Genomic DNA, 57671 nt, shown 5'->3' with positions numbered 1-57671 from the left:
ATTCTCATATCTGACTATTCTATTAATGGATTCTTGCTGATGGGTGATTTCTCCTCTTAGCTGCAGGTATCGATTGGCTTTTGGTAATGAAACCAGCTTTAGGAATCCAAACAAATAGGCTCGGGCATGTTCTGGATTTAGGATATATTCTCGCCAATTGAAGGCATGATCCCTTCTTCCCAACTCAAAATAAATCTCCCCTTTTGCTTTTTTAAACGCATACTTGCCAAACAAAATCAACTGCTGACTTCTCCCATTGGCATCAAAGTCTACGGTATTGCCATTCTGGAAAAAGTTTTTCTTTTGAAATCCTTCCACTACTGGAAGCCAATCATACAAGGTATTTCCACGTCTGTTATTGTAAACCTGAAACGTCCTGACAAAACCTAAATGCAAACCATCCACCCACTTAGGGGAATAGTCAAACATCAAAGCATTCAAGTATCTCCAATCGGTAGGAAGGCTCTGGAAATACCGGTTATTCAATTCTTGATTTTGAGCAGCTTCCAAATTGCTGCTGCGGAGCATCCCAAAAATCAGGGCAGTTTCAATATCGCCTAAGAACGTCTTGGCAGGCTTAGTCGTATTGATGGATAACTTTGGGAACCCTTCCGAATTATTGGAAAAAGAAAGGGAATTAAACTGCCCTGGTCCCCACCATACATTGCCGGTAGAGATTCCTGCCTCAAACGCACCATAGGAAGCAGTAAAGCTAGACTGTCCCCACCAAAAGCGAGTAGCCGCACCATCTCCAAATCGTTCGGGATAGTCACCGAAATTCCAAAGGAAATACCTATCCAAGATTGCTCCCTGTGGCACCCCCTCTCCAAAACCATCAAATGGAGTATTTTGAGAAAAGACAAATTCTGGCTGAATACTCACTTTCAAAAACTTCCATTTTACATCTAATCCTGTAGAAGCATATTGCTGCCCCCCTACTCCAGGTACTAAACCAAAATCACTCCATCCATAAGGACGGTCAGACGCATATCTTGAAATAAGGTAGAGCGGAAGTGCCTGGATTTCAATTTTAGACGCTGAGGTCAATCGAATTGCCGTAACATGCTCTCTTCCTATGGAGGACTTTGGCCTTAATCCCTTTAAAAAAACATCCTGATCGAGTAAAAAATCTCTTCTAGCTTTTTCTGTCGTAAACTGAAAATCCCTGACAAACACCTGTGAATAAGAGCTATCTATCCAAAAAAGGAATAAAAAAATAATAATCAGACGGTTCACAGATTTTAACAACTTAAACTACAGAAACTTAATAAAAACAAATTTAGACTTTACCATTGGACCAAAACGTAAAGAGTCAAATCAAAAATTTAAAAGAACTTAAATCCATTCACAAAAATTACCTAACGCTAACTAAAATCAAACTTATAGAAGTAGAGAACACTAGTAATGAAAGTATATTATTCAAACACTCAAAACAAGTTATTTTTGATGCGGATCATCTCCAACACAAACTTAGGAGTAGAAATTAGATTCCTTCTCCACAATCGGCGCGGCTCTTTCAAAAACCTCGGAAGCCATTCCAATCCTAATTTGATCCAAAACTCATTCGGGCGCTTTACGGTACCTGCATAGAAGTCAAACACTGCACCAATCGAACAAATAACTTTAGAATCAAGTCCAGCTTTGTTGTAATGAACCCATTTTTCCTGTTTGGGCGCAGTCATGCCGACAAAAAGCACATCCGGCTGAAATGAATTCACCTTAGAAATCATTTCCTGATTGTCCTCGACCGTGAATTCTTCCTTAAAGGGAGGACTCCATATCCCAACCTTGACTTTGGGATATTCTCTTTCTATCCGTGCACGGATTAGAAAAAGTGTGGTAGGTGAAGAACCCAAATAAAACACTCTACCCCCTCCATTTTTTTGTAGGAGTTCCAAAAAATGCAAATGCAAATCAAATCCTGATATTTTAGCTATCTTCCTATTATACAGTAGCTTAGTGGCCCACACCACTCCCACTCCGTCGGGTACGAGTATATCCGAAGTTAACAAAGCCTGATTAAATACCTCATCTTCCTTGGCTACACAGTAGGAATGGGGATTAATGGTATTCGCAATCAGCTGCCTTTCGGGCAGTTGATTAGGCAGGTTTAGGGTGATATTATATTCTAGAAACTCCGTCATCAACTAGAAATTTCAAATCCTTTGATAGCGCATTGGTAAATGCTTTTTGTCCTTCAGGGTTCAAATGGATGGGGTCAAAAAAGAACTCATGCTTGCTCTCCCAATCCTTCAGGTATTCTAAGTAAAAAACATCCGAATTGTTTTGATCGAGAGCTCTGAAAAAATCCAATTCCTTTTCAAATTTTTCAGGCTCCGCCTGATTGTAACTCGCTATCGTAGGAACATAGACCAGAACCACCTTGATTCCTTTAGTCTTTAGGGTTTTAAGAGTCCTCAGAAAAATTTGCCTATTCTCCTCAGCAGAATTGATTTTTCTGAAGATCCCCTTGCCAACGTTCTGTTCAAGCAGCTTGACATCTACTTTTCCTAATTTGTAGTTAGACCAATTTGAGAGGTGCCCTCTCATGGCAGAGTTGATCAAGCCTTCATTGTACCGACTTGTTTTGATCCATTTGTGCTGGACATAATCTTGAGAAGAAGTAGATTCTTTTACATACCGGGCGATTTTTTCCTGATCCATAAACGGGTAAAAAAGTTTGTAGGAATTAGCACTCAAGCCCTCTCCGGTAAACATCCAGGCATCTACTCCATAGATTACCCACTTTAGTTTTGGATTTTCTTCCAAGAGTTGCTCTACCATCAATTCCCGGTCAGCTACATTTACTCCCTCACGAGTGTATTTGGAAATGGGCTGCTTTAGCTGACTTTCCAACTCTAGTTTGTCCACACCAAGCATCAGGTGTGAATGCCCTACCAAAGCCAATTTATTTTCATTGCTCAAGCCGAAATATCGAAAAAGACCTTTTTCCAAAAATTCAGCAATTCCCCAATCCAGTAGAAAAAAAGCAATAACAAAAAGACCTAATTTCCTACCGATCAAAACTGGAAATAGATAAAGGCATTAGAACTTACTCCAAACAGGGATATGCCAAGCAACAAACCCAGAAAAGCAATAAATGAAACCCAACTTGGGGCCTTAGATTTTTGATAATAGATTCCAATCCAGCCTTTAGCTTGAAGCAACATCACAGCAATCAAAAGGCCTATCAACGCCAAAGAAAGCAGGGAAGTAATCGCTGAAGATCCCCACCACACCGAACCCTGCCAAGCTGCGATTTTTCCAATAATCAGAAATGCCTGATCCAGGGAATTGGCTCTGAAAAAGATCCAGGCAAAAGCTACCAACAAAAAAACTACAGGGACTTTAATCCATCGATAAACCAAGGATTTAATCCAGTGACTAAGTCCCAAGAGGTTTAAACTTTGAGTGCCGATGTATTCCAATAAATAATAACTCGCATGTAACCCTCCCCAAACCACAAAAGTCCAATTGGCTCCATGCCAAAGCCCAGAAACTAGAAAAACAATAAAAATATTCGCAATCCATCGGGGTACAGACACCCGATTTCCGCCAAGCGGGATATAGAGGTAATCTCCAAACCACGAGGAAAGCGAAATATGCCAACGCTTCCAAAACTCCGCGATGGAGCTCGATAGGTAAGGAAGATTGAAGTTTTGCATCAGACGAAATCCAAATACCCTCGCGATACCCACTGCCATATCCGAATAGCCGCTAAAATCACAGTAAATCTGAAACGTAAAAAAGATCGTCCCCAAGGCCAGCGTAGGCCCTGTATGCGAATCCGGATTGGTAAAGACCGTATCTGAATACATGGCCAACCGGTCGGCAATCACCACCTTTTTGAATAATCCCCACACAAAGATCTTCATTCCTGCCACCGCTTCGGATAGATCAAACTTCTTTTCCCTATCAAACTGTGGGATAATATGATCAGTACGCTCAATCGGTCCTGCCACCAACTGAGGGAAAAAAGCCACAAAAGTCAGAAATTTCACCACGCTGGGCTCAGGTTGAATTTTACCTCGGTAAATGTCTATGCTGTAGCTTAAGGCCTGAAAGGTGAAAAAGGAAATCCCCACAGGAAGAATCACTTGGAGCTCGGGAAAGTCCGTGGGCTTACCAAACATGCCTGACAGATCTCCCACGCTATCTAAAATAAAATTCCCATACTTATAATAAAGCAGCGGAAGCACTGAAATAGTGGAGGTGAGGACCATCCACCAGCCTTTGTTTTTTCCTTTGGCTACTTGTCTCCCCACATAAAAATTACTCAGGGAAACTGCCAACATCAGGAAGCCAAACTCCCACCGCCAGGACATGTAGAAATAATAGGAGGCGCTTAATAGCAGGTAGATTCGAAAGCGATGGGGAAGACTGAAAAACAGCCCCAATACCACTAAAAAGAACCCTACAAACTCCCAGGAATTAAATAACATGATTTATAATCTTGATCTACTTTTAGAAGAAGCTTTACTCCTAAGCGACCTTGATGGGAAGACTTGAGTAAACATTCAAAAGGTTTTGATAAATAATTTCCCGGGAATAGTTCTCTTGGGCCTTGAGAAATCCGGCCTTTCCAAATTGCTTACACAACTCAGGATTATTATAAAGTCTTCCGATGACAGTCGAAAGTTGGGATGAATGTCCTGGTTCTACCAACAAGCCATTGATTTCGTGATCAATTATGGATGCCATCGCACCGAGGTTGCTGGTGATTACGGGTTTGCTGTGCTGCATAGCACGGGTGATTACATTGGGAAAGCCTTCGTACCATTTCCCTGGAACAACAATTATTCTGGAGTCCTGATAAAACTGATCTAACTCATTCCCCTTGAGATATCCTTTCCATTGGACATTGGGAGGACTACTTTTTACCAGGCCCTGAAAACTTTCATCTACTCCCCCTGCTATTGCAAAAGTAATCTCAGGGAGATTTCTTGCAGCCTCCAAAAATTCAATGATCCCTTTCTCCGGACTAATCCTGCCGACAAAACTCACCAAGTCACCTAATTTTGTTTCATTCTTTGGCACAGATGGAGTTAAGCCCGGTACGATAAAAAGTTTTTTCTCAGGAATTCCATTTTGAATAAACTTCTGTTTTTGAAATTCCGACTGAACGATAAAGGCATCCACGTCATCCTGGATTTTCCAGAATGCTCGGGCGAAAAAATTTCGAAGCGCATAGCCTGTGCTTTTCAATCTACTGCTCTCACAATTTTTTGAAACACCGTTCCACTCACGGCCTTTTCCTAAACAGCTTTCACAAACCTTCCCTTTGGTGTCCAAGTGAAGCCCATTTGGACAAAAAAGTCGGTAATTGGGACAGCGCATGACAATGGGAATCCCCATTTTCTTAATCATTCCAAAGATTGCAGGAGAAATCAAGGGATAGATGTTTTGAATTTGAACTAGGTCAGGTTTAAAGTCTTCAAGAATCCTTTTTATTTCAGCTACCGCAACCGGATTATAGATTCCAGTAAAAAACGCCTTGACAGCTCCAAATTTGGATTGTGCTATCTCATCCGAACTTCTTCTATACCAACTTACCTCATGCCCATTTTGAGTTAATAAATAAGCTAAGCCCTCAGCAGCATGTTCTTCTCCAGAATTGTTCCCAGCGTAACTATTATGAATATATAAGATTTTCAAACTGATTTTTAATAAAATTTTCGAAAAATACTTTTTAATGAATTAAAATACAATTTAAAAGCATCTATTACAGATATTAATACAACTACAAAAAGAATAAATTTTAGTTTATATCCAAATTAATTGAAACAATAAAATCATGATATCCATCTTTGATGCCAATGTTGGTAATTTAAAATAAACCAAAGCCTTCTATCAAGACCTCTAATTGAATAATTTTTTAAAAATAAAGATTTCAATCTTTCAACTTCCCTGATATTAAAAACATTCGTTTTACTTAAACAAGTATCACTTAGATAAAAATCAAACTGTTCTCGTAAATCAGAGGTCATCCATTTTCTAATTGGAGAATCAAACCCTCTTTTTGGCCTATTGAAATCATAATTAGGCATATATTTCTTTAGAATATTTTTTAAAACAATTTTTTGATTATTTCCATGTAAATTAAAATCACTATTTAGTTGCAATGCAAATTCAACAAGTCTATGATCGAGAAAAGGTTCACGACATTCCAAAGAATAATACATCGAAGCTCTATCAACTTTCACCAATATATCATTTTGTAAAAAATTAGAAATATCAAAAATTTGAATCTCTCTTAATAAATTTACAGTATATTCGATTGCATAAGTATCAATATCGTTTATAAAATCTAGACTTAATGTGTCCCCTAAGTTTAACTCAGAAAACGGAGATTGCAAAGCCAATGATAAGTCAGAAACATTCTTTGAATTCAAAATATCTGATAACACTAACAAAAAAGACCCTATTTTACTGTACTTATAATTTGAAAAAAACATTCTAATTATTTTAGAAATTTTACACCTTAATGAAAAAGGCATGGCAAATACGAATTTAAGCCATTTATTTATTAATTTATAATGAGGATATCCAAAAAAAAGTTCATCCCCTCCATCTGCTGAAAGAACAACCTTACTTACTTCAGAAGCCATTCTAGATACCAACATAGTTGGAATCGAAGAACTATCACCAAAAGGTTCATCAAAAACTTTCGAAGACTCTAAAAACAATTCTTTAATATTATTCATATTACAAATCTTTGTAATATGATTTGTTCCAAAATGCAAAGAAACATCTTTTGCATATTTAGATTCATCAAAATTAATATTCTCAAAGCCTACAGTAAAAGTTGACAAATCAAACTTTCCGGATTTAGATAAAATTCCTGTTAATAGTGAACTATCAATTCCACCACTTAAAAATACACCTATTGGAACATCAGCTATCATACGAAAGCTAAATGCAGAAATCATTAATCTTTCTAGCTGATCTTCAATTCGTTCATCTTGGGTAATTTTTACACTAAATCCTTTTTGTTCATCAATATTCCAATAACAAAAATCATTAAAACTAAGAGAATCAAGATTAATTATCCTCCAATAGCCAGGTCTAAGGACTTCAACGTTTTTATAAATAGATTTATTACTCGATACAAAACCATTTTGGATATAATCAACAACAGCACTTTGTTCAATTTCTTTTGAAAACTTTGGATTTTTAAGAAAGGCCTTAACTTCAGATGAAAACATAAAAAGGCTTTCATTCTTATAAATAAAAAAAGGTTTAACTCCAAGTCGATCTCGGCAAAGAAAAAGTTGATTTGTACTCTTGGAATAAATTGCAAAGCTAAACATCCCTATAAAGTGGTTTACACAATTTATCCCCCACTCTTTAAAAGAATTAAGGATAACCTCAGTATCTGAATTAGACTTAAAACTGTATCCTTTCTTCACTAAAACCCCTTGAATATCTTTAAAATTATATATCTCCCCATTAAAGACAATTATATGTGAATTGTCAGAACAGGTCATTGGCTGGGCACCCAAATTGGAAAGATCTATAATTGACAACCTTCTATGCCCGAAAGCTAAAACTGAAGAATCATTAGAATGAACTAAAATCTCACCACCATCGGGCCCTCTATGTTCAAGCGATAAAGTCATATCTCGGATAACAGAATCTGCATCTAAGGGATTTAAATTTAAATCAATGAAACCTGAAATACCACACATTAGGATCTGGATTTGGATTTAATTGCTTCCTGACATGCGACATATATAGATTGTGCCGCACTACTCGAGTTAAAATTTTCAATTATTTCAAAGGACTTTTTACCCATTTCTTTAAAAAATTCTTTTTTATTATAACTGTCTTCAAGTATTTTTACAAATTGATCTAAATTAGTTGGATCAATTACCCAACCATTATCTTTAGTAACAAGCTCAAAGTGGCAACCGTTAAATATGGAGGTAATTATTGGAAGGCAAAATTGCATAGCTTCAGCTACAACAAGTGACCAATTATCTTCAAGAGTAGGAAGAATAAAAATATCAGCCTTATTGTAATATTCTCCCATTCTATCAAATTCAACAAATCCTTTTAGATGAACTTTTGCACTTAAATAATTCATATCCACAAAATCAATTATATAATCCTCTAATTCACCTTCACCAATAATTGTCAATGTAACATTTCTTAAATTAGAAAAAATCAACCAAGCTTTTAAAAGTTCTTTAATTCCCTTTAATTCAATCAATCTTCCAACAAATAAATAATTCAAAGGACTCTTATTATTTACAAACGATTCGGAGTCAATATTTTGCTTAGGAATCCCATCTGAAACCATAAATCCTTTAGTAATAATTTTTTTAAACCCTAAAAATCTTATATAATCTTCAGATAATTTACCCGAGCAACAAATCGAATCAATAAATTTAAGTGCTGTCTTTCTATAGAGTGTCCTAATTAATTGAGCATTTCTCTCCGTATGCATAGTTCGTTCATAACACATCACATGAGGGATACCTTTTGTAGCACTTAGAAAAAGGGTCGCATAAGACCACTGAAAAAAACCATCACTAATCATTACATCAGGTTTTAATCCTTTGATAGTCCTAATTAGATTAGGTTGAAATGGAATTCTAAATCCATTATTAGCAAAACCATCAAAAGAACTTTTACCCAAATAAATTTCGCCAGTCAAAGGAATCGCTCGATCTCCTAAGGCAGAAATTATTTTCTTATTCACTCGATCAGGATTTGCTTCTTTATTATATACTAAGAAAAATTCTACTCCTTGAATCTTAGCGAGTTCTTGAAAGACAGGAATTCTGTAATCTAAAAACCATAATGTACACCAGACAATTCGCATTTTTTAGAAAATTAAAGGTAAATTTTAAAATTATAAATGAAATTAAACCTTAACATTAATTTTATAATAAAATTATTATTCAATACAATATTAATTATTAACTCAATAATAAATATAATAATATTATATATTTAATTTAATTTTTACACTGATTTTTATTTAAATATTAAATATTTATACATAAGGAAAATCAGCATGTTAAAAATATCCTGATTATTTTATTAAATCACATATCAAAAAAAATAATATATATCACTTTCAAGAGCTGAAATATTAAAAATTTCAAAATAATAAAATCAAAATATTTAATCTACCTATCAAACAAATAAATTTAATAGGTATTTTAAGTAGTTCTATCTTTTTGAAAGGTTAATAAATAGCTCAAGCCAATTATAAAAGTTAAAATTACAATCGAGGGAATCCAAACACCATATACTCTGGATCCAATTCCCGGATTTCCCAATGAATGGATGGCAACTAGTGTGATTGAGGATAGAAAAATAGCTTTAAAACGCTTTTCAATTTTTCGAGAATACACATAAAAAAATGTTTTTGCAAAAAAGAGAAAATACAGCACTCCACCTAATATTCCCATTCCCAATATCCCTGAGATCAAGCCATTATGAGCACCAATAGCCGCCTTAAATTGATCATTGATAATAAAAGTTTCACCAGCTACAAAACCATACCCAGATAAGGGTTTGTCCTGCATTGATTTTATAGCCAAATCAAAAATTTTATCTCTACCAGTAGTATACTCTAATCCTATCCCATCTTGGCCATAGAAAATAGTATTTTGAAGTAATTCTTCAAAATCGAAAATAAATATCAGAACCAACAAGCTTCCTACAAGACAAAAGAAAATAACTTTCAAGAATGTATTTCCCTTAGCTAAAAATAAAGCGCCTAAAGCCATACCAATATAAGAGGTGTTGGAAAAACTTAAAATAGAGATTGCTACAATACCAAACCTAATCCAAAATCCTAAAGGGAATAAAAGGGCAAAGAAAAAGAAAGGAGTTGAATTGAATTGTTCTGCTAAAAGCGCTTGTATAGAAATAAATCCATTACCGGCCATTCTTTCTGTCGCAATAGCCCCAAATAAAATAGAAAATACAAAGAAAAAACTAAGCCATTTTATGACCTCATCAATTGAAAACCTTTTACCCAAATAGGAAAAGACCGAAAGTATCAAAAGGCTATAGGCAATGGTCTCAAAAGCCCTAAATCCAGACATCGAGGGATTAACGCTCCATAGAACACTTAATGTCGCTAATAAATGGTAAAGAAAAAGAAGAAATAGTGGGGATTTCATTAACAGAAACTTTCCAAATGAATCCTTTGACAAGAAATAAACCGAAACACCAAAGCAGACTACAGTATAAAGAATCTGAATAGTAGCAGAAGCATCCACAGAACCTACCTCATCAAAAGAACGCCGACGCTGCACCAGAATGAAAAGAATGGAACGGAAAATCAACAGGAAACCCGGTAATCCTGCTGCCCAAAAGAAGGATTTATAAGTGATTTTAGGAAAAGAATAGTTAATAGCACTTTCCACGATTTAGATTTTTCGAAATCTTTCTCTGATCTTTAAAAAGTTTACTGCTAGAAAAAAAACAAAAGGATTTGGTGCTGTTCTTTTTAAAATCTTAGCCACCTTATCATCAGGAAAGTACGCTCCTCTTTCAAAAACCATGTTTCTGGACAATTCAATTCGACCCGAAAGTAAGGCGGAATAGGCTAAATTTTTACAAATCCTGCCAGTTGCTAACTGATAGCCTTTATCATGCTGTAATTCAGGTTGTCTTTGAATAATGCGTTTCTCCCATTCTTGAATAGAAGGTGCGGACTTCCATCTTATAAGATTCTTTTCCCACCAGCCTAGAGATTTGGTCACTTCACCTCCGTCACTAACAAATAAGACCTCAGGAATAAAACCCCATTTACCAAAAGTGGCCATGTAAGCCCAAAACTCCAGATCTTCCGTGATTCGCAATCCAGGCCTTTGTCCACCCGTTTGCTTCACAACATCGGTCCGCATCAATACTGATCCGGTACACACGTGATTTTGAGCTGACCAAAACTCAAAAAAGTCTTCTAAAACCATCGATTGAAGATTATCATTAAAGGAAAGGATTTGCGGTGCCAAATTTGTACTTCCATTGGGGAGGTGGTGTTCTTGACCTACACTCACAGCGACTGCATCCGGATGCCTTTCCAAAAAAGAAACTGTTTTTTCGATAAATCCAGCCAACCAGTAATCATCCGCATCCAAAAAGGCAAGATATTTTCCCGTGGCATTGGCTATCCCTTTGTTTCGTGCTGAGGCAGGCCCTTGATTTGATTGTTTTAAGATCGGAACCATAGGGTACTTTTCACGAAGGATTTCCACACTATTGTCTGTGGAACCATCATCAATACAGATGATTTCCAAGGGAAAATCTCCATTATTTGCTAGTACCGAATTGATGCAACGCTCCAGTAACGGTGAAGCGTTGAAAATTGGAATGATTATGGAAACTTTTGACATGCCATATTATTAAATTGTAGCGAAGCCTCCAGGATCTCGATTGATTCGAAGCCTAACTTCCTTGCATTTTTCTTGACCTAAATGATAACCCACTAAATATCCTTTGGTATGGTTATAAAATTTCCCAAATATCAGAATAGGAATAAAAAATGCAGCTATTAAATCCCCATGATCTAATGCTCGAGCAACACCTTTCCAAGTATTCTTCTTTATTAGGTTTATTAGTCCGCTGAAAAAGGGGCAGAAAAAAGCAGGAATCATTTTATTTAAATAGAATTTGACAGATTTTGGAGTCTTGATATAAGCTTCTCCATCTCCCTTGCCATAAACAAATTGCTCTCTAAAAAATTGTTTTAAATTACTTGGCCTTCCCCAATAAGTCATTGCATTAGGAGCAAATGCGAATTTATATCCATTTTGAACCAATTGCCTGCCAAATACTGAATCATCAGCATAAAAGGTAAGCTGCTCAGGTAGTCTTCCAATTTCTTCCCAAATACGCTTTTTGTAGGCAATTGATCTATTTCCTGGCACATGTCCGGGTTCTAATTTAGCAAAACCACCATTCTCAAAATAATACTCAGCCCAACCAACTTTACTCTTAATTGTTTCTGTATCAATACAAGTGTTGCCTGCGACGACTTCAACTGTTGGATCTTTTTCAAATGGAATAATTAATTCCTCACACCAAATTTCGTTAAGACGAACGCCCATATCTGTGGATAGGATATGTTCAAATTGAGCATTTTCGATTGCATAATTGCGTCCAATGGCAGCATTCCCTTTTTTCTGTAACACTTTTATTCGGAAATCTTTTTCTGCCCAATCTAATAAATATTCGAACGTTCCATCATCTGAAAAAGCATCTACAATGACCAATTCATTAGGCTGTCTCGTTTGATCCAATATATTTTGCTTCCACCTAGGAAGGGATCGCATTTCATTTCGACAGGTCGTTACTACTGAAAAAGGTATAGTAGACATCTAAAATTTTATTTTGATAAACGTTCCACCCAATTGGAGTAAATATCAGCCAAGGTTTGCTCAAAAGGAATTTCAGTTTTCCATCCCAACTTTTCAATTTTATCGGTTTTGCCTAACAAGACCTTTTCATCCGAGGGTCTAAATAAAGCTGGATCTGTTTCCACTTTCACTTCTATTCCGGCAATTTTTATCAAGATATCCAAGGATTCCTGCATCGTCCAGTCTTTTCCGGCACAGATGTTATAGACTTCACCGGATATTCCTTTTTCTGCCAATAAAATCAAGGCTTTTGCACCATCTCTCACGTCGACAAAATCTCTGGAAGAAGTTAAATTACCCACTTTCATTACAGGTTCCTGTAGCCCTAACTTGATGGAAGCGACCTGTCTGGCAAAATTTTGAAGCGCCGTTACCGGTGGATGGTCAGGGCCTACATGAATAAACAAGCGAGGAAGAACAATATCCAAACCATAATTCAAGTGAAACTGCCTGGCCATCATCTCCATCGCAGCCTTGGAAACTCCATAAGGGGTGAGGGGCTTAAGAGGGGTCTTATCTTCATCGATGGGCAACATTTCGTCAGGAACTATACCATATTCAGCACTGGAACAAGCAGGAATAATTCTTGCGTTAGGTGAAAATTCAAGACAAGTTTCAAAAACGTTTCGAGAACCTTGAATATTTAACTGATAGGTTGTATCCTCTGCCTTCCAACTTTCGCCATTGTAAGCCTGAGCTGCCAAGTGAAACACTACATCCGGCTGAAATTCTTTCCAAACCATTCTTAAAAACTTAACATCCATAATGTCGCCTTGATAATGCTTGTAGAAAGGCTTCACAGACATATAGCGCGTGGCGGAAGTCGCTCTTGACAAACCTCCAACCTGGTATCCTTGATCATGCATCAACTTAGCAAGATGCTTTCCAATCATACCAGTAATTCCGGTAATCAGTACTTTTTTCATAAAAATGATGTATAATTATTTTTTAAGTTTTTCATAATCATTAGCCCAAGCTCTTACTAACTCCATCTCTTCTTTTGGTAAGATCCCTGCAATAACCAAATCTTCGTAACAAATGATCAGATTTCGTAAAGCATTAACAGAACCAGGCAATAATTTCGAAGCTTCTAGGGTTTTGGTTAGTTTTTCATTTTGGGTATAACCTGAAATTTCGGCCTCAAAGTCTCGCATCAGGTTATGAAAATTTCTGTCCTGATCTACTTCACTGGCATGAAAAACAAGGTGATAACCCATTTCCCACAAACAACGTTGAGCAATAAAACTTTTCCAAATATCAGTCATTCGAAATGAACAGTAGCTAGGCAGATACAATAAAGGAAAAGCTTCTTCCCACCACCAAGTAGATTGGGTATTAAAAGGACACCAAGAACCAGTCGGTAAAGCAAGAGAATCCTTTCTTTCAAAATAAAACTCCCTGTCTTGAGTTAATCTCCATATGGCATCTACATCCGGAGATAAATCTGCGAGTCCTTGTTGAATGGGAGCTTTTATTTTTATCAAACTTCCATCATGTTTTGGAATAGCACTATCTTTACCAATATAATCAAGCAAAAATCCCCTAGGCCAAATACTTTCCTCAGAAAAATGCTTGTATGCATTGATCCAATGAGCTGAATGTGCCATCAAAACTTTTGTTTCCTGATTTCTTATACTCCAATAATCATTTGGTGCATTGTCATCATCAGTTTCATAGATACAATCCTCACCTTGCTGAATAGCTAACAGATATCCCAAATTTTTTCTTGAATAATGAGCCGTAGGCAACAGTTTAGCCAATTTAAAATCCAAACTTAATTGGTTATCTAGGCTATAGAACTGTGTATTGGGTAAATCATATTTAAAAGGACCTTTTTTATCCCCTATTATTACTAATCCATTTGAATAAATGGATTTATTGGAAAGTTTTATTACTGATTCCGTTGGTTCAGCAATTGTTGTAATTATTGATATCATTTAAAATTATTTAAAATAAGATAAGATAATATTAGACATATATTCGATTCTACTATCATGAGTATGGTTATTCTTAATTAAAGATCTGGCTTCTTTTGCAATTATTTTGGCTATTGGAGAATCAAGTATTTTAAATTTTTTATCAAAGTTATTCTTATTGATAATAACACAATTTAATCCATCTTGGAAACCTAAATATTTTAATTCTAGCGTATCTTCTAAAAAAGGTAAACAACCACAAGCTGGTATTTCAAAATATTTCATTACAGCAAAGTTGGTTGGCTTTATAGCTGAAGTAACTATTGCTCCTTTAAATTGAGATAAATGATTATAATAATTACTTGAAAATAAACCACTTTTATTTGGACTGTATCCTCCATGATCTAAAATTTCTACTTTTTCTAAATTATTTAAGGAATAAGATCTCATTATTTTCTCTCTCAAAGGATACATATAACTAACCATACCTGAAAATAGAATTTTTGAGAATCGATTTTCATACTCATCAAAGTTATACATAGTGAACAACTCATTAGACACACTTAATGGTGTCCAATGAGTTTTACTTGAAAATTTTTTAAAGATATTTTGTGATAGCATGTTTAATGCATATGTACTAAAAAGTATGTCTACCTTATCTACGATGCTTTCGAAATCTTTAGAATTGAAAAAAGTACGAAACTTAAAGTAATGAAAATCATCATGATATAAAAATAAGGGAACTGATCTACTGTTTAAAAGATTAGTATTAGTGAAAAGATGACATCTAATGGATAGAATTCCATCATAAGTAAATTTATTGAGATCAGAGGGTGTACAGATAAAATATTTTAATTGAGGATGTTGAAATCTTTCTAAAGCATATACTAAAGATAAAAAGTAATGATTACCTCCTTGAAACCAATTTTTATCTATTGGAATAGCTATTATTTTCATTTGAAATAATCTTTTATCGTTAAAATTAAATATTTTTCATCGGAATATTTTATATAGCTCTTGCTTCCATTTATTTTCTTACTTTTGAAAAAGAAGCTAAAAATTTTAAATGGTGTACTATAAATAATAACTTTGAGAAGTGTTTTAAAATTAGACAAACTCTTTTTTCCTTGATTAGAGGCAATTAGAATACGAAAATTTTGAAATGATTTTTTGTTATAAAAATCTAAAATCTTTTGAAGATGTTTTATATCATCTTTTGCACTAAGAATATCTAATTGGATTTGATTTTTAATTTTAGACTTCAATATTTCATCTATATTAATTGATTCCAAATCAATTATTCTTTGAGAATAAGAAAGCAAGTCACTTTCTTTAATCTTAAGCATCTTTTTAATTAAGCTAAAATAACTACCTCCATAATTACTGGATATATTTTGATAGCCAATCCTATATTTGGTTGTTACTGTATTTAAAAGCATAATACCTCCTAATAGAAGCCCTCTATAAGGCAATAAAATATCCTCTGTTTGAATTTGGCTAGTTATTTTTTTAAAAAAAGTAAAGCAAGATCTTCGATAAGCAAAGGCAGCACCATGAAAAAAATGGCTTCTAAATTCAGGTAGATTATCAAAATTATAAAACTGATTACATACAAAATTGTTTTTTACATCTATTATAGAAAATGCTGTCCCTATTGCATAAATATTTTTAAAGTCCTCTTTATGTATAATATTACTTAAAGTCTCTACTTTATTTTCATCAGCTATGTCGTCTCCAGCGCAACCTGTAATCCAATCACCAGATGTAGCATCAACTGCAGTTACAAAATTTCTTAAAATCCCTAAGTTCACATTATTTCTAATTAACTTTATAGGAATCTCTAGTTCTAATTTGCTTATTATTTCCGTTGCAACAAAGTATGTGTTGTCCGTCGAACAATCATCAACGATAACAATTTCCTTAGGCAATACCTTTTGTGCTAGTGCACTATTAATAGCATCACTAATAAATTCCTCTTGATTATATGTTATTATAATAAAAGAAATGCTCTGATCTATTTGTTTTAACATTATGTAGGTTCAGTTCGTAAGCGCACTTTTTCGAGTAGCACTTGATTAGGAATTTTGTAATTAAATTTTAGTATTAGACTTTTGTTAAGATATGATTAAATTTCAAGAAAGACTTTATCATTTACAAGTTAAAGTCTGAATTTCTTAGGGATAAAACTTCTCAATACACCGATGTGATTTTCAACCATGCCTTTGTCTTGACTGGTATAGGGTCGGGTGAAGTACGCTTTAATTTCTGTTTCCTTTTCAAGTATCTCATGAAAGCTAAATGCCTTTTCATTATCGAAGGTTAAAGTTTTGGCTTTGCAGGGAAGTATGGTTAAGATTTTCAAGATGTTTTTTAATACCTTCTCACCCTCCTTGATAGTAATATTTTTTGGAGTTGAGTAAACAACCTAGCTCTATCTTTAACTACTAGTAAAGAACATTTTTGATTTTTAACCAATATAAAATCGACTTTCAGGTCACCTAACCGTGGCCTATGAGCTACTATGGGCGGCCTATCTTACATAAGGCGTAGGTTGGCAATAATACCTCTGGAGACCTTCTGATTACATCTTTTACGTTTTCTTCTACCATTTCTCAAATATTTGTAAAATGCGCTTAAAGTCGAGTTCTCCTGGTATGTCTGCTTATATATTTCCTATCAACTGGTAAATCATGCATGACTCACCTATACTCCTTCTAAACATCGACTTATGGGTTCAGAGCTCCAACAATAATCCATTAGATGTCTTACAATATGGCGTTTAATCCCATCATCAAATTTATGCGCTTTTATTTATTCTCATAACATACAAGGTCTTACACTCTGCAAAATATGCAAAGAAAAAAATCCAATCTATGCCATCTTTGACTAGTGTTACTACGGAGTTCTCTACTAAGATATAAAAATGAGCCCCTAAGATAGAAGTTATAGATTTTTAACTATGGCATATTTTGAGAAATGCTTTTTTTGGTACCTATACTCTAAGCCGAGTTATTTGTAAATTTTTGTCATAGATAATCCAAAGATTACAATACAAAGGTAAAAGAAAAAAGCCTTCCAAAGCTTTGTTCCTTCTTTCTATCTAGTGTTATTATCATTTGTACTCAACTGTATGAAATCTAATTATATAACCAAAAAAAGTGATAATAATTCAACTTAAACTTTAGAAAACTAACTTTAAAATACCCTTACTTTTTTACATGATTGCAGTTTTTATATATTCTAATATTTTGGTCATTGGTCACAAACTCTGATCTCAAAAATTAATTAACTTTCTCCTCCAACCAATCATTATAAATGTCAACTATATCATCCTGTTAAACATCCTTCGAAACAATCAATTCAATATCCTGATAGGTCTGTGATTAAGTACTTTCCAAGATCTCAAAGACAAACTTGGAGGAATTATAGGTGATGACAATGATAGAGTCTAGCAAATTTTCATTCATTTCTTTTGTTTAAAAACATACCCATTAATTCAAAAAATTCTTTACTTTTTTGATAATAAGCTAACAGCATATATATCATACCGCCTAAAAGTGGGCCAATAATAATTTTTAAAAATAAATTATCCACAAATAGTAATACAAAAAAAACAGCAGCTCCCATTAGAAAAGCATTTAGTATCACGGGAGACATATCAGCTATTTGCTTAAAAGCACCATATTTAAACATTCTCCCTGGTAAGAATGCATTAAAGAAAAATGCTACAAAAGAAGTGATTACATGACCAATTACCATTGCTTTCATTCCAATAGGTAAAGTAATGATCATCGTAATAATAGTTAATGGAAGCTTAGATAGATCAACTTTCAAAAATAAATCTGATCGTCCATTGGCATTTAATAAATTCAAATTAAGAGAGCTCGCTGGATAAAATATACGAGCAAAGGGCATCCATTGTAATAAGGGGATAACTGCTAACCATTTATCAGTTAGTAAAAGGAGAACAATTGGTTCTGCCAAAAGACTTAATAATACCATAGCAGGAAAATTAATGAAAGCAGTCATTCTTATCAGCCTTCGAAAAATATCAATCATACGATCAGGTTCATAACGCATTTTCGATAGCAAAGGATAAGTTACTTGCTGTATAACACTATTTACAGTTCCAGAAATCAGTTCGGTAAAACCAATAGATCGGCTATAAAATGCAAGCTCTGAACTTCGATAGTACTTTCCTATATATACATCATAAACATTACGTAAGGCTTGTGCATAGATAGAAGCAAATAAAAGTTTAAAACCAAATCCAAATAATTCTTTAAAGGATTTCTGTGAAAATTTAATACTATATTTCCAATTGCAAAGGTGAAGTAAAAATAAAAAACTAAAAATACCTGTCAATAATATTTGGAATGCTAGGGCCCAGTAGCCTATCCCATACCAAGCCAGAAAGATTGCTATTGTTCCTGAAAGAAAACTGGAACTTACATTTACTTTGGCTAAAACTTTAAAATTCAAATCGATAGTAAGCTTGGTCCGCTGTATCGCTACAAAAGATCCTATAAGAAGATTTAAACTTAGAAACCGTAAAAGTTTGGTTAGTCTTGGCTCATTATAAAAATCAGAAATATAAGGTGCTATTACAAAAAGAATAGCATACATAAAAAATGCTGTTCCAAGGTTGAAAATAAATACCGTTGAATAATCTTCTTCAGTTTTATCCTGTTTTTGGATTAGTCCACTCCCCATTCCACTTTCCACGAAAGCAGAAGCAACAGATGTAAAAATCACAAGCATACCAAGTAAACCAAAATCCTCAGGACTAAGGATGCGAGCTAGAATGACACCAATCACTAGGCTCAACAGATGACCAGAAAAACGCTCTAAAGCATTCCAAAGAAATCCTGAAGTTGCTTTTTGTCTAAAGGTCATTTAAGCCAAACGTATGGAAATAAATAATGAATTTTTAGAGTTACATTTACTTCATTACATCTAAATAAATGTGTCATAAATTAAAATCTTTTAAGTCTTCTTTGATCTTAGTTGTTGAAATATTTTCCGTTCTAGAAAGATACAAAACCTGACATTCATTAATAAGAAAATCAAATTTCCCTTTCCAATCATCACCCATCACAAATTTATTTATTTTGAATTTTTTAATATCAAGTACTTTTTGATCCCATGAATTCTCTGGTATAACTAAATCCACAAATTTTATTGATTCTAAAATAAATTTTCTCTCTTCATATGTGTAGTAGGATTTTTTATTTTTGAGTTCATTAAATTCATCTGTAGAAAGTCCAACAATCAAAAAATCACCTTGATCCTTTGCTCTTTTAAGGATATTTATGTGACCTCTATGTATAAGGTCAAAAGTCCCATATGTAATTACATTAATCATTTTAATAATTTTGTTAATTGATAAAAAATATTTTCAGAAGCAAGTTTCCCGTTTGGCGGTATAAGATAACTATTCTTGAATTTTAATCTTTCATTTTTTTTTGGATCCCTCCCTTCTATTACATTTTCCAAAAATTCCCGAATGTCTTCCTTATTTTTAGCGATATAGTGAACATTATAAGCAAGTTTTCCAAAACTATTCAACCTATCTTTGATAGTATCGTCCTTATCCGTTCTAAGGGTCGGCTTTTCAGTATAAAGATACTCAATAAGAAAAGAACCTGAATCATGAATTAAAGCATCTGATGTAAGAAACAATTCAAAATAGTCGCTTTCATTTAAGCTGGCATTAGACAGTGTTTCCCATAAATCAAAATATTCATTAGTTTTGTTCAATCCCCATTCTGGATGCAAATACAATTTCCCTTTTAACAGAGGATGAGGTTTAAAACAAATCTCAATATGTTTTTCATATTCTTTTAAAATTTCAATAAAAAAATCGCTTAAATAGAGAAAAGATGAGAAGCTAATGAATGACCTGTCATTATCTATAGTATGATGAGGTGCCCAAATAATTTTTTTTTTGTCTTTATGTTTCCAAATTTTATCACTTGGTATTTTATCAATTAATAACATATCGCCACCTGGATATCCAGTTGTCAATACATTACGCCCCCTATTTCTGGCAAATTTGACAGAATATTCTTTATGAATTTCAGTTTCACAAAAAAGATTCCAAAGATAATTATGAAAGTCTTGGTCATGGAACAAAGATATCAAATGTGAATTACCAAAATTATATGGCACGTAACATGTTAAACTATTTAAAAAACTAGTTATTAAATACTCCTTTCGTGTTAAATTATGCGGGTTTGTAAAAAAAACAATAGTAGGATCTAATTCTCTGTTTACATCTAACCACTTATTATTATCCTTTAAAGATTTTACAACTCTATAACCTCCTGTCTTGAAAAATTCATAACACTTATTTAAATCTTCAATCATTACATTTTCTCCCATAGGCAAATAAGGACAAACAACAACTACAGGATTAAATCTTTCTGACTTTTCAAGTAAATCATATAAATAACTATATTTCCAAACCGATTCGTGGATTACAAGGAAAATAACATTAATTTTATCTTTTCCCTTTATTTTATTTATTATTCTTTTTTGATAAAATCTTGCTTTAAGCTGATAAAAAAAAAATAAAAATCTTTTAATAATTCCTATCAAAAGCATCTTAACCATTCTTATAAAATTCAATTAAGTTATTAGAAATTTTTTTAATACATTCTTTTTTTATTCCAGGCCAAATCGGCAAACTCAAAGAAGTTTTTGCTAGCTTCTCTGCTACCGGAAAATCACCTTCTTTAAAACCAAGATGAGCATAAGCCTTTTGAAGATGGGGAGGAATGGGATAGTGAATCAAGGTGCCTATTCCTTTTTCAGCTAAGAAAGCCTGTAATTTATCTCGGTAGTTGGTTCGAATCACATACAAATGATAGACATGTGTAGAATCCGACCCAACTTCAGGTAAGATCAAATCTCCCATACCGGCTAAGGCTCCATTGTACCAAGCCGCAATTTCTAGCCTTTGTCGGGTCCATTCATATAAATGTCTCAATTTGACCGAGAGAAATGCTGCCTGCAATTCATCCAAGCGCATATTGTGTCCTATCACTTCATGCTTGTACTTTTCCCGGCTACCGTAATTTCGAAGCATCAGGATTTTTTCTGCCAAAGCGGCATCATTCGTCGTACAAGCTCCTGCATCACCCAAAGCTCCTAGGTTCTTTCCCGGATAAAAGCTTGTCGCATTGATATGCCCAAAGCTTCCGGTAAGTTTCCCATTAAAGGTAGCTCCATGGGCTTGGGCATTGTCTTCAATTACTTTCAAGTTGTATTTACCGGCAATCTGCATGATCTTATCCATTTCACAGGCCTGCCCATAGAGGTGAACGGGGATAATGGCTTTTGTATTGGAAGTAATTGCTTGCGCAATTAAATCGGGATTAATCAAATAGGTTTTTTCATTTGGTTCTACAAACACAGGCTTTGCACCAGTATAAGAAACAGCCAAAACGGTAGCGATAAAGGTATTGGATGGCATGATCACCTCATCTCCTTCACCGATCTCCAAGGCCTTTAAGGCCAAATAGAGTGCATCCAATCCATTGCTAATGCCGATTGCATATTGGATCTGATTGAATGATGCATATTCTTTTTCGAATTGGGAAAGGTGCTTTCCCATGATATACCAATACCCATCATACACAGATTCGAAAGCTTGTTGCATCTCTACTTTGATTGCCGAATGGGCTGGTTCAAAATTTAAAAATGGAATGTTCATAATCTTATTAATTCTCCAGCTTCTTCCTTCCAATGATTTCCTTGATTATCCAGAAAGAACCCCACTTCTTCCTTCATCTTGGTACCGTCTTCATTCATCCATCCTTTGATTGCAGCAGGAGTACCCATCATCAATGCCCGATCAGGAACATTTCTAGTGACCACTGCACCTGCTGCAATCAATGCAAATTCTCCAATGGTAATTCCACATAAAATGGTAGCATTGGCGCCTATGCTTACCCCTCGCCTCACATGAGTTTCTAAAAGTTGGTAGTTTGAATTTTTAGATTTAGGCCATTTATCATTAGTGAACGTGGCATTAGGTCCGACCATCACATCATCATCCAACCGAACTCCGTCCCAAACATATACCCCGGGTTTAACAGTTACTCGATCTCCAAGCTGTGCTTTCCCTTCTATCAAGGTATGGCAGTTGATATTACAATCCTTACCAATACTAGCTCCTTCCAAGACAATACTAAACTGCCAGATTTTTGTTCCTTCGCCTATATGCTTGGTGTAAACTTCTGCTAAAGGATGGATCATCTTTTAAACTTTATAAAATCTTGGTAATCTCGGATATAATCCTTTTCATCATATTTATTGGAAGCCAAAACCAAACAGATGGATCCCGATGAAAAATTATTTAACTCTCTCCACAAGCCTGAAGGCATTAAAACACCATGATAGGGCCTATTAAGATTAAAAGTCCGTTTGGTTCTCCCATCATCCACCACAAGATCAAAACTTCCAGAAGCAGCAATAATCAATTGCTGCAACTCGTAATGGGCATGACCACCCCTAGCCTCTCCTCCTGGGACATCGTATAAATAGTACACCCGCTCCACTTCAAATGGGATTTCTATTCGATTGTTTACTGCAGTAACATTTCCATTAATTTGATGATTTTTAGGGAGCTCGATCAGGGTACAGTCTAATACAGTAGATTTTTTCATATTAAAGCATTTTAAAAAATTCAAAATCTCGGATATAATCCCCCTCATCAAAAGCTATGCTTGACAAATGCAAACTCAGCGAGTTCGTGGAGAAATTTTCCATATGCCTCCAAGTTTTAGAAGGTATATAGAGACCATAATAGGATCTGTTTAAAGAAAACTTACTTTCTATCCCATTTTTATCGGTAATGATCACATCAAAACTTCCACTCAGCGCAATAATTATTTCCTGCTGTTGATGATAGGCATGCCCTCCCCTTATTTCTCCTCCTGGTACATCATACGTCCAAAACACTCGGTGAATTTCAAATGGAACTTGGTCTGAATTCTGTAAAAAAGTAAGATTACCCCTGGGATCTAGGATTTTGGGAAATTGGATAAGCTTAACCTGACTCATTGAATTTTGAAATAATCCTTATACCAATTCACAAAACTCTTAACCCCTTCTTTAAGAACTAGTTGAGGTTGATAGAGAAATTTGATATTCAACTGCTTAGTATCAGCAAAAGTAAGTTCCACATCTCCCGGCTGAGCTTCTAAAAATTCTTTTTGAAGCATTTTTCCTGTTTGGGATTCAATCTCATTTAAAAATTCTTCCAATTCAACTGGCTTTCCTTGACCAATATTGCAAATCTCAGCACCTTCTATTTTTTCTTTTTGATTGAAGACTTGAATGACTCCTCCTATGATATCATCGATATAGGTAAAGTCTCGTTTCTGCTTTCCGTAATTAAAAACTTTGATCGGAGTGCCTTCAAAAGCTGCTTTAGTAAATAAGAAGGGGGCCATATCCGGTCTTCCCCAAGGACCATATACTGTAAAGAACCGAAGAGCTATCGAATTGATCCCAAACAAATGGTGATAGGTAAAGGCCATCAATTCATTTGATCTTTTGGTGGCTGCATATAGGCTTACCGGCTTATTGCAAGGCTCATCTTCTGAAAAGGGTTGCACAGAATCCATTCCATACACGGAAGAACTGCTTGCATAGATCAAATGGTTAATCTTTTGATATCTAGAGAATTCCAACACATTTAGAAAACCTTCTACATTGGATTTGATGTAGGATTTGGGATTCTCCAAGCTATACCTCACACCCGCTTGTGCTGCTAAGTGAATTATTGAATCGATTTGGAATTCCTTTGATAACAACTCCCAAAGATTATCATCTGTGATATCAGCCTTGAGAAAGGTAAAGTCACCTGATTCGTATCTGGTAATTTCTTGAGATTCTAATTCAACTCCTGAAACACCCAATTCACTCAGCCTGGCAAGTTTCAGTTTTGGGTCATAATAATCATTCAGATTATCCACGCCCACCACTTGATGACCAAGTTCAGTAAGCTTTTTAGTAAGATGAAAACTAATAAATCCGGCAGCTCCGGTAACGAGGATTTGACTCACGTGAGTATTTAAAAGTTAAGGGTTAGTGGTAAGTATTCAGTGATCAGTGGTCAGTTGGCAGTGGTCAGTGAGCAGTTGTCGCGTTGTCAGGTTGTCGAAGGGTTGTCCGGCCTGGCCTGAGCGAAGTCGAAGGGTTCAGTCGCAGTGGTCAGTGATCAGTCGCAGTGGTCAGTGTTCAGTGGTCAGAGTTCAGTATTCAGTCGCAGTGGTCAGTGATCAGTAGTCGTCTGGTAATAGGGTTCGATGTTTGGCCCTTCGACTCCGCTCAGGGTGACAGGTTCGGAACTTTGAACTTCGAACAACTTTATTTTGATCCTATGCCGTAATGGGTAAATCCCATTGACTCCAAGTACTTCTTGTCGTAGATGTTTCTCCCGTCAAAGACCACTTTGTTCTTCAGTAGCTTTCCCACTACATCCCAACTCGGAATTCGGAATTCTGACCATTCGGTCACCAGCAGCAGCGCATCGGCATCAACCAGTGCTTCATAGGCGTCTTTGCAGTAGGTCACCTTATCGAAAATGTAGTGCGCTTTGGCTTCCTCCATGGCTACGGGGTCATAGGCTTTCACCTGAGCACCTGCGGCCCGAAGTTCATCGATGATCACCGCTGCCGGTGCTTCCCGCATATCATCTGTATTGGGTTTGAAACTCAAACCCCACATCGCAAAGGTCATTCCTCTCAGAGTTTCCCCGAAATGTGCTTTTACTTTATCCGCCAAAACAAACTTTTGCGCATTATTTACCTCCTCTACGGCTTGGAGAACCTTCAGCTCATAGCGATATTCCTTGGCTGTTTTGATAATGGCTTTCACGTCTTTTGGAAAGCAGGAACCTCCATAGCCCACACCCGGATAGATGAACTTATTACCTATCCTAGGATCCGAACCGATTCCTTTTCTCACCATGTTGGCATCTGCACCGACACGCTCGCACAGGTTAGCGATGTCGTTCATAAAGGAAATCTTGGTGGCGAGCATGGCATTCGCCGCATACTTGGTCATCTCCGCCGAAGGAATATCCATATAGATGATCCGGTCACCACTCAGTTGAAAAGGCTTATACAAGCGTTGCATAATTTGTTCCGCTCGGTCGTCATCAATTCCGATTACAATTCGATCTGGTCGGAGAAAGTCTTCCACTGCGGCACCTTCTTTCAGGAATTCAGGGTTGGAAGCTACCGCAAAAGGAAGGTTTGATCCTCTCTTGTCCAAGGCTGACTGAATGGCTGCTCTCACTTTTTCTCCTGTAGTCACTGGAACGGTACTCTTGGTGGCTACTACCAGGTAATCGGTCATTTTTCTCCCGATTTCATCTGCTACTGCCAATACGTATTTCAAATCAGCGGAGCCATCTTGGCCCGGAGGCGTTCCCACTGCAATAAATGCCACCTCGGCACCCTGTATCGCCTCTCCTAGGTCTGTGCTGAAATGTAACCTTCCGCTCTTATAGTTTCGGATGACAATCTCTTCCAAACCAGGCTCATAGATAGGCATGATGCCATTCTTAAGCTTTTCAATCTTTTTTTTGTCGATGTCCACACAGGTCACATCGATTCCCACATCTGCAAAACATGCTCCGGAGACCAGGCCTACATAGCCGGTTCCTACTACAGCGATTTTCATTTAACTAGTTGTTGGTTTAGAATTAGCGACTAGGCGCAGGTTTGGGCCTGTCCTGAGCGAAGTCGCAGTGATCAGTGATCAGTGGTCAGTGAACAGTCGCAGTGTTCAGTGATCAGGGGTCAGTGATCAAGGGTCAGTCGCAGTGGTCAGTGAACGTCATCGCGAGGAGCAAAATGACACTTAAAATTTAGTAAAGAAGTCTACTGCGAGGAAGCGATCTTGGTAGTGGTCAGTATTCAGTCGCAGTGGGCAGTGAACGTCATCGGGAGGAGCAGCATTAGGTATTGGGTGTAATGGATGGCTGCTGCGAGTGCCTGTCCCGATTTTTTCGGGAAAGCGATCTTATTAAAAGATTGCTTCGGGAAGGTAGATTTCAGTTTACTGGACATTGTTTTTACCCTTCCCTCGCAATGACGAATGCGACGAAGCGATCTTTAGAGTGATCAGTGATCAGTATTCAGTGTTTACCCTGAGCTTGATTATTGAGCCTGTCGAGATATGTCGAAGGGGTCAGTCGCAGTGGGCAGTGAACGTCATCGCGAGGAGCAGCATTAGTTATTGAGTGTAATAGTTATTTGCTGCGAGGAAGCGATCTTGGAAGTGATCAGTCACAGTAAGCAGTGATTAGTCGCAGTGGTCAGGGTTCAGTATTCAGTGTTTACCCTGAGCTTGTCGAAGGGGTCAGTCCCAGTGTGCAGTAAACGTCTAGTTATCCAGTTGTCTTACTTCTTATGTTTTACTTCTTATGTCTTACGTCTTTCACTAATTAATATCAATACAAAAAGCCGAACATCCAAAGCGGAATTTTGGTCCCTGTGCCGTATTCGAGGTCATCTGATACGATAAAGGAGTTGGGGATTCTTTGGATTTGCTTTTTGGTTTTTCCGCTTCCACCGACTTCCAGGGTGTAAGTTTGATCGATCAGGAAGTCTCCCTGATCGACATATTCGACTTGATACTGATAGCTCAATTGATTGACCAAGAAGGTTTCTCGGATCGATCCCTTTTCTGTGTTTTTTGGAGCCAGCGCATACTGAAAGTTGGTATTCTCCAAATAGATCTTATCCGGTTTTTGAAGCAGGGTAATTCCTGAAGCATCCTTGTAGATGTTTCGAGTCAAATTGGCTTCCTGAAGAAAAAACAGGTAGGTAGTGAAGGTATTCCTGTTTACTCCAATCCGTTCACTGAGCTTACTCACATTTGGAATAAATGGAACTGACTCTGAGATGATTTGCAGCAGCTGCTTCAACTTTGACACATACGATACTTCCACCTTTCTTAAAAGTGGCAATTCCACCTCAAGGGTCATGTTAATTACTTCTTCTATCCGATGGTAATATAGCGAAGGCACCTCCTGAAAATAGGGGAAATAGCCTGTTTTCAGATATTCCTCGAAATATTGTAGAGGCTTGAGAGTCCTGTTGATTTCTATGGATAGTTGGACATGATTCTGAACTAAATCCTCCAGTTCAACTTTTGGAAGCTGTACACCTGACTTGAGATGCAGGTATTCTCGGTAAGAAAGTCCTTGGAGCGTATAAACTACAGCTCTTCGGCTCAGATCGGCTCTGGCATTTAAAATCTCAAGAAGTGAAGATCCCGTAAATACAACTTTGAGTTCGGGATAGTCATCGTAGATGTTTTTTAATTCCTGCGACCAGTTGGGGTATTTATGAACTTCATCCAAAAAGAGGTACTTACCCCCTCTTTTTACAAAGTCTTCTGTGAGCGTACTTAGTTTATTCTCTCCAAACCAAATATTGTCCAAACTGACATAAAGGGTGGATTCATTGATCGGCAGATTTTCCTTGATGTATTGGAGCAAAAGCGTGGTTTTGCCCACTCCCCTCGCCCCTTTGATCCCTATCAATCTGGCATCCCATTGAATCTGTTCCATGAGATTCCGTTTGAAATCCAATGAAACAAGCTCAATTTTCTTATAAAACTTTTGGTAGAGGGAATCCATTTTTGCTGACTATAGTAAGCAAATATAGGGTTTTATTGCTTATCGGAGTAATCAGAAGTGAAGATTGAGTGGTCAGTAAACGTCATCGCGAGGAGCAGCATTAGTTATTGGGTGTAATGGATGGCTACTGCGACGAAGCGATCTTTAGAGTGATCAGTCACAGTAAGCAGTGATTAGTCGCAGTGGTCAGGGTTCAGTATTCAGTGTTTACCCTGAGCTTGTCGAAGGGGTCAGTCGCAGTGGGCAGTGAACGTCATCGCGAGGAGCAAAATGATACTTAAACTTTAGCGAAGAAGCTTACTGCGAGTGCCTGTCCCGATTTTTTCGGGAAAGCGATCTTATTAAAAGATTGCTTCGGGAAGGTAGATTTCAGTTTACTGGACATTGTTTTTACCCTTCCCTCGCAATGACGAATGCGACGAAGCGATCTTTAGAGTGATCAGTATTCAGTGGTCAGTATTCAGTGGTCAGTGATCAGTAATCAGTATTCAGTGTTTACCCTGAGCTTGATTATTGAGCCTGTCGAGATATGTCGAAGGGGTCAGTGTTTAAAGAGGTCAGACTACCTGAAAACCTAAGCTAGGGCTTTGGCAATCCTATTTTTTTCAGCATTTGATTAGCCTTTTCCAGCTTCTCAGGAAAAAGTACCTGACCATCAAATTGATTTAAACTTGAATCAATTTTGACAATAGGCGTTTTTCTTTTTTTCAAATCAGTCAATAAATTGTTAGAGTTCATCTTTTTTCAATTTGCTTGTTTTCGCCTTACCAAGAATCCTTCAAACTCTGTATCAGGTTTGAATTTTTCCCAATTGTCATTTAATTGCCCATAAATCTCAAAATCTTGATTCAACTCCTCAAGAAACTTTGAGATACCAATTCTATACAATCGAGTGCGTGATTTTGTGCTCCCAGTTAAATATACCCAAGAATCCGGATACTTGTCTGTAAAGGCATAAACAGTAGACGCCACTGTAGCAAGTACCTTGTCTCGATCTCCATTGTCTGTTATTATCCTATCATTTATTTGGCCAGTATCAGCATTTTTATCACCGAATGCCAAATTGAAAACCCCTTTTAGATTGGTTGGTTGGTATGCCACCAATTTAGCTACTCTACCAAGCTTACCCTCACTTGCGAATTCGAAAGTCATCAACTGATCACTTGATGATAAGGGGTATTTTGGTAAAATCATTTCAGCTTATCCCTGATTGAAGGTTTCAAATCTCCTGCTAGCCACATAAGGTTCTCCCACCAATTGAAATTCATTGAATATGGGATGGTTCATGAGTGCACTCAGGATTTCCAGAAGTCTGGGGTTGACTGTTTGTTTGTATAACATCTGAAATTCTCCTTTTCCAAATCAAACAAGACGCATAGAAACGAGAGCGTCACTTCATCCAAGGTCCTAATGGTCACCACCACCCTTTTGATCTCTTCAAGACTGTAAATTTCTTTAAGATTTTTCCAAACGCTCAAGACTCCATATTCCAAGACTCTTTCGATCAGCCATTTTTTGGATTGTACCAGATCAAACTTGCCTGCATCCACATCCCAAAAAAGATGAGGTGAAAAATCGGAGGGTTGAATTTTGGAGGCTAGATCTTTCATTTCATCTGTTTATTATTCGATTTTTTAAGGTCAGATGGAATGCCCTGGATTATCATTTCCCTCCCGAAACCAGTTCGGGACAAGTTGTTTGAGAAGCATTTTCTCATGGGCATTTCTATAAACTTAGCCGAATTAGACCAGATTCCCAGTAGTTTGAGTTGAATTGAATTTGAGGTTTCTTCCCAAGCTTCTCTTGAGGGGGGATGTGGTTCGGGCTTTCCTGCCGGAGGCAGGGTTCGGCCCTTCGACATATCTCGAAAGGCTCAATAATCAAGCTCAGGGTGACGGGTTTGGGGTTCGGAGTTCGGGGTTCGGTGTTCTTTGAACTTCGAACATGTTTCACCAGCCACTTGCCAACAGAAAATCACTGATATGCAGGTGTTTTACTCCCTGGATCGTGTCTTTAAAGAACTCATCCATCGTGATTACATATTTGGGAAAATGATCCGAAATAGCGAGCAAGGGCGAGAATTCTCTATCGATCGTCTCTGTACTTTCCAGCTTGTAAGCTACTTGAATGTAGATTTTTTGACCGTTCTGCTCAGCAACAAAGTCAATTTCCCGTTGGTCATATTTACCTACATAGACAGCATATCCTCTGCGCTTCAGTTCTAGATAAAGCAGGTTTTCGAGTACTCCTGCAATCATCCGATCCCGATATCCCATGGTGGCATAGAGCAAAGAGATATCCGCGAGGTAAAATTTCTCCTGCGTCTTAAGGATCTCTTTGCCTTTGACATCATAGCGCGAAACCCGATACAGGATAAAGGCACTTTCCAAGGCTTGGAGGTAATTGTAAACCGTATTGATGTCAATTTTTCGCTGTTGGCTTTTGAAGTAATCGGCCACGTTTTTCCCGGAGAAGGTATTGCCGATATTGTCGAAAGCATAGTGTATGACACGGTTGAGCAATTCGATATCCCTGATTTTGTGACGCTGCACAGAGTCTCTGAGAATCACTGAATCATATATATCCCGCACCACCTGATAGGCGGTCTCCTCTTCATAATCCAAGGTATGAATGACCGGGAACCCTCCTTTTCGAAGGTATTCTACAAAAAGCGAAAATTGACTTGCCGAAATCTCAGCATAAGATTTTTTAAACTCCAAAAACTCTGAAAATGATAGCGTAAAGATTGGAATTTCCACATATCGACCTGCAAGAAATGTAGCTAGCTCTGAGGACAGTAAATGAGAATTAGATCCTGTAATGTAAATATCCGTATCAAAGTCAACTAAAAAGGAGTTGATGGCCTTTTCCCAATCCTCTACCTCCTGCACCTCATCAAAAAGGAGGTAATACTTCCCTGAATCCGTGATTCTACGGTTCACTTCCTCATACAAACTTTTGGCCTGTGTCAGATGTGAATTGGCAAAGCTTTCAAAGTTGAGGTAAATAATATGAGTTTGGTTTAAACCGCTTCCAATCAACTCCTCTATCAGAAGCTTGAGGACTGTGGATTTCCCCGATCTCCTAATTCCGGTGATGATTTTGATCTGTGGCTTTCCGATAAACTTTTTGAGTTTATCGATATAGGAGTTCCTTTTAATCATTTTTTATGGGTATAACCCTAAAAATAATAATTTTCAAATAGTTTTTATGGTTATAGTCTTAAAAAATTGAAATTTTAATGAAATTTTTATGTGTTTGGCCCTTCGATAAGTTCGATGTTCGGGGGGTTACCCCCCCAGCCCCCCTGGAGGGGGGAGTAGGTTCGGGTCTGCCTGCCGAAGGCAGGGTTCGGCCCTTCGACCTATCTCGACAGGCTCAATAATCAAGCTCAGGGTGACGGGTTCGGAACTTTGAACTTCGAACTTTGGAACCTATCGCTTCTGGAGTAAATTTTTATCTGTGAGCACTCAAGTCTCCGATCATCATATCCTCTACCAATCCCTGAAGGTCGTATTCCGGAGTCCAGCCCAGTTGGGTTTTGGCTTTGGTCGGGTCGCCGAGGAGCAGGTCCACTTCTGTCGGCCTAAAGTACCTTGGGTCTACTTTGACTAAGGTATCGCCGACGCTCGGGGTTTGGGGTTCGGCCCTTCGACTTCGCTCAGGGTGACAGGTTCGAAGTTGGGAGTTCGAAGTTCGAGGTTCTGGGTTCGGTAACGTTGAACCTTGAACCTCGAACTCTTTCCCAATTGAATCGAAGTATTTCTGCTCATCGATGGCGTCGAGGATTCCGACTTCATCCACTCCCGTTCCTTCCCAGCGGATGGTGAAGCCGACATGGGCGAAGGCCATTTGAACGAAGTCACGGACTTTGGTGGTCTTTCCGGTGGCGATGACAAAATCCTCAGGCTTGTCCTGCTGTAGCATCAGCCACATGGCTTTGACATAGTCTTTGGCATGTCCCCAATCCCGCAAGGAATCTAAGTTACCCAAATATAGGCAATCCTGCTTACCCAAGGCGATTGCAGCTGCGGCCATGGTGATCTTTCGCGTCACGAAGGTTTCTCCTCTGCGTGGAGACTCATGGTTGAAGAGAATCCCGTTGCATGCGTACATGTTGTAGGCTTCGCGGTAGTTTTTGGTGATCCAGAATCCGTAGATCTTGGCTACGCCATAAGGAGAACGGGGATAAAAAGGCGAGCTTTCGTCGTAGAAGCCTGCTTCGTTTTTATTTTCAGGCATCCCGCCATAGAGTTCAGAGGTAGATGCTTGGTAGATTCTAGTCTTATTCTCCAGCTTAAGGATGCGCACGGCTTCGAGGATACGAAGGGTACCGATGCCATCTACGTTGGCCACATACTCCGGGGAATCGAAAGAAACCTTCACATGAGACATCGCCCCGAGGTTGTAAATCTCGTCGGGCTGCACTTCCTGGATGATGCGGATGATATTGGTAGAGTCCGTCAAATCCCCGTAGTGAAGCGTAAAGTTGACATTTCCCTCGTGCTGATCTTGGTAGAGGTGGTCGATCCGCTGGGTATTGAAGGAGGAGGCACGGCGCTTGATGCCGTGGACCTGGTAGCCTTTTTCTAAAAGTAATTCTGCGAGGTAGGAGCCGTCTTGGCCGGTAATGCCTGTGATTAGGGCGACTTTTGAGGTCGAAGAGTTGTTCATTGGTTTTGTTCGGGGTTCGAAGTTCCAAGTTCGGGGTTTACCCTGAGCTTGTCGAAGTGTTCGAAGTTCAGGGTTTACCCTGAGCTTGTCGAAGGGTTCGAAGGTTTGCTCAAGAATATTTGTTTCCTTTTCGTTCTGAGTTTTTGAGGTAGATCATTAGCGACTTAATCTTCGTTCTGAGTCTTTCTGTTCGATTCAAAACCTCATCTAGTTCAATTTGGTCAATGTAGGCCGAGTCAAAAGCCCGATAAGCTTGAGATCTTGTTTCTGCATTTGAGCCTCTCGAAATAGAAAGGAATTGGATAAACTCCTTATTTCCATCTCTATCAAATCCTTCTGCTATATTATCCATTATAGATCCTGATGATCCATTAATCTGACCAACCAATTTGAAATCTTTTGAAAATTGAGATTTTCTAGTCAAGGATCGGATAAACTTGCATAATTCTCGAGCTTCCTGCCATATTTCTAAGTCTTCAAACCGCTCAATCTTCATAAAAAATGGTTCAGGGTTCTAGGTTCGGAGTTCGGAGTTCGGAGTTCGAGGTGGTTGAACATTGAACTTCGAACCTTGAACAAATTTCTAGATTTTTACTTCCTTGAATGAGTCCTGATGCTGGAGAAACCACTCGTAGGTCTTGCGGATGCCTTCTTCTAGGCTGGTCTTAGCTTTCCAGCCGGCTTGGGTCATTTTGGAGACATCCATCAATTTTCGCGGAGTCCCATCGGGTTTGGTTGAATCCCAGATAATCTCTCCGGTATGGCCGACGATTTTCTGGATCATCTCTGCCAATTCCCGGATCGTCAGGTCTTCTCCTGTGCCTACGTTGTACAGGTTATCCTGAAACGTATTCTCGAGCGCAAAAACCACAGCTTCTGCCAAATCTTCCACATACAAAAACTCTCGCATCGGCATACCACTTCCCCAAAGTGTCACTGGCAAATGCTCTGCAGCCACTGCAAACTGATCACTGCTCACGGTTGACCGACAGGCATCATGAAACTTCCGGATCATGGCGGGCAGGACATGGGAGGTCTTCAGGTCAAAGTTGTCGTAAGGCCCATAAAGATTGGTCGGCATCAGGGAGATGTAGTCTTTGCCAAACTGCTTACGGATCGCTTCACAGGCTTTTACTCCGGTGATTTTTGCCACGGCATACCATTCGTTGGTAGGCTCAAGGGGTCCTGTGAGCAGATAGTCTTCTTTCAGCGGTTGAGGAGCCAGCTTTGGATAGATGCAGGAAGATCCCAAGAAAATAAACTTACTGACATCGGCCTTTAAAGCCGCTTCAATGAGGTTGTTTTGGATCTGCATGTTTTCCATCAGAAACTGGTACGGAAACTCATGGTTGGCCAAAATGCCACCTACCCTAGCCGCAGCGTCAATGACCACCTCGGGTTTTTCTTGTTCAAAAAAATGCTGCACTTCAGCCTGATTTCTCAAATCGAGCTCGGAGGAAGTACGGCCAATGAGGTGGGTATATCCGTTGGCCTCCAAGGCTCTCCAGATGGCAGAACCAACCATTCCACGGTGGCCTGCGATGTATATGCGAGTTGAAGCGTTCAAAGTTTGGGGTTCGAAGGTTAGTTCGCTAAAAATTAAGCGTTAATTCGTTCGAGGTTCGAGGGTTAAGCGTTTAGGATTAAACGGTATATTGTTTTGTTAGAGGTTCGCAGGTTCAGCGTTTAAATAAATCCTGATTTTCGATGCACCAGACAAATCACTGACGATACCAAACCTCAGGCAAGGGGTAATCTTGCTTAGCAGTACAAGGCCTGTCCAAAGGATGTGGAAAGGCAAGGGATGGCGACTTATGCAAGACTCGATCTTTTCTCAGGAATGTAAACTCCATGTATTTGGGAATAGTAATTCCCAATACATCGCTTGGTTGAGAAAAATTATTGGGATGAATATGGACTACTTGATGTGAGCTGAGCAGCTTATCAAAGACTTTTTTGACAATCTGAAAGAACGGAAGATTGAACAAATTATCCATGTCATGAAACTCGATAACCAATATTCTGAAACGGTTTAACATTTCCTGCGGAACTTGGATAAGTGTCTCCCATTCAGCCCCTTCTATATCCATCTGAAGCATCCAGTCACCCGGGACTTTATCCAGGTTTTGTGATTGGATCAAGTATTCCAGACTCCATTCATTTGCTCCAATACCCATAAATACCGGGTGAAAGTGAAATCCGGGATGAGCAACAGAAGGCCCATTTACAGATGCATCCATGAGGTGTACCTCCATTCCCCGTTCGGCACATTCCAATTCGAAGTGGGATTCCTGATCCACGCCAGGTGAGATCAAAAGTTGAATTCCTTCCAAATCATTGGGTACCAGATATCCTCCGTCCTGTTCAGGACCCAAACGAATCAGTTCCTTGTCCGTGTAGAAGGGTTTTAGCGATCGAATCAGGGAAAGAACCGCCTTTTTGTCTGTCATCAAGCCCGGAAATCGTTTTTTCTTGTGTAGCTGATGAAATAAGACTTTTCGCAGCGAAGGGATAATCATAGGGTCTTTCGATTACACGAGAATGCCAGACATGCTGGCATTCTAGTCATCTCATGAACTGATTTATTTTTTACCAGAGATGAACTTTCGAAACTCGACATAGTAATGAGGAAAGATCAGTTTGAGGTAGACTTCGATGCGGCTTTTAAACCCAATCCATTTACCCCAGTGATAAGACTTAAAATGGATATATTCCTCCAAGGCCAAGCCTTTTACAGAATGCGCAAGACGCCATCTAGCTATAAATGAAAGTTCCGGATCAGCCCAGTAAGGAAGGTCGTTTACACCACATTCCGCCAAATAGGCAGTAGAAGTGTAGCAAGAAAACCCGGCCTGGTGTGCCCTCATGCTGTAATCGTAATCTCCTAGGTAATGTGTATACTTCGAAGAGATCATCCCCAAAAATTGCTCGACTTCAGCAGGAATCAGCACCAAATTACCGTTCATAAAGGTAATTTTCTGAAGGGTTCCATTAGGGGGTAATGGCCGTATCGATTGGTCATGACCTCCATAGGCAAATTTTTGGGTACCCGGAATCGCACAGGCTCCGATCAAAATACTCAACTGGGTAGGGAGCTTAGCAAATTCTTCCCACAAATTCTGTAAGGCATTGGGATACAACACCGTATCATCATTTAGCCAAAGGTAAAAATCAAAAGATCCCTGAGCTTTTGCATGCTGCCAAGCTTGCCTCATTCCTCCTCCCCAATACAAATTCCCGGTTCCGAAAGTTAGATTTACTTGAGGAAAATGAGTCCTAATCATTTGACCGGTACCGTCAGAAGAATTGTCGTCACATAGGAAGACTTCCAATTGCATTCCCTGGGGCAGCTTTTGATTGAAAAGATTATCTAAGCAAGCCCTAGTTTTTTCTTTTCTGTTGAAGCAAGTAATGATAACCGCTGTTTTCAGATGAGATTGAAGCTTTTCCTTATCCCCAGAAATTTGGGTTTAAAATATTTCTCCTTTAACGCTTGAGGAGCCAACTGCTTGATTGGATTTTTTCACCCAGTCCATCGAGCAGTTCGATCCCTAATTCCATGCAAACCGGAGCTTCCGGAATGGATTGGTTGTTTTGGTCCCCACCGTTTGCGAATGCAAGGTGGTAGGAGTCGGACAGTTCTTGATGCACTTTTCGGATGGACTGGCAGACTGTTCGATCCTGATCGATGGATAGGTACACCCGATCCACGCTCTTGATATTGGAGACGATAAACATGCGTTCGTCTTCCAGTTGAAACTCCTTGGATCCCTTTAAGGCGCGTTGGTGGTCATTGTTGACAATGACAATCAACTCATCCCCTGCTGCCTTGGCATGATTAAAATACTCCACGTGCCCTTTGTGAAGGGGATTGAAATACCCTGAAACAATTACAGCTTTTTTCATCCTTTTGTCGAATTGATGAATTGATGATTGGTCGAATTGATTAACCACCTAATTGATAAACCAAAAGAGAGACTTGGATAGGAAGTATTTTGTCCCATTTATATGATTGAAAGATCACAAGATTCTATGCTGTAACCTCAGGTTCTAAGTTTGTCTTTCTAATTTTCAATTCGGACTATCTGGTACTTATACCGGGAATTGATCTTATTCATGATTTCATCCATTTTCAATCTGAATCCCGTACAGGTTTGCTCTGAAATGTATTCCATATCAAAGGCATAAATCAGATGATTCATAGTTTCCAATGAACTTGAAAAGGCAATATTGGAAAAATGTGCTTGATCATTATGTGTTGCTCTACCCGAGCCCTCAGCCAAATTACTGGCTATACTTGAGGAAGATCGTCGTAATTGGGATATCAATTCAAACTTTTCATCAGGAGGAAAATTCAAGGTTAGCTTCTTAATCTCAACCCTGATTTTCCTTGCCAATTGATCCACCTCCAGCTTCTCAAACCGATAGGTAAACCAATTATTTTCCATGATTTCTTTTTCTTACCAAACCAGTTAAACCTTCATCCATTCATCAATTGAACAGCCTGGACACAGCTTCGCCCTTTCAGTCCCATTGAAGAAAATCGAAGTACGAAAATGAATCCTACTCCCACCTGTGAAATAGGTCGATATTCTTAGGTCCTTAGCGGATCATTCAGGTTTTTATGGCCAAACCTTGAATTTTGAGATGTTAGTTAAAAAAGAATTAAGCCATTTTTAATTGCTTTTCATCCGTGTTTTTGATACGTCAAAGTTATTTAAACGAGTATTTTTTGTACTCATTTAAGACGGATTTTTATACATACTGAATTTTGCTGTTCGAAATCAAAATTTAGCTCACCCATGAATCGTATGACATTATCCTACATCCCCTTCCCAAACCCATAATTGGGTATGGCCGAATTTCTCCACCATGGCCCATAATGGCATCTTGCCCTCCCATTTCCAAGAGTTGCTGCTTAGATTTTCATCCCTGAAATTTGGGTCCACCGAAAGGGCGTATTTTCTGGTAAGAAACCCGTAGTCGTATATTCGGAAAAACACCCCAATCACTAAATTGTTTTGCTCGAAGACATATTGACTCACCGGATAATTTTCTTCTTTGAAAACATATCGGGAGACTTTTAGCTCATTTTTCCCAGATCCGGATATACAAACTACCGCAGGCATGAGCGATTCCTCTTTTTGAGGAAATTTTTTCAAGAGTGTATCCATTTGATCAAATGGTACTGTATCCATCGATTTGGACACTGATTTTCTGAGTTTCAGTTCACTCAACATCAGCGTCGGATCAAAAAACACCGGCTTACCGGAATAAATAAACCGATAATCCTTTCCGTTGAACGTTTTGGTAACGGTAGTGTATCCTGTAAGGAGCTTCCTAAATAAGTTAATCATACTTTGGTGAAAAGATCATCATCAAACGTAATTATCTGACGATGCTGTTAAAATTTTAGAAACAAATAAAGTATTGATAGATTAGATTAAAAAAAAAAATTAGGTGCATTAGGTAATGGAATTGTTACTTATTTATGATTAGTATATAAAGTGTATTTTTTTTTAAATAAAGCGACAACATAAAAATTAATCGACTTCATAAAATTCCGTTATCATGGAAAGTAAGGCAGTATAATACCCCCATTTCAACTCGATTTCTGATCCATTTACCTCAAAGGAAAAAATAGGAATTGGCAGAATTGAGATTCAATCTCGCCAGTTAAACTGCTTTTTTTCTTGGCTTTTTCATGTTCAAATAGGATGGAAAAGGTAGATGGATGGATAGATCAAGAAATGAATTCTCGCAAAGATCGTAAGCTGCAAAGGGAAAAATAAGAATATCCGCAATCTTACCACTAAGTTGGTCATCGGCTCTACAGATCGCGGATATTAGTAGACTGACCACAGACGACAGTCCACAGCACCTCTATTCGGACTTCAAACCTTATCTTAGTTGGTTTCTGGTAGAAAAGCGGATAATCATAAATAAGTATTACCAAAAATGAATTTTCTACCCAGGCTGGATTTAATGGATCAAAAATGGATTTTCATTGATGCGGCTTGTAGGATTTTAGCTAGGTTAATTGCTCAGATTCTGAAGGATTGACGGATTTCGCAAGTGCTTCATCTTCGATAAGATATCGGATGATACGCATGTCTTGCTCATCCCTGACTCGCTGGATCATTGGTTTTCCATGCCTTTCCAACCCATGATCATTGATGGCTTTGATGGCTCGGGAGCGTCGGACTTTTCGAAGGTCTTGATTGATAAGGGAATCAATTCCCAAAATTTTGTCCATCTCCTCCTGAGAAATAACCTGACCGGAGTAAGGCCTCAGGATAGACACGAGGTTATTCTCTTCCTTATTCAGAATAGCAAGGGAAGCCTGTGGTATCGGATGTGGTTTGGGAAGAATCATTTTACCCAGGCCAAACAGGACGACAAGAATCGAAATCACAACAACTAGTTCTTTCCAATACCCATTCAGAATTTCTCTCCAGGCTTGATCCTCTCTCAAGCTTACTTTACCAAGCGGAAATGCAGTTTTGACGAGTTCATCGATTTGAAGTTCTGTCAAGGAAGGCTTCGCTATAGAAAAAAACCTAAGCGTGTTTCCTTCCTGCTGAAGCCAATTTAGATCCAAAAAGTAGCTATTTGGGTTAGGTTTGATCCATAGTTTTAAAGTTTCTTTTTCCAAAATCAACAATCCGGTCTGTTGAGTATCCAGGTTTCTTAATTCGGTAAGTGCAAAATCGTCGGTTTCAAATGAAGAGATCGAATACAGATTTTTATCAAATGTTTTCACTCCAAAAACCTTTTCAAAATTCTCATTCAACTCAAAATCAATCTCCTTCCAATGCATGTTGGAAAAATCCAGGAAATACCCCTTCCAGAGAAACCCATCCAATTCATCCGTCCTCAAATTGAAGGAATGCCCAAAAAAGCTATACAAGCCCGATTCAGTCGTAAATCGTAAGGTGCCATAAAAATCCTTTGGCTGTTGGTATGTTTTTACCAATTCCACCTCGGCGTTTTTGGAAAAGTGAAACACGTCCCCATGACTTTGCCAAAAACCGACTCCGGAATAGGAATAAGGTTCATGGTCCCTAAAAAACACTTTGGAGGCACAAGTAGCCCCTCTCACGGGTTTTTCGGCATAAATTTTCCAATGGTCCCCATTCCATTGGTAAAGGGAAAGGCTACAGCTATTCATCAAAAAGTAATTTCCGGCATCTTGGTAAATCATGTGGGAGGTGGTAAATGTACCAAGGCTACTCAAGGAATCTATCATCTGCTTTTCCTCGATGCTTACCTTCGGAAAAAACTCCTGATGTGAATTCAAACTTCCGGATGCAAGGAGCATAAAATCCCAGGTCGGAGTATTCTTTTCTTTCTCAATTGCCTTATGCACAAAAAACAGTAGCAAACATATCCCTAACCACTTTCCCGGCGAGGAGAGTCGGATACTGGTAAAAGAAATAAGAGGAAATGTCTTGGTGATAAACGAATCCACAGGATTATAATTTAAGAATCAGATGCTGCAATGCAGCATTGAAATCAGGATTTTTTTTAAATGGGGATCATCCCTTCCATCTTGTCAATCCATACTTTTCTGATGAGGTTTGGATAAACTAATCGGAGAAAAAGATTCAATCCGGTAACGGATGATTCTCAAGTCTTGCTCATCCCGGACTCGTTGGATGATTGGCTTTCCATATCTTTCCAACATATGCTCATTGATGGCTTTGATGGCACGGGATCGACGAACCTTTCGCAGGTCTTGATTTTTTACATTTTCTACACCAAGGATTACTTCCAACTGTGCTTGGGATATCAGCTGTCCGGAATGGGGAGAGAGTCCTTTTAACCAATGACTGAATTGGCTGGGAAAATCAATTTCCGGTTCGGAGGCCTGGGCGTTTTCGGTATTAAATTTAACCTCGGTCCACCTCCAAATCAGCCACAATACTACTAAAACAGCTATTCCTCCCAGGGATAAAAGAAACCAGTCCTGGGATAGGAATTCTGAAAAAGCTGAACCCTCTTTGAGTTCAATTTTTCCTACCAATACGGCTGCTTTCACCTGTTCCGATAAATCAATGGTTCGGGATTCGGCGGATTCCTCAGTGAGGAATCTAATCAGATTCCCTTCTGTTTGAAGCCATCTAAACCTTTCGAAAATGAATTTGGGAATTTCCTTGTAGTAGATTGCCAAGTTATCCTTGTCAATAATAAACCAACCATTTTTAATCCCCTTATAAAACAAAACCTAGATCAAGGCATAATCTTGAGATTCAATTACTCCTCCATAAAAGACTTCTTGATCCAACAGATTCTTGCTTACCAATTCATACATTTCTGGGAGAAACTCATTTTTTGTCTTTCTCCAAGTCCAATTAGAAAAATCTAAAAAGTGACCGTCCGTATCAAGAAGGAAAGTTGGGGTTTTGTCGCGATTGACTACTCCAAAAATGGAAAATATCCCTTGTTCAGTTTTAAATTTAAGCCAACCATAATAATCTGCAGGTTGATTGTTAGTTCTTACGAATTTCGGTAGTCGATTTTCACCAAATACGAATAGATCAGAATTACTTTGCCAATACCCACTACCACTGAATTGATATATTTCTTGATTGTGAAAAAACTCAAAAGCAAAGCAATTGTAGCCTGTCACTTTTCCTCCGGAATACAAGGTCCATTTCACTCCATCCCAGCGATATACTCCAAGAAAACAGCGAATAAAGGCGAAATATTCACCCTTTTCCTTCAAAACCATGATGGATTTATTGAGATAAAAAAGCTCACTGATCGCTTGGATCATCTTTTCCTCGTCAGGGGTAAGTGCCGGATAACTGGAAATCCCTTTTCCAAAATACCCCGGCACCAAAAGTAATTTGTCCCAATTGCCTTCTTTATTGGCAAATACCTCACCAATGGGCAATCCCATGGTAATAACCCAAAGGGAAATGGCCATCCAAAGCTTCTGAAGCATAGCAGGAGATCGATCGAGACGCAAGGGTTTAGGAAATTTTGACTGGCTGTTTCTTGTAGATAGAAAATGGCACAAGCTCAATTCGATAGCGTATGACTCTTTTATCCTGAGCATCTCTGACCCTGATGATAGCGGGTGGTCGGTCTTGCTCTAAAAGAAAATCATTCACTGCCTTGATGGCGCGGGAACGCTTGACTTTTCGAAGGTCTGAATTCTTGATTTCGCTCAGCTCAAAAATCGAATCCATCTGATCCTGATCGATCAGCTTGCCGGAAAATGGACGAATTCTGCCAAGCCAGGAGACTACTTGTTTTCCAGAAGCGGGTTGATCTGAGAATTCTTGCTTAGACTCAATAGCTGCAGAGTTTCCTTTCCTTTTCCAACCTATCCACCATCCTCCAAGGATCATCATAAGCAGTGGAAAAATCACCAAAACCAGGTAAAATCCATCCAAGTATCTCTCCCTAAACGAAGGCGTGTGAAAAACCACTTTCCCCACCAATTTGGAAGATTCAATTATTCGGCTGATAGGTATCGTAGCTGTTTTGGAAGAGTTTCTACCCAGGTGCACCACAGTATCCCCCATGACCTGAATCCACTTGCTGTCGGTGATCTGTAGAAAAGGAATTTCTTTGATGTAGATGGATAGATCTCTTTTATCAACAATCAGCCAATAACTCTTTTTAGCATCGCGCTGATGAAGTTCCAAGACAGTGTAAGTATCTGTTTCTACCTGAGAAAAAATATCATTGACTTGGTTGATGTCCAGGTATTCAAATTCCTGATCCACTGGAGCAAACCATTCCACATTGAGTTTTTGCCAAGTAGATGTAGCTAAATCGAGAAAAAATCCTCCCTTATTCAGTTCATAGACATCCAACCTAGCGTCAAACTGATGTCCAAACAACGTAACTATGCCTTCATCAGTCTGGAAATAAACATGACCTCGAAAATTCTCCGGCTGATCAACAGTCGGGACAAATTCCACTTTACCAGTTGATGCATTCAGTCGAAATAAATCTGCCTGATTTTGCCAATATCCTGAACCTGAGATCGAAAACGGCTGACTATCTCGTAGAAAAAAATACGGGGTACAGTTATAGCCTAACACCCCACTAGTTGTCTTTTTGATCCAGACATCACCCTCCCATTTCCAAAAATTCAAGTCACATACATTAAAAGCGAAGTATTCCCCTTTTTCCTTAAGTAAGATTTGATGGGAGGCAGGGGAAGAAATATATTGAAGTGCAGAAACCATCCGGTGCTCTTCTTCTGACAATACCGGCGACTCTTCAAAATGAGTATAGTGGAAACCTTGAAACAAATGAATACTCTTCCAGTCGGCTGCTTCTTCGGCCACCAATCGTCCCATCAACGTAAATGCACTTAACCAAACGGCGAGTATAATTTGCTTCATGATTAAATATAAGCCCACTATTCCTTTCTTGATTTTAATCCGATATTCAAATCATATACAAATTTCGACCTTTTGCTTGTAATGAATCCTTTTCTATGATGAATTTAGGTCACTTTAAGCCTTTGTCACCTAAATGATATGCACCTACCTGTCACCGAATGAAGATTAAGGCAAAACTGATTTCATCCACGTTACCATTCGATCCATCGGATCGCCGAAATGAATTTGGGCTAAATCTGAATAGGGGTTCAGTCCCTGGGAAAGATGGACCTATTTTTTGATATCTATCCTAAATCGGAAGAAGCGCTTGTCCTCTGGGTCTCTTTCCCTAAAAATGATCTCCCTACCGAATTCGGATTCTGCACGTTCGTTGAAGGCTTTGATCATTCTAGATCGCTTTGCCTTCCTGTTTTCTGGAGTGAGGCTTTGGATCACTAAAAATTCATCCAATTGAGCAGTGGATAGAATTTGACCATCCATCTTCAGGATTCTTTTCCAGAAGCTATCACCTTCCAATTGTTCTTCCTCCATCACAACTTCCTCTTCTTCCACAGCAGGTTTTGAGGTTGAAGCTATTTTCCGCTTTTTGTATAGTCTCATCACCAAAATGATCACCAGACCTAAAAAGAAGAGCGCGATCAGAATATTCTGAACTTGAAGTGTCCTGACTTTTTCGCTCTTCACAGGAATAATCTCACCTTCTGCCACCAGGACAGCTTGAGAAAGCAAATCTGAAACCTGAATTTGATTGATTGGCTGTCCCCGATTTTTCCAAGTCAGGTGATTGTCCTCGCTGAGCCAAAAAACAGGATCTTCAATTTTTAATACTTGATTTGAAACATGGAAGAGTTTATAGTCAGACTTTTGAAAAACGAACCAACCTTCACTCAACTGCATGAGTTGAAAATCTTTCAAATCAATACTGGTGGCCTGTAAGGTGGAAAGCAGCTTCTGATCAATGGAATTCGGCCAGGTAAGTTTGATTTCAAACCAAGTAAGGGAAGTAAGATCAAGGTAGTATCCTCCCTCCCAAGATGCCTCAAGTCCGTTACGTAGATTGAATTTCTTGCCAAAGAAACTGAACGCTCCTTTTTCACCCATACCTACAAAAGGGGTATTATAATCCAGAGGTTGAAATTTTGTAGAAACAAACTCCCAAGATCCCAAGGGTTCTTCAAAAATCAGAAGGTCAGTGTGGTAATTGACCAGACCATTTCCACCCAACAAATGGAGTTGATCCTTCCAAAACAGAGGATATCCATCGCAGAAGTACCCGTAGTTATTGTATTTGTAGGTATTGGACCAGTTGCCATTTTCCCATCGATACACATTGAGATTACAATCCTCCCAAGCCAAATAAGAATCATTGGATTGGATCACTTCCACCTTGGAAGGTGTATTGATTTGGGATAGGTTTTGAATAAGAAGAGGAAGATCAAAAGCTGTAAATACCTGTTTCGATTCAGCCCATTCCAAGGAATCTTGGTTGGGAAAAATAACCACACGGGTGTGCTGCGCAGAAAGTTCTGCGCCTAGCATCAGGAAGATGCACAGCATACAAGCTTTATAAAAATTCATCTTTAAAAACTGGGTGGTGATAACAGAACGAAAATAGAATTTCCAATTCAAAATCAATTCAAAAATTAGGTAAGATAGGTAACAAGCATGTTACATATATGTAAAAAACTCTTTATCAGAACAATATGAAATAGTATAATCACCAATCACACCAATTAGTATCTTACCCATACACTATATTCCAACAGGAAATTATATTTACATTATCCTGCCTTCACTTGAAATCTCAATCAAAACGAGCTTAGAATTAGGATTGAAAACAGCCAGCAATAGGCTCTAATTCAAGAGCAAGATGGTAAATGAATAATTTTGAACGTCCGCAATTATACCACCAAATAGATCATTGGCTCTAGTGAGCGCGGATATTCGTCGACTGACCGAAGACGACATTCCACAGCTCCACTAATCGTTCAAACCTTATCTTAGGTGGTTACTGGTAGTAAAGCAGGTAATCAGATTAATTAAATACCAATGGTGTTATACTCATTAAAATACCTCTAAAAATCTATCTGCTTTTTTATACCAAACCTATTCCATACTTGAAAAGAGCCTAACGGATAGCGGTTAAACCTATTTTGACTATCGTTTTGGCTCACCATTCCAATTTATTTCAATATCAAAAACTGGAATCAAATTCGTAACCAAAACAGAAGTCTCTCTTCGATTGAGAATTTTTTCAGGTGAAAAATCTCCATCCAGGCGCTTGTTTCGCCACACTTCCCTAGCTTCATTAAAGTCCAAGTTGGGATCGATCATCTGCAAAATTTTTATGAGTCGGTCAACAGTAAGGTAATCCCCTGAAGCTCCCCAATATCCTTCAAGTTGATGATAAAATGGCCGAAGGCCATCGACCAACTCAAATTCAATAGCCAATCGATCCGGGTAAAACCAAGTCTGATTAGCCCAGAGATAGGGCACACCGGTTCCTTTAAAAATCCCCACAGCTCCAGCTTTTTGCATTTCCTGAAAATGCGGTTCATGGGGAGGAGTATCCATAAATGGCATAATAAAAGCCCCCTGATCCAGTAGCTTTTTTTGAACTTCTCTGATAGAGATTTGATCCAAGGCTTGCTTTTTTTGAACTGCAACAGAAGCCAACACTCCGGCAGCCTGACCTATTCCTAAAACCACAGGCTGCAAGCGTGTGGCTCCATTGACGATGTTGGATACGGAGATACTTTTCTCTGCCAAAATCAAAGCCGGATGAGTTTTAGGAATCAAGGCTCCCAAGGGGATATTATAAGAAGGAACTCTGATTTTGATGAAATCTATGGCGGGTGCTTCAGGATTTTTCTTGTGATGATGATCAATGGTATAATCTCCTACAGCTACGCCCGTACGGTATAAGGGAGCAGGAGCTTCGTAGGGTGTTCGGACATAGGGTAGGGTAAAATCGACCAGACCTCTAAATCTGCGGGATTCTCGATGGTAAGGAATCATCGGTAAATGGTCCGTGGTAGGGTATTCCCCCTCAGCCAATCCCAAATGCTTCATTCCTAGTTCATGTTGAATAAAATACACAAATCTCAACGTCGTCTGTTTGGCCTTTTCCAATTCAACCGCACGGTCCTCGGGGCTTAATCCGACTAGATTGACATAATGATCATTGCCGCAATTTGGCCAGTTGATCATGTATTTTCCATTTGGAAGCTTTCCATAATCAAGCATTTTACCACAATCTAAGGTCGGAGCATCATCTGTAGTCGGATCGGCATGCGCACAAGCACAAGCAAATTCGCTCGGATCATAGTTGGCCGGACGAGGAATTGTCTTATCGACACCTTGTCCAAAATCCTGCAGCGTAGCCACATAGGTCAAATCCTGAACAATGGAATTGGCTTGTTCTGGAGCAAATTCCTCCCTTGTTTCAGCCCGTGCATCCATCCCTAAACGGTAAGGTAGTCCTTGGGAAGCCGCAACATCTCCCAACTCGGTAGCATCGATCAAAATGGAAGAAGAAAAACGGAGCTCCTTGCCATTCTGAATGGCAATCACCTCCCAAAGTTCATTCTGGTAGGTAGCCGATTTCCATTCAGCTTCCAAAAAGATTTCCAGATTAGGTACTTGTGAGGTAATCCTTTGGAGAATCTGATTTCCTACACTAGGTTCAAAAAGTGTGTTACTTACCCACCCCGTGGCCAACTTGTCGGCTCCACCGTAGTGATTTTCTAGCTCTTTTTTAAATTCTCCCCAAATACCAGAAGGCAATTTATGGTTACCGTCAATTGCTGAGACTCCAGCCGAAGTCAGCATTCCTCCTAGCCAAGATGTAGGCTCAATAATTACCGTAGAAGTACCTGATCTTCCCGCAGCAATTCCTGCAGCTGTACCACTGGCACCACCTCCGACGATGATTAAGTCTACTTTCTTTACCTGAGAAAACGTCGAAGCAATCGAAAAGAAATAGAGGAGAAAAAGAAACTTAATTTTCATCTGTTTACAATTTGTTTTTCATTGGTCAGATGGAATCTCGCATTGATTATAATCCTCCCTCTGTGTGTCACTTGCGTCATGCTCGATTTCATGTGATTATAATTTGATTTTTATAAAGCCACATGGAATCTCGCAAATCTTATAATCATTCCAGTGTGTGACTTTTTAGTCATGCTCGATTTCATGATTAGAAACATTTGGTAAAAAAAACTGAACTAGCACCGATCAATGCCGCATGCTCACCAAGTTTGGATAATTCGATCGGGACATCCACGCCAAATTGACCAAGGTAGTTTTTTGCAGAAGGAATGAACAAGTCCCCGGAAAGTGAAATTTTTCCTCCAAGAATCACTTTCTGGATTTGCAATTTTGCCACATAGGGAAGCAAAAATTCTCCCAGACTTCTTCCAAACTCAAAGAAAACAGTGCTAGAAATATGGGGGTCAACTGCCGGACTCACTAAATCTTTGACCCCTTTAATAGAAATACCATAGTTGTATTTGGCCTGGTTTACAAACCATTGGGTACCTAAAAAATCTTCGGCAATTCCTGTTCGAAAAGGAGCAGTCCATAATTTGGCATCTTTGGTGACCTCTTCTATTTTGATTGCTGACCCGAGTCCAGTGCCCAAGGTTAGCCCCATCAACTTCTCACATCCCCTTCCGGCTCCCACTAGACCCTCACCTACTAGAAAACTCTCCGCGTCGTTGGTAAAAACAATAAATTCAGGGGGAATACCCAACCGCTGTGCGAGTAGATTCTTCACTGAAAGTCCATAGAGAGCCTTCATTTTCCCCTGAGTTTTGATGAGAGAGATACCATTTTCATAATCATAAGGACCCGGCATCGAAATGCTCAATAAAAAGTCCGATTGATTGCCCCTGACTTTTTGAATTGCATCTGACCAGTCATCGATGATATTTTGAGCAGGCTGGCTTGTATCAATGTCGTGGTGATAGGGCTCTCCCACAGTAGCCAGACCCGCTGTCCATGATACTGAAGCCACTGAAATATGTGTACCCCCTATATCTGCTGAGATTATTTTCATATCGATTAAACCCGCAATTTGAATTAAAATTCGTTGTGGTAGTCAAAACACCAGAAAATCAAGTATTTAACAAATGAGGCATAGCACCCTACGGTAAATGAGTTAAATGCTGTGAAGCGATTGATTTTGAAATATTTTAAACTCGGAATAGGAAGCCTATTGCATGTTGTGGGTTAAAGTTAGCTTGGAGAAAGAAACAAGCCGAACCCTTTTTCAAAACCTTTCCTCAAATTTTGTCAAAGTCTGACTTTGATCCGATTACCATGAGTACAAATGCTAGGTAATTGGAATCTCTTTTACCCGATGATTTTTGAAAACCCAATGATCCACTCCCAAAAAAACAGAGGCCAAGGATTTTTCCAAGGCCTCTGAGAATTAAGGGTTAAGAAAAATTAATTTCCTCCGTCCCACCAAATTCTTGTAATCCAATCGTCTCCGCCCATTCTTGCCACCGCACTCTTCAAAGCATCGGCATTGAGAGATGTTTCACCGTTTGGAAATGGCTGTCTTCTTGGAATTTGACCAGAAGAGAAGTTGCCTGGGAAATTAACAGGAGTAAGAACAGGATGACCTGAACGCTTCCAGTTGTTCCATGATTCAACAAAGTTTGCAAAAAGGCTGGTAGTAGCCCAGATTTGCTCGTTGATCATTTTCAAAGAAGCATCTAGAGAGCTAGTATTGAGCGGATTAGCAGTCAAATAAGCCGTAGCATCACTTGCAGAAACGGTTCTTCCTCCAAATTTAGCCATCGAAGTAAATGCGCCAGTCACCCCATTTCGATAGAAATCCGAAGCAGATCCTGTAGTCCAACCTCTTGCAGCAGCTTCAGCAAGTAACAATTGTACTTCAGCGTAAGTCAAGACAAAAACCGGAGCATTTCTGTCTCTGTAGATACCTGTAGGTCTAGAATAAGCGCCGATAGGTGCCAGATCATTACCTGAACCTGTACCACCTGGAAAATCAGGATGCTTGGAGATGTCAAACTGTCCTCCTCGGAGGTCAAATCCGTTTGGAAGTCCAATTTGAACAGCAGGATTGCTATTTCCTGGGCTGCCGTTACGATTAGCTGCCAACCCTGGATTCGGAACTTCGGCTACGATAGAAAGTCTTGGATCGTTGGTTGATTTCAAGTAATCAATCATCTTTTTGGACCATCTTACCTCATAGATGTCATCGGGTACATTGAGTGCATTGGCGCTGGAGTTAGAATATCCATTGCCTTCATCCCCAGGAACCAATGCATCATCAGCAGGGGAAGCAAATACACCACCTGCTACTGCTTTTTGAACCCAAGTTCTTGCAGCAGCTGCATCTTTTTTACTCAATCTCATCGCCAATTTAAGCATGAGCGAATAACCAAATCTTCTCCATTTCGCGATATCACCCTTGTAGATTACATCATTCTTGATGGCATCGCCTGTTGGGCTAAGTGCTGTGAGGGAGGTTTCTAATTCGGTAAGCATGGCAATATATGCCGCGGACTGACTGTCATATTTAGGCTGAGTAATGCCTTCATCTGCCTTTAATGCTTCAGAGTAAGGTACATCACCATAGATATCAGAAATAAAAGATATGGTCAATACCTTGAAAATACCCCCTACTGCCACCAAGTTATTCATCTCCTTGGTTTTAGCCAGTTTTTGCATTTGCTGGATACGAGAAGCCACACTGTAGCCATTGTTCCACACGTTTGCAATGTAAGAGTTCGTACTTCCTGAGATCACATACTTATCTGCATTGGAATAGTAGTTTGCACCACCGGTGGAAGTGGAAGCCAAGGCTTGAATCCACATACTTTGAAACAAAATTGCTCCAGAGTAACCTGAAATCATATTCCCGTAACCATTTGCAGCAATCGGGAGAATAAGATTAGGGTCAAAAACGTTGGCACCTGCTCTATTCGGGTCCGTATTTAGCTCCTCAAAATGCGAGTCACAGGAAGTCACTCCTAAAAACCCCGCTAAAAGAATTGCGCTGATATATTTTTTCATGATTAATTCAATTTAAAGTTTAAGTTGAATCCAATGGATCTTGTACTTGGAAGGCTGGTTCCTTCAATACCTAGGTAATTGATGTTTGAACCGAATGTGGCCTCTGGATCAATGTTTTCAGCTTTTCTCATCAAAATCGCCAAATTTCTCGCAACAATGGAAGCGGTCAAGCCTTTGAGAACAGGAACAGAATTAAACATTTCTCTTGGGAAGGTATAGCCCAAAGTAAGTTGACGAAGCTTGATGAAATCACCATCTACGACACTGGTACGAGTCACATTCTGCACCAATCCTCTGTAGTAATTTTCAGCAGAAGCGGTTTTCTCATTTGTTGTAATTCCACCTTCACGGCCTACAAGTGTATTCTGGTGCAAGCCTCTGAAGTGCGAGTAGAATTCTGTAGCAGACAACACCTTGTTACCAAAGTTGTAATCAATCAAAAATCCAAAAGAGAAGCTCTTGTAATTGAATTCGTTATTCCATCCACCGTAAACAGTTGGAAGTACAGAACCCCAATTTTTCAACTCACCTCTTTCAGGAATACCTGCATTATTCACTACAATGTTGCCATTGGCATCGTACTTATAGTCATATGCCCGGATCTGAGGTCCAGGAAGACCCACTACATAGGCAGTGACCGCATTACCCAAAGTTGCTCTGTTTTGACCGAGGTTGATCGGATTGTTATTTGGATCTGTGCTCAGCACTTCATTCTTCACATTGGTGAAGTTTAGAGATGATTTCCAGGAGAAATTAGCTGTCTGTACCGGAATACCTGTAATCAATACTTCCAAACCTTTATTTTGAGTAGAACCGGTTGCTACTACACCTGATCCAAAACCTGAAGCAATCGAATAGTTTGCGTTCATGATTTCGTTGTTGGTAGTCTTAGTGAAGTAGGCTACGTCCAAAGAAAGTCTGGTTTTAAAGAAGCTCAAGTCAAATCCGATTTCAATTTCGTCGGTTGTAAACGGCTTCAAAGAAAGGTTAGGCAGGCCTAGTGGAGATGCACCGGCAGGTACACCTGCGTAAGCATTGGCAGAGTTGTAGTAAAACTGGGTTTGGTAAGCAGCAAACGGTTCGCCACTGGTTACAGCATAAGAGGCTCTCAACTTACCAAAATCCAGGGATGGCATATTCAAGAATTTATCAAACAAAAACGCACCCGTCACAGAAGGAGAGAAAATGTTGTTGTTGTTGATTGGCAAGGTGCTGTACACATCATATCGGCCGGTAGTAGTCAAGGTCAAGAAATCCTTGTAGCCCAATCCGATAGAGTAAAATCCAGACTGAACCTCACGCTCTTCAAAGCCATAGGAACGTCCAAAGTTTACTACGTTGAAAGGAGAGTAAAGGCCCGGAATTACAAATCGAGATCCACTTACACCCACTGTTTCAAAGTTGTTTTTTCGGATAGTTCCACCGATCAAGGCATCAATTGAGATGTCATCATTCACCTTAAAATCACTTCCAAACAAGGCATCCACGTTTAGTTCTGTACGAGTGGAAAGCCCTCTTCCTCCTAGGTTACCCTGTAAGTTTGCGGTGTATGCAAGACCTGTAGGGTCTACTGAGAAGAAATCATCGTTGGAAACGTCATTACCTACGCGAAGCATCGCATAAGTCTTAGGGGTAAAGCTGTATTTCGCGGAAAGCGCAGAGATAGTACGCTTTCTGCCCAAGTCATTGATTCCTTTATTTACAATGAAATATGGGTTGGTCACGAATATATCATCACTGAATACGATCTCGTTTCCTGCTGCATTATAACCCGGAGCAAAAATGCTTGGACGGATATTTGGAGCCAAGAACATAAAGTTGTTAGGATTTTTAGGTCCGTCGCTCAAGAAAGGAATGTTGGTAGACTGCTGATCCACATAATTGATCATGGCAGTTACATTCAACTTGTCTGTGATGTTCTGATCAATGTTCAGATTGATATTGAGACGATCCACTCCACTGTTTGGTACAATGGAATTAGACTTCAAATTGGAAAGCGAAAGGCGGAAGGCACCGTCTTTTCCCAAACCTTTAGAGATTGCTACAGTATTGGTGGTATTTGTACCTCTTCTGTAAAAATCAATATAGCTTTCACTTGATGGAGCATAAGGATATTGGTTGCCATCATACCCGATTACGTTTCCTCCCATACGCTCACCCCATGCAAATCGACCAGAGGTCTGTGCATCGGTTGCTGTCAGAGGTCGAGTGCCACCTGTTCCTTGACCATATACATTTTGGAAATTGGTAAAATCCACTGCCTGCTCAGTCATCAAGTTGAGGTTGTAAGTCAACGTCCAGTCCCCACCTTTTTGAGCGCCTTTGGTAGTAATTAGAATCACACCATTAGAAGCGCGAGCACCGTAAAGTGCCGAAGCTGCCTGACCTTTCAATACAGTCATGGATTCAATATCGTCCGGGCTCAGGTTACCGATACCATCACCGCCATCGCTACCTCCCCACTGACCTGCAGATCCTCGCTGGGTATTATCCATTGGTACTCCATTGATTACGAATAAAGGAGATCCTGTACCAGAAATACTTGGGAGACCTCGAAGGACAATATTTGAAGTTCCTCCAGGACCACCGTTGGTGCCTTTTACCACCAAACCGGCAACTTGTCCAGCAAGTGAGTTGGCCACGTTAGTTTCTCTGGCTTTGTCTAGGACATCACTTCTTACTGTGGATACAGAGTAGCCCACTTTCTCTTTCTCTTTGGTGAGGCCTAGGGCAACAACCACTACTTCTCCTAAAACTTTAGAGTCTTCTTCGAGAATCACATCCAGCTGGGTCAAACTGCCAACTGTGTATTCTTTTGTCACAAAACCGATAAAGGAAAAAACCAAAACGGACTTGTCCGTTACCGAAATCGAATACTCACCATCCACATTGGTGGTAGTACCCGATTGATTACTCTTGTCCAGGATGGTAACTCCCGGCATGGGAAGTCGATCTGTCGAAGCAGTGACCTTCCCCCTCAACACTCTTCTCTGGTCCTGTGCTGTCACTGAAACAGTGCATAGCAGTACCAATCCGAAAGCGATTGATAGAAACTTTCTCATAGCAGGTAATAAAAGGTTAGAAATAATTTGTTTGAATTTTCCGGTAAACCGGATGCTTTTGCGGAGAAAGGAAGTAGTAGACCTTGCACCATATTATTGTCTTTTTGTGTTTGCAATTCCTTAAACGGACGAAAAGAATATTTAAAAACTAGCAAATAAGTATCCTCACCAGACCAACTAGCATGAAAGCTAGAAATTTTTAATATCGATTCAAATAGAATAGGTTATTTTTTTAATTGACAACATCCAATTAAATAAATTTTTTAAAAAACTTTCGATTGAAGATTCTTATTTTTTTCATATTGAAATCAATTAAACCACTCATTTTATCCAATAGGGTAAGTATTAGACAAATTTTACCTTCAAAAATTTACCTAAAATCCATTTTTTAGTGTATAAAAAATTTAAATAATACAATAAATAATATAATTTTTGTATTATTTCATGAGCAGCCGATGGTAAAATCCTGACTTCAAATCCTAACTTTTCCCCATTTCATTTGAAGGCTTTCAAGCAATTTGCCTACTTACCTTTTGCCTGAAAATGGAAACAAACTGTGTTTTCAAACCCAATCATTGCCTAGTCTACCCCATTCCGATTACGGCAGTCCAAAGCACTAAGAATCAACAGTGATTGATCCAAAAAAAAAGCCTTCCGAAGAAGGCTTTCATTTTATGGTTTACAAAACAGATTATCTGATAAACAACATCTCACGGTATTTTACCAAAGGCCAGCTCTCATCATCAACCAGGAGTTCAAGCTTATCCACTGCATATCGGATTTTATCGAAATAAGCTTCTTTTACTTCTTTCTGATAGCCTTTTGCACGCTTGATTACATCTTCTTCTTTGTTGAGTTGCTTTCTCACTTCGGTCATCTCATTGACAAAGGTTCTCAAGTTGGCAATGTGCTTGGACACGTCTTTGATTGTCTCCACCGGTGCGGAATTATCCAAACCAAGACCTTTCAATCCATTTGCGTTTTCGATCAACTTGTTTTGATACAAGATCGCAGTAGGAATGATGTGATTCAAAGCCAAATCACCCATTACACGGCTTTCGATCTGAACCTTCTTGATGTAGGCTTCCAATTCGATTTCATGACGAGCATGAACTTCGATGTGATTAAGAACATTGTGCTTTTCAAAAAGCTCTTTGGTAGCCTTTTTAGTGTATACATCAAGCGCTTCAGGAGTTGATTTGAAGTTGTTCAATCCTCTCTTTTCAGCTTCTTTAGCCCACTCTTCAGAATAACCATCTCCTTCGAAACGGATCTTCTTAGACTCCTTAATGTATTTTCTAAGCACATTCACGATGGCGATTTTCTTTTCTTTGCCAGCGTTCATTTCTTTTTCAATATCCTTGTAAAGCTGCTTCAATACCTCAGCAACGATCACGTTGAGTGTCATCATCGGACCACCGCAGTTGGCAGAAGAACCCACTGCACGGAACTCAAACTTGTTACCGGTAAATGCAAAAGGAGAAGTTCTGTTTCGGTCGGTATTGTCTAGGATGATTTCTGGGATCTTAGAGATACCCAACTTCATGTACATGTTGTCACCCTTCTCGATTTTCACATTTCCGTTTTTCTCCAACTCATCCAATAGCTCCGAAAGGGTAGCTCCCAAGAACGTAGACATGATTGCTGGAGGTGCTTCGTTTGCACCCAAACGGAAGTCGTTGGAGGCAGAGGCAATACTCGCTCTCAACAAGTCCGCATGATCGTAAACTGCCTTTACAGTAGCTACCAAGAAAACCAAAAACTGCAAGTTTTCTCTGGCTGAGTTGCTTGGCTGGAAAAGGTTAACTCCTGTATCCGTGATCAAAGACCAGTTGTTGTGCTTACCACTACCGTTTACTCCTGCAAATGGCTTCTCGTGGAACAACACTTTCAAGCTGTGCTTTTCTGCAACTTTATCCATCAAGTCCATCAACAGCTGATTGTGGTCGATCGCTTTGTTGATTTCTTCGAAAATAGGCGCTACTTCAAACTGACCCGGAGCCACTTCGTTGTGACGGGTAGAAACCGGAATACCCAATTTATGAGCTTCAATTTCAAAGTCCATCATGAAATCTTTCACTCGGGTAGGAATTGATCCAAAGTAGTGATCTTCCAACTGCTGACCTCTAGCAGGAGTATGTCCATATACTGATCTACCAGCCATAACCAAATCAGGTCTGGCAGCATAAAGCGCCTTATCTACTACGAAGTATTCCTGCTCAATACCCAAAGAAGGAGTTACTTTTCTCACATTTCGGTCAAAAAGCTGACAGATCGCTACAGCCGCTTCATTGATAGCTTCCATAGACTTCAACAATGGCGTTTTGTAATCCAATGCCTCTCCGGTGTAAGACACGAAGATGGTCGGGATACAAAGGGTCTTGTCAAAAATAAAAATCGGAGAAGATGGATCCCATGCGGTATATCCTCTAGCCTCGAAGGTAGAACGGATGCCACCATTTGGGAAGGAAGAAGCATCAGGCTCCTGCTGAACCAAAGCTGATCCTTTGAATTTCTCCATACCAGCATACATATCAAAGAAGGAATCGTGCTTCTCAGCTGTAGATCCTGTCAATGGCTGGAACCAGTGTGTATAATGAGTTACTCCCTTGGTAATCGCCCAGATTTTTACGGCAGATGCAACTTCCTCAGCGGTGGCAGGATCAATTTTGGATCCTTTGTCAATCGCTTCCATGACCTTTTTGTACACAGAAGGGGCCAAAGACTGCTTCATTTGTGCAGGACCAAACACATTGGTACCGAAGAAGTCAGAAATTTTAGTGGAGGGAGGGGTTACACTCACTCTAGGTCTAGCCTGAACCATTGCCAAGGCTTGTTGTCTCAATGTTGCCATATCTACAATTTGTGGTTTAAGATTACACCCACAAAAATAGAAAAATATGTTTCCCAAAAAGGGTTAGGTACTTTTTTGAAGTGTTTTTTCTAAAAATTTCCACTTTTTTCAAAAAATCATGGTGTTTTTATAGCCTTTACCCGAAAAAAAGTGTGTTTTCGACCGCTAATTTCGAAAATTGTAAAAAGGATGGGATTATTTACCTTTGCAATTCATTAGAAAAAGGAGAAAATTGAAAAAAGTTGCCTTTTATACACTCGGATGCAAGCTAAATTTCTCAGAAACGTCTACGATCAGCAGACAATTTGAAGAAAAAGGCTATCTGAAAGTCGATTTTCAGGAAAATCCCGACATTTTCATCATCAACACCTGCTCTGTAACCGAGAATGCGGACAAGAAGTGTAAAAAGATCGTCAAAGAGGCTAAAAAAATATCTCCCAACTCTTATGTAGCCATCATTGGCTGCTATGCACAACTCAAACCCACCGAAATCTCCAAAATCGAAGGAGTGGATGCTGTACTGGGCGCTGCTGAAAAATTCAGACTGCATGAACTGCTTGGTGACTTCGCTAAAGAACAAGAGGCCAAAGTGCTGGCAAGCGAAATCACGGAAGCCCGCTCTTTTAATAACGCCTATTCGATCAATGACCGAACCCGAACATTTTTAAAGGTTCAGGATGGCTGCAATTACGGTTGTGCGTTTTGCACGATTCCTTTGGCAAGAGGAAAAAGCCGAAGCAATACGATCGAGTCTGTTTTGGCATCTGCACGCGAAATTGCCGCGACTGATGTAAAGGAAATCGTGCTCACCGGAGTGAATATCGGTGACTTTGGAATTGTAGATGGAAAGCGTGTAGAGCGATTTGCTGATTTGGTCATGGCATTGGATGAGGTGGAAGGCATAGATCGATTTAGAATCTCTTCCATCGAACCCAACCTGTTAACCAATGAGGTCATCGAGTTTGTCTCTCAATCCAAGCGCTTTGTCCCTCACTTCCATATCCCGCTTCAGTCCGGTTCCAACACTATATTACGAAGAATGGGTCGCCGCTACCTGCGTGAGCTTTATGAAGATCGGGTGAGTAAAATCAAGACCCTGATGCCCAATGCCTGTATCGGTGTGGATGTGATCGTGGGTTTTCCCGGTGAAACGGATGAGCTTTTTCTGGAAACCTACAATTTCCTCAACGAGCTAAACATCTCCTATCTCCATGTATTTACTTATTCCGAGCGAGCCAATACCCGCGCTGTGGAAATGGATGGAATTGTACCGCTGAAAAAGCGAAACGAGCGTTCCAAAATGCTGCGAATCCTATCTGAGAAGAAAAGAAGGAAGTTTTACGAGGAAAATTTGGGGCAGACTTTTTCCGTACTTTTTGAAGAAGATGTGGAAGACGGCAAAATGCATGGCTTTACCGAAAACTACATCAGAGTAGCAGCTAAGTATGACCCGATGCTTGTCAACGAATTGAAACAAGTAACCTTGGACGCCATCAACCCTGCCGGAAACGTAGAAGTACGAGAGCCGGAGATGGTGTATGAGAAACACTAGGCTCTCCCCCTTCGACAAGCTCAGGGATCGAGCTTCGACATTTTTCGATAAACTCAAAAACCTAGCTCAGGGATCGAGCTTCAACATTTTTCAACTAGCTCAAAAGCCAAACTTAGGGATCGAGCTTCGACATTTTTCGATAAACTC

47 protein-coding genes (1 of these 47 cut by a window edge) are annotated in these 57671 nt (G+C 39.1%); 1 reads left to right on the top strand and 46 read right to left on the bottom strand.

Annotated elements, in window-relative coordinates:
- The 46 genes from ACFPIK_RS05205 to ACFPIK_RS04980 form a co-directional block, all read right to left on the bottom strand.
- On the bottom strand, window positions 1-1236 hold the 5' portion of the coding sequence (locus tag ACFPIK_RS05205) for a capsule assembly Wzi family protein (RefSeq protein WP_377912943.1). 408 nt of this gene lie to the left of the window's left edge; the window shows 1236 of its 1644 coding nt (coding positions 1-1236); the start codon lies at window positions 1234-1236; the stop codon falls past the left edge of the window.
- A 191-nt stretch (window positions 1237-1427) separates the two neighbouring features.
- Complete coding sequence (locus tag ACFPIK_RS05200; RefSeq protein WP_377912941.1) at window positions 1428-2144, bottom strand: WecB/TagA/CpsF family glycosyltransferase; 717 nt, start codon at window positions 2142-2144, stop codon at window positions 1428-1430.
- Window positions 2122-2955 carry an SGNH/GDSL hydrolase family protein gene (locus tag ACFPIK_RS05195; protein WP_377912939.1) on the bottom strand — a complete coding sequence of 278 codons (834 nt, stop codon included), beginning with the start codon at window positions 2953-2955 and terminating at the stop codon, window positions 2122-2124. The genes ACFPIK_RS05200 and ACFPIK_RS05195 overlap by 23 nt, the downstream gene beginning before the upstream one ends.
- Window positions 2956-3020: 65 nt before the next feature.
- Complete coding sequence (locus ACFPIK_RS05190) at window positions 3021-4442, bottom strand: MBOAT family O-acyltransferase (protein ID WP_377912937.1); 1422 nt, start codon at window positions 4440-4442, stop codon at window positions 3021-3023.
- Between the two features lie 40 nt (window positions 4443-4482).
- Window positions 4483-5655 carry a glycosyltransferase family 4 protein gene (locus tag ACFPIK_RS05185; protein WP_377912935.1) on the bottom strand — a complete coding sequence of 391 codons (1173 nt, stop codon included), beginning with the start codon at window positions 5653-5655 and terminating at the stop codon, window positions 4483-4485.
- 137 nt (window positions 5656-5792) lie between these two features.
- Window positions 5793-7688, bottom strand: coding sequence for an asparagine synthase (glutamine-hydrolyzing) (asnB, locus tag ACFPIK_RS05180; protein WP_377912933.1), 1896 nt, complete (start codon window positions 7686-7688; stop codon window positions 5793-5795).
- Window positions 7688-8827, bottom strand: coding sequence for a glycosyltransferase family 4 protein (locus ACFPIK_RS05175; protein ID WP_377912931.1), 1140 nt, complete (start codon window positions 8825-8827; stop codon window positions 7688-7690). Before ACFPIK_RS05175 ends, asnB begins: the two co-directional genes overlap by 1 nt.
- 343 nt (window positions 8828-9170) lie before the next feature.
- On the bottom strand, window positions 9171-10388 hold the full coding sequence (locus tag ACFPIK_RS05170) for a hypothetical protein (protein ID WP_377912929.1): 1218 nt from the start codon (window positions 10386-10388) through the stop codon (window positions 9171-9173).
- 3 nt (window positions 10389-10391) lie between these two features.
- A complete protein-coding gene (locus ACFPIK_RS05165) occupies window positions 10392-11360 on the bottom strand; it encodes a glycosyltransferase family 2 protein (RefSeq protein ID WP_377912927.1) in 969 nt (322 codons plus the stop codon).
- A gap of 9 nt (window positions 11361-11369) precedes the next feature.
- Window positions 11370-12344 (bottom strand): glycosyltransferase, encoded by a 975-nt coding sequence (locus ACFPIK_RS05160; protein WP_377912925.1) that lies wholly within the window; start codon window positions 12342-12344, stop codon window positions 11370-11372.
- 8 nt (window positions 12345-12352) lie between these two features.
- Window positions 12353-13309 carry a GDP-mannose 4,6-dehydratase gene (locus tag ACFPIK_RS05155; RefSeq protein ID WP_377912923.1) on the bottom strand — a complete coding sequence of 319 codons (957 nt, stop codon included), beginning with the start codon at window positions 13307-13309 and terminating at the stop codon, window positions 12353-12355.
- Between the two features lie 15 nt (window positions 13310-13324).
- Window positions 13325-14320: an STELLO glycosyltransferase family protein gene (locus tag ACFPIK_RS05150; RefSeq protein WP_377912921.1), complete on the bottom strand. Its 996-nt coding sequence runs from the start codon at window positions 14318-14320 to the stop codon at window positions 13325-13327.
- Between the two features lie 6 nt (window positions 14321-14326).
- Window positions 14327-15256, bottom strand: coding sequence for a glycosyltransferase (locus ACFPIK_RS05145; protein WP_377912919.1), 930 nt, complete (start codon window positions 15254-15256; stop codon window positions 14327-14329).
- Window positions 15253-16329 carry a glycosyltransferase family 2 protein gene (locus ACFPIK_RS05140; protein WP_377912917.1) on the bottom strand — a complete coding sequence of 359 codons (1077 nt, stop codon included), beginning with the start codon at window positions 16327-16329 and terminating at the stop codon, window positions 15253-15255. The genes ACFPIK_RS05145 and ACFPIK_RS05140 overlap by 4 nt, the downstream gene beginning before the upstream one ends.
- Before the next feature lie 1429 nt (window positions 16330-17758).
- On the bottom strand, window positions 17759-19195 hold the full coding sequence (locus tag ACFPIK_RS05135; protein ID WP_377912916.1) for a lipopolysaccharide biosynthesis protein: 1437 nt from the start codon (window positions 19193-19195) through the stop codon (window positions 17759-17761).
- Window positions 19196-19268: 73 nt separating this feature from the next.
- Window positions 19269-19664, bottom strand: a complete 396-nt coding sequence (gene tagD, locus ACFPIK_RS05130; protein WP_377912915.1) for a glycerol-3-phosphate cytidylyltransferase — start codon at window positions 19662-19664, stop codon at window positions 19269-19271.
- Window positions 19661-20914, bottom strand: coding sequence for a CDP-glycerol glycerophosphotransferase family protein (locus tag ACFPIK_RS05125; protein ID WP_377912913.1), 1254 nt, complete (start codon window positions 20912-20914; stop codon window positions 19661-19663). Before ACFPIK_RS05125 ends, tagD begins: the two co-directional genes overlap by 4 nt.
- The gene (locus ACFPIK_RS05120) at window positions 20907-22016 is read right to left on the bottom strand and encodes a DegT/DnrJ/EryC1/StrS family aminotransferase (protein ID WP_377912911.1); all 1110 of its coding nucleotides are present in this window, start codon (window positions 22014-22016) and stop codon (window positions 20907-20909) included. The genes ACFPIK_RS05125 and ACFPIK_RS05120 overlap by 8 nt, the downstream gene beginning before the upstream one ends.
- Complete coding sequence (locus tag ACFPIK_RS05115) at window positions 22013-22561, bottom strand: acyltransferase (RefSeq protein WP_377912909.1); 549 nt, start codon at window positions 22559-22561, stop codon at window positions 22013-22015. The genes ACFPIK_RS05120 and ACFPIK_RS05115 overlap by 4 nt, the downstream gene beginning before the upstream one ends.
- Window positions 22558-22971, bottom strand: coding sequence for a sugar 3,4-ketoisomerase (locus tag ACFPIK_RS05110; protein WP_377912907.1), 414 nt, complete (start codon window positions 22969-22971; stop codon window positions 22558-22560). The genes ACFPIK_RS05115 and ACFPIK_RS05110 overlap by 4 nt, the downstream gene beginning before the upstream one ends.
- Before the next feature lies 1 nt (window position 22972).
- Complete coding sequence (locus ACFPIK_RS05105; RefSeq protein WP_377912905.1) at window positions 22973-23368, bottom strand: sugar 3,4-ketoisomerase; 396 nt, start codon at window positions 23366-23368, stop codon at window positions 22973-22975.
- Window positions 23365-24375 (bottom strand): NAD-dependent epimerase/dehydratase family protein, encoded by a 1011-nt coding sequence (locus ACFPIK_RS05100; protein WP_377912903.1) that lies wholly within the window; start codon window positions 24373-24375, stop codon window positions 23365-23367. Before ACFPIK_RS05100 ends, ACFPIK_RS05105 begins: the two co-directional genes overlap by 4 nt.
- Window positions 24376-24679: 304 nt before the next feature.
- Entirely contained in the window at window positions 24680-25999 is a 1320-nt protein-coding gene (locus ACFPIK_RS05095; protein WP_377912901.1) for a UDP-glucose dehydrogenase family protein, read from the bottom strand.
- Window positions 26000-26235: 236 nt separating this feature from the next.
- Complete coding sequence (locus ACFPIK_RS05090) at window positions 26236-26388, bottom strand: hypothetical protein (RefSeq protein WP_377912899.1); 153 nt, start codon at window positions 26386-26388, stop codon at window positions 26236-26238.
- 383 nt (window positions 26389-26771) lie between these two features.
- Window positions 26772-27965: an ATP-binding protein gene (locus ACFPIK_RS05085; protein ID WP_377912897.1), complete on the bottom strand. Its 1194-nt coding sequence runs from the start codon at window positions 27963-27965 to the stop codon at window positions 26772-26774.
- A 744-nt stretch (window positions 27966-28709) separates the two neighbouring features.
- Window positions 28710-29159, bottom strand: a complete 450-nt coding sequence (locus tag ACFPIK_RS05080) for a DUF6934 family protein (protein ID WP_377912895.1) — start codon at window positions 29157-29159, stop codon at window positions 28710-28712.
- A 101-nt stretch (window positions 29160-29260) separates the two neighbouring features.
- Window positions 29261-29575, bottom strand: a complete 315-nt coding sequence (locus ACFPIK_RS05075) for a DUF6922 domain-containing protein (RefSeq protein WP_377912893.1) — start codon at window positions 29573-29575, stop codon at window positions 29261-29263.
- 339 nt (window positions 29576-29914) lie between these two features.
- The gene (locus ACFPIK_RS05070) at window positions 29915-31129 is read right to left on the bottom strand and encodes an ATP-binding protein (protein WP_377912891.1); all 1215 of its coding nucleotides are present in this window, start codon (window positions 31127-31129) and stop codon (window positions 29915-29917) included.
- A 292-nt stretch (window positions 31130-31421) separates the two neighbouring features.
- Window positions 31422-32639, bottom strand: coding sequence for a GDP-mannose 4,6-dehydratase (gmd, locus tag ACFPIK_RS05065; protein ID WP_377912889.1), 1218 nt, complete (start codon window positions 32637-32639; stop codon window positions 31422-31424).
- A 109-nt stretch (window positions 32640-32748) separates the two neighbouring features.
- Window positions 32749-33135 (bottom strand): four helix bundle protein, encoded by a 387-nt coding sequence (locus ACFPIK_RS05060; RefSeq protein WP_377912887.1) that lies wholly within the window; start codon window positions 33133-33135, stop codon window positions 32749-32751.
- A gap of 87 nt (window positions 33136-33222) precedes the next feature.
- Window positions 33223-34206 (bottom strand): GDP-L-fucose synthase family protein, encoded by a 984-nt coding sequence (locus ACFPIK_RS05055; RefSeq protein ID WP_377912885.1) that lies wholly within the window; start codon window positions 34204-34206, stop codon window positions 33223-33225.
- 154 nt (window positions 34207-34360) lie between these two features.
- A complete protein-coding gene (locus ACFPIK_RS05050; RefSeq protein WP_377912883.1) occupies window positions 34361-35158 on the bottom strand; it encodes a hypothetical protein in 798 nt (265 codons plus the stop codon).
- Between the two features lie 63 nt (window positions 35159-35221).
- Window positions 35222-36052 (bottom strand): glycosyltransferase family 2 protein, encoded by an 831-nt coding sequence (locus tag ACFPIK_RS05045; protein ID WP_377913360.1) that lies wholly within the window; start codon window positions 36050-36052, stop codon window positions 35222-35224.
- Between the two features lie 73 nt (window positions 36053-36125).
- A complete protein-coding gene (locus tag ACFPIK_RS05040) occupies window positions 36126-36545 on the bottom strand; it encodes an adenylyltransferase/cytidyltransferase family protein (RefSeq protein ID WP_377912881.1) in 420 nt (139 codons plus the stop codon).
- A gap of 158 nt (window positions 36546-36703) precedes the next feature.
- Window positions 36704-37087 (bottom strand): four helix bundle protein, encoded by a 384-nt coding sequence (locus ACFPIK_RS05035; RefSeq protein WP_377912879.1) that lies wholly within the window; start codon window positions 37085-37087, stop codon window positions 36704-36706.
- Between the two features lie 369 nt (window positions 37088-37456).
- Window positions 37457-37996: a hypothetical protein gene (locus ACFPIK_RS05030; protein ID WP_377912877.1), complete on the bottom strand. Its 540-nt coding sequence runs from the start codon at window positions 37994-37996 to the stop codon at window positions 37457-37459.
- Window positions 37997-38670: 674 nt separating this feature from the next.
- Window positions 38671-40110: a hypothetical protein gene (locus ACFPIK_RS05025; protein ID WP_377912875.1), complete on the bottom strand. Its 1440-nt coding sequence runs from the start codon at window positions 40108-40110 to the stop codon at window positions 38671-38673.
- Window positions 40111-40194: 84 nt separating this feature from the next.
- Entirely contained in the window at window positions 40195-40812 is a 618-nt protein-coding gene (locus ACFPIK_RS05020) for a hypothetical protein (RefSeq protein ID WP_377912873.1), read from the bottom strand.
- 54 nt (window positions 40813-40866) lie between these two features.
- A complete protein-coding gene (locus ACFPIK_RS05015; protein ID WP_377912871.1) occupies window positions 40867-41613 on the bottom strand; it encodes a hypothetical protein in 747 nt (248 codons plus the stop codon).
- A 4-nt stretch (window positions 41614-41617) separates the two neighbouring features.
- Window positions 41618-43006 (bottom strand): hypothetical protein, encoded by a 1389-nt coding sequence (locus ACFPIK_RS05010; RefSeq protein ID WP_377912869.1) that lies wholly within the window; start codon window positions 43004-43006, stop codon window positions 41618-41620.
- Between the two features lie 270 nt (window positions 43007-43276).
- Entirely contained in the window at window positions 43277-44584 is a 1308-nt protein-coding gene (locus tag ACFPIK_RS05005; protein WP_377912867.1) for a hypothetical protein, read from the bottom strand.
- Window positions 44585-45163: 579 nt separating this feature from the next.
- Window positions 45164-47017 carry an FAD-dependent oxidoreductase gene (locus ACFPIK_RS05000; RefSeq protein WP_377912865.1) on the bottom strand — a complete coding sequence of 618 codons (1854 nt, stop codon included), beginning with the start codon at window positions 47015-47017 and terminating at the stop codon, window positions 45164-45166.
- A gap of 187 nt (window positions 47018-47204) precedes the next feature.
- The gene (locus ACFPIK_RS04995; protein WP_377912863.1) at window positions 47205-48065 is read right to left on the bottom strand and encodes an ROK family protein; all 861 of its coding nucleotides are present in this window, start codon (window positions 48063-48065) and stop codon (window positions 47205-47207) included.
- 392 nt (window positions 48066-48457) lie between these two features.
- A complete protein-coding gene (locus ACFPIK_RS04990; protein ID WP_377912861.1) occupies window positions 48458-50056 on the bottom strand; it encodes a SusD/RagB family nutrient-binding outer membrane lipoprotein in 1599 nt (532 codons plus the stop codon).
- 2 nt (window positions 50057-50058) lie between these two features.
- The gene (locus ACFPIK_RS04985; protein WP_377912860.1) at window positions 50059-53118 is read right to left on the bottom strand and encodes a SusC/RagA family TonB-linked outer membrane protein; all 3060 of its coding nucleotides are present in this window, start codon (window positions 53116-53118) and stop codon (window positions 50059-50061) included.
- A gap of 691 nt (window positions 53119-53809) precedes the next feature.
- Window positions 53810-55972, bottom strand: coding sequence for a glutamine synthetase III family protein (locus ACFPIK_RS04980; protein WP_377912859.1), 2163 nt, complete (start codon window positions 55970-55972; stop codon window positions 53810-53812).
- Window positions 55973-56204: 232 nt separating this feature from the next.
- Here ACFPIK_RS04980 and mtaB point away from each other — a divergent pair, with 232 nt between their 5' ends.
- Window positions 56205-57524, top strand: a complete 1320-nt coding sequence (gene mtaB, locus ACFPIK_RS04975; RefSeq protein ID WP_377912857.1) for a tRNA (N(6)-L-threonylcarbamoyladenosine(37)-C(2))-methylthiotransferase MtaB — start codon at window positions 56205-56207, stop codon at window positions 57522-57524.
- Window positions 57525-57671: the final 147 nt, after the last annotated feature.

The sequence above is a fragment of the Algoriphagus aquatilis genome (assembly GCF_042657405.1).
Lineage (GTDB): Bacteria > Bacteroidota > Bacteroidia > Cytophagales > Cyclobacteriaceae > Algoriphagus > Algoriphagus aquatilis.
Note: the sequence above shows the minus strand (reverse complement) of the source record. Positions and strands in the feature narration are given on the sequence as shown.

Bases quoted from the DNA above. Each gene is read 5' to 3' on its own strand.
- ACFPIK_RS05200 (WP_377912941.1), bottom strand. From the start codon at position 2,144: ATGACGGAGTTTCTAGAATATAATATCACCCTAAACCTGCCTAATCAA.
- ACFPIK_RS05190 (WP_377912937.1), bottom strand. From the start codon at position 4,442: ATGTTATTTAATTCCTGGGAGTTTGTAGGGTTCTTTTTAGTGGTATTG.
- asnB (WP_377912933.1), bottom strand. From the start codon at position 7,688: ATGTGTGGTATTTCAGGTTTCATTGATTTAAATTTAAATCCCTTAGAT.
- ACFPIK_RS05175 (WP_377912931.1), bottom strand. From the start codon at position 8,827: ATGCGAATTGTCTGGTGTACATTATGGTTTTTAGATTACAGAATTCCT.
- ACFPIK_RS05165 (WP_377912927.1), bottom strand. From the start codon at position 11,360: ATGTCAAAAGTTTCCATAATCATTCCAATTTTCAACGCTTCACCGTTA.
- ACFPIK_RS05160 (WP_377912925.1), bottom strand. From the start codon at position 12,344: ATGTCTACTATACCTTTTTCAGTAGTAACGACCTGTCGAAATGAAATG.
- ACFPIK_RS05155 (WP_377912923.1), bottom strand. From the start codon at position 13,309: ATGAAAAAAGTACTGATTACCGGAATTACTGGTATGATTGGAAAGCAT.
- ACFPIK_RS05150 (WP_377912921.1), bottom strand. From the start codon at position 14,320: ATGATATCAATAATTACAACAATTGCTGAACCAACGGAATCAGTAATA.
- ACFPIK_RS05145 (WP_377912919.1), bottom strand. From the start codon at position 15,256: ATGAAAATAATAGCTATTCCAATAGATAAAAATTGGTTTCAAGGAGGT.
- ACFPIK_RS05140 (WP_377912917.1), bottom strand. From the start codon at position 16,329: ATGTTAAAACAAATAGATCAGAGCATTTCTTTTATTATAATAACATAT.
- ACFPIK_RS05135 (WP_377912916.1), bottom strand. From the start codon at position 19,195: ATGACCTTTAGACAAAAAGCAACTTCAGGATTTCTTTGGAATGCTTTA.
- tagD (WP_377912915.1), bottom strand. From the start codon at position 19,664: ATGATTAATGTAATTACATATGGGACTTTTGACCTTATACATAGAGGT.
- ACFPIK_RS05125 (WP_377912913.1), bottom strand. From the start codon at position 20,914: ATGGTTAAGATGCTTTTGATAGGAATTATTAAAAGATTTTTATTTTTT.
- ACFPIK_RS05120 (WP_377912911.1), bottom strand. From the start codon at position 22,016: ATGAACATTCCATTTTTAAATTTTGAACCAGCCCATTCGGCAATCAAA.
- ACFPIK_RS05115 (WP_377912909.1), bottom strand. From the start codon at position 22,561: ATGATCCATCCTTTAGCAGAAGTTTACACCAAGCATATAGGCGAAGGA.
- ACFPIK_RS05110 (WP_377912907.1), bottom strand. From the start codon at position 22,971: ATGAAAAAATCTACTGTATTAGACTGTACCCTGATCGAGCTCCCTAAA.
- ACFPIK_RS05105 (WP_377912905.1), bottom strand. From the start codon at position 23,368: ATGAGTCAGGTTAAGCTTATCCAATTTCCCAAAATCCTAGATCCCAGG.
- ACFPIK_RS05095 (WP_377912901.1), bottom strand. From the start codon at position 25,999: ATGAAAATCGCTGTAGTAGGAACCGGCTATGTAGGCCTGGTCTCCGGA.
- ACFPIK_RS05090 (WP_377912899.1), bottom strand. From the start codon at position 26,388: ATGTCCAGTAAACTGAAATCTACCTTCCCGAAGCAATCTTTTAATAAG.
- ACFPIK_RS05085 (WP_377912897.1), bottom strand. From the start codon at position 27,965: ATGGATTCCCTCTACCAAAAGTTTTATAAGAAAATTGAGCTTGTTTCA.
- ACFPIK_RS05080 (WP_377912895.1), bottom strand. From the start codon at position 29,159: ATGATTTTACCAAAATACCCCTTATCATCAAGTGATCAGTTGATGACT.
- ACFPIK_RS05075 (WP_377912893.1), bottom strand. From the start codon at position 29,575: ATGAAAGATCTAGCCTCCAAAATTCAACCCTCCGATTTTTCACCTCAT.
- ACFPIK_RS05070 (WP_377912891.1), bottom strand. From the start codon at position 31,129: ATGATTAAAAGGAACTCCTATATCGATAAACTCAAAAAGTTTATCGGA.
- gmd (WP_377912889.1), bottom strand. From the start codon at position 32,639: ATGAACAACTCTTCGACCTCAAAAGTCGCCCTAATCACAGGCATTACC.
- ACFPIK_RS05060 (WP_377912887.1), bottom strand. From the start codon at position 33,135: ATGAAGATTGAGCGGTTTGAAGACTTAGAAATATGGCAGGAAGCTCGA.
- ACFPIK_RS05050 (WP_377912883.1), bottom strand. From the start codon at position 35,158: ATGATTATCCCTTCGCTGCGAAAAGTCTTATTTCATCAGCTACACAAG.
- ACFPIK_RS05040 (WP_377912881.1), bottom strand. From the start codon at position 36,545: ATGAAAAAAGCTGTAATTGTTTCAGGGTATTTCAATCCCCTTCACAAA.
- ACFPIK_RS05035 (WP_377912879.1), bottom strand. From the start codon at position 37,087: ATGGAAAATAATTGGTTTACCTATCGGTTTGAGAAGCTGGAGGTGGAT.
- ACFPIK_RS05030 (WP_377912877.1), bottom strand. From the start codon at position 37,996: ATGATTAACTTATTTAGGAAGCTCCTTACAGGATACACTACCGTTACC.
- ACFPIK_RS05010 (WP_377912869.1), bottom strand. From the start codon at position 43,006: ATGAAGCAAATTATACTCGCCGTTTGGTTAAGTGCATTTACGTTGATG.
- ACFPIK_RS05005 (WP_377912867.1), bottom strand. From the start codon at position 44,584: ATGAATTTTTATAAAGCTTGTATGCTGTGCATCTTCCTGATGCTAGGC.
- ACFPIK_RS05000 (WP_377912865.1), bottom strand. From the start codon at position 47,017: ATGAAAATTAAGTTTCTTTTTCTCCTCTATTTCTTTTCGATTGCTTCG.
- ACFPIK_RS04995 (WP_377912863.1), bottom strand. From the start codon at position 48,065: ATGAAAATAATCTCAGCAGATATAGGGGGTACACATATTTCAGTGGCT.
- ACFPIK_RS04990 (WP_377912861.1), bottom strand. From the start codon at position 50,056: ATGAAAAAATATATCAGCGCAATTCTTTTAGCGGGGTTTTTAGGAGTG.
- ACFPIK_RS04985 (WP_377912860.1), bottom strand. From the start codon at position 53,118: ATGAGAAAGTTTCTATCAATCGCTTTCGGATTGGTACTGCTATGCACT.
- ACFPIK_RS04980 (WP_377912859.1), bottom strand. From the start codon at position 55,972: ATGGCAACATTGAGACAACAAGCCTTGGCAATGGTTCAGGCTAGACCT.